Origin of the sequence: Oceanobacillus timonensis (assembly GCF_900166635.1) — a bacterium.
GTDB classification, from domain to species: Bacteria; Bacillota; Bacilli; order Bacillales; family Amphibacillaceae; genus Oceanobacillus; species Oceanobacillus timonensis.
The window spans coordinates 1,049,016-1,106,686 of the sequence record NZ_LT800497.1 but is presented as its reverse complement, the minus strand read 5'-3'; the positions used below and the strand labels follow the sequence as shown (position 1 = coordinate 1,106,686).

The following is a 57,671-nucleotide window of genomic DNA, read 5'->3' as shown; positions in this document are numbered from 1 at the left end:
TTATCGGATGGATCACTTTAGGAAAGGATTTCAGTATTAAAACACTGCTTGGGACATTTTGGGTTCCATTTGTTATTTTTCTATCGGCTGATATTCCGATTACAGTGACTAATCCGTTCCTAAGCGCCCTTTACGGTGGGCTTATTTTAGGAGCAGGTTTAGGAATTGTTTACAAAGGAAGCGGATCTACTGGCGGCACAGCAGCGATTGCCCAAATTGTGAAGAAATTCACCGGTATTTCCAGCGGTTATTCGCAATTTATGGTAGATGGACTCGTGGTGATTACTTCCATTTTTGTATTCAGTTTCGAACTGACGCTATTTGCATTAATGGCCATCTATATCAGCGGTAAAGCGATAGATATTGTTCAATTACGGACATCTGCAACGAAATTGGTGATGATTATCACGGACGAGGAAGAAAAAGTGCAAGAGCTTATCCAGACAGGTATTGACCGAGGGCTTACTAAAATCCGGTCTGTCGGCGGCTATACCAAAATGGATAAAACCATGATATTGGTTGTGGCAGAACAAACAGAAGCTGTGAAGCTGAAGAAATTACTGCAGGAAGAAACCCCGGAAGCTTTCACTATTTTTATCAGTGCTTCCGAGATTCTTGGAAGAGGTTTCTCCCTGGATAAGTATTATGGGCAGAAATTTTAAAATGCAGGTAAAGAGGCGGAATACAGCATACGTATTCCGCCTCTTTTGTTTCATATGGAGTGTCTCAATCCGGAAGCAAATTCATAACATTTTGATAAGCAAAGCCTCTTACCTGCTCCTCAGAATAATGCTTTTGTAATTCATTCAATAAATAATCATAGCCCGACGCATTAGTAACATGATCCATATAATAATTTATTCCATCGAAATCTGATCCAAAGCCAATATGCTTTTCACCGCCCAAAGCACAAATATGATCAATATGCTTACAAAGGTCGGCAACCGTTGCAGTGATTGCATCTTTTTTCAAGAACACAGGATAAAGCGCCAAGTGAATAGGTGCATTTTTAGCAATCAATGCTTGCAGCTGATCATCATATAAGTTCCTTGGATGATCACAGATTGCCCGGACATTTGAATGCGATGCAACAGGGTATTTTGCAAGCTCTATCACATCCCAGAATGCTTTTACGGAAAGATGGGATACATCTGTCAACACGCGATTGGCGTTATTTAGCCGGACAACTTCTTTCCCTAGCCGGGTAAGGCCTGCTCCCCGAGGCTCCTCTGCACCATCCGCACATAGATTGGCAGGATTCCATGTCAGCCCAAACGACTTCACGCCCATCTGATAAAGGGTACGGAGCTTTTCTATATCATTGCCGATGGCTTCAGCTCCTTCTAACGTCAGTACAGCACCAATTTCATCCGGAGCCAACGTGTGGATATCCTTCCAGTCCTGAATAAATATGACTTGTTCATTTTTAGCAATGATTTCTTCGTGAAAGATTGCAGCCTGTTCCTGTGCATGTTTCCATTGATCTGTTGCAGCAATTTCTTCCGGATTGACGAAAATCGCAAAAAACTGTACTTTCACATTTCCCGCTTTCAACCGCTGCAAATTGGTCTCTATCTCCGGCGCATTCCGAAAATCTAAATTTTTATCCTGCAGACGTGCTGTCTGCAGCTTTAATAACGCATCACAATGTGTGTCAATTACCTTCATTCCAGGACCCTCACTTACATGTATTGGTTATTATATTCTTTCTGTCTTAACTCCACACGGCGTATTTTTCCAGAGGTTGTTTTCGGCAATTCGGAAACAAACTCTATTTTCCGCGGGTATTTGTATGGCGCAATCTCGTCCTTCACATAACGCTGCAGCATATCAACCACGTCATCATTACCGATAATATTATCTTGTAAGATAACAAATGCTTTGACAACATTTCCTCTTACCGGATCCGGGCTGGCAACGACCGCACATTCTTTCACATCCGGATGTTTGACAAGCGTGTCTTCCACTTCAAACGGCCCAATCGTATAGCCGGAACTGATAATAATATCATCACTTCGTCCCTCAAACCAGAAATAGCCGTCTTCATCCATACTTGCCTGGTCTCCAGTAATGTAGTAATCACCGCGTTGTTTTCTTTTCGTTTTTTCTTCATCTTTATAGTAACCTTTATATAAAGCAGCTGTATTAAGCGGAATTGCGATATCTCCTACTTCGCCGGTTTTTGTCAGTTCCCCGTCTTCATCAATGATGACAACTTCATTTCCAGGAGTCGGTTTTCCCATTGATCCCGGGCGTACTTCCATTCCTTTTAAGAATCCGAGCAGCAATGTACTTTCTGTCTGACCATAGCCATCTCTGACGGTTACATTAAAATGCTCTTGGAACTTATCAATAACTTCCCGATTCAAAGGTTCTCCGGCAGAAACCGTACTGTGCAATGCACTCAAATTATAATCACTTAAATTCGGAAGCTTTGCCATTAAACGGTACTCTGTCGGCGTACAGCACAACACATTCACCTGATGTTTCTGCAAGAGTTCCAAGTATTTAGCTGCATCAAATCGTCCAGCATAAACAAATGCCGTTGCGCCGGTCCCCATGATCGATAAAAATGGACTCCACACCCATTTTTGCCAGCCTGGTGCAGCTGTTGCCCAAACGGTATCTTTATCTTGAATACTGAGCCAATAGCGTGGAGCTGTGGACATATGCGCAAAGCCCCAGCCATGCGTGTGAATAACTGCCTTGGGATTGCCTGTTGTTCCGGATGTATACGATAAAAACGCAATATCATCTCTGGAGGTTTCTACCGCCTCCAATTGATCAGATGCCTGTGCTTTCTCTTTATCAATGGATATCCAGTCTTTCACCTCTTCTCCCACACTAAATTTGGTAAGTTCTTCATACTCCACCACGTCTTTAAATTCATCAACATACGCTTCCGTTGCTATCACCGCATCCACTTCCGCATGCGAGATACGGAATTGCAAATCTTTCGTCCGCAGCATTTCGGAGCTTGGCGTAACTATCATTCCCGTTTTTAAGGCCGCAATATATATTTCATACGTCTCTATACAGCGCGGCAGCATAACCATGATTTTATCGCCGCGTTTCAAACCGTGTTCTAACAGGATGTTACCGATTTTATTGGCATTCTTCATCAAGTTGGTATACGTGATTTCTTTCGTATTTCCATTTTGATCTTCTAAAATAACTGCTTTTCTTCCTTCATCCGCCGCATATTTTTCAAATTCTGAAGTAATATTATATCGATCTGGTGCAATTAAATCTGATCTTTCCATGCTATTCCTCCTCTAATTAGTACCTCGTACTATATGTTAGTCATTATAGCAAGAAATAAGAACAACTTCAAAAGGATTGAAATTTTCAGATAAGATAAAATGGTTAATTCTTATTCTGACAGTCCTTTTTACAGCTCTCCCCTCAAAATCAATGGTTGAAATATATATTTAGATATGATTTTTACAACTAGCGAGCGGAGGCGGAGCTCAAGCCTGCGGAAAGCGCAGTGTTCTTTCTTAGCAACCGCTGCTTATCACGCTTGGTTTGGCAATTATTGATTTTGATATTTCCCTTTTTAATCATTAAAATTTTATCCTCCATTCCAATAATGGTGTATGATTGTAATCAAAAGGGAATAGTAACAGGAAGGAGTGTCGATGATGTCCAAATTTAATGAAAAAGATTTTAATAAAGCATATGATGAAGAAACCAAAAAAATAAATAAACAATTAGACAAAGACATTATTTTTGCCATGATTGGTGATATCAACACTGGTAAATCGTCCACCATTAATCAGCTGATCGGTGATGAAGTTGCAAAAGTCGGTGCACGCCCGGGAGAAACAGCCGGTATTGATAAATATGTGTATCGCGACAAAATTATTTTTGCGGATACGCCTGGGCTGGATGATATTAACCAGACCAATTCAGAAGAAACATATCGTTTTTACCGCGAGGCAGATGTCATCTTATTTTTCTTAAATGCCGCTGGAACCGTTTTTTCAGAAGGAGAAAGAAAATCATTTGAAACCATCCGCAAAGAGAATAAACAGATTGTTTTTGTATTAAATAAAATTGATGCAGCAGATGATATCCCGGCACTTGTTCAATATGTGAAGGATCATACGTCAAAGCGTTATCCGGTGATCCCGATTTCATCCCGTACCGGGGAAAATATCAATCAATTACGAAATGAGATTTTAGAAATTCTGAAAAAAAAAGAAAAGGAAGTTCAATTCGCCAGGCTGATTAAAGAAAAATCTTCCACAGCAAACAAATGGATTTTAGCAGCTTCCGGATCAGCAACCGCTGTCGGAGCAGCACCTCTGCCCGGATCTGACTTTATCCCGCTGACAGGCATACAGGTTGGCTTGATGGTCAAACTGGCAACCTTGTATGAAAAACCTTTATCCAAAAAGAAAGCAAAAGAATTGACGATTGCCACCATTACCGGCAATATCGGAAAAACCATTTTCCGGCAGGTATCCAAATTCGTTCCCGGCGCAGGTTCTGTTATCGGCGGGAGTGTTGCAGGAGGAATGACACTGGCGATGGGATATGCTGTGAAATATGCGTATGAAAATAATATGGATTTGAATGCGGAAACGTTGCGGTCATTATATAGTTACTTCTATAAACGAGGGAAACAAGAACAGGAAGAAGAGAAGATAGAAAAGCGTTAAAACTGGAAACTTCCTCAGCAGGGATTCTACTGTCAGTCACACTGCGATAAGCCAATTTAGATTGGAGCATGCTTATGACGGCTAGACAAAGAAATTATTTAGAAGTATTCATTGTCAGCGTCCTGTTTATACTAATCCTATTTTGGGTTAACGCTATCTCCACAGGAATCGGCTTTACGATATTAGGGGTCAGTCTTGTTACAAATATTATCATGTTTAAATTAAAGCTACTATATAAAAGAATAAAGAAAAAGAAGCGGACGGGAATGATTGATATCAAAACGATGAAGCAATCCCTTCCGCCCTTTTCTATCATTACATGTTTCATTTCTTTTTTATCATTGTATAAGACAAGCTTCCCTATTTATTGTTGACTACAAAACGTTTTATTCTTCTAGCAGCTTCTTCTAACAATTCTGTGGAGGTAGCATAGGATAACCGAACATAGTCAGGAGCTCCAAAACCGGATCCTGGCACAAGCGCTACTTTTTCTTCTTCTAATAACGCTTTTCCCCACTCATCAACAGATTGGAAACCGCCTGCTGTTGCCGCTTCTTTTACATTAGGAAATAAATAAAAAGCCCCTTTTGGTTTGACGCAAGTAATTCCTGGAATATCAACCAGTAAATCATAAAACACATGTAAACGTTCCGAAAAAATCTCTTTCATTTCCGTCACCCTATTGTCTTGTTCATTCTCATATGCCTCCAATGCTGCATATTGTGAAATAGATGTCGGGTTGGATGTTACATGGGAGGCTAGGTTAGTCATTGCTTTTATAATGGGCTCCGGTCCAACAGCATAACCAATACGCCAACCTGTCATTGCATGGGATTTACTTACCCCATTTATAATAACTGTCTGGTTTTTTAATTCCTCTGATAACGCAGCAATGGATACATGCTCGTCTGTTGTATAAATCAGCTGTTCATAGATTTCATCAGAAACGATAACAATATTGTGCTTTAAACAAACCTTTCCGATTTGTTCCAGCTCATCTTTGTTATACATCATTCCCGTCGGATTCCCAGGCGAATTGATGATTAACATTTTCGTTTTTGGAGTAATTGCCTGCTCCAGCTGTTCACTTGTGATTTTAAAATCATTCTCCTCCAGAGCGGTTATATAAATAGGTGCGCCGCCAGACAGTTTCACTTGTTCGGGGTAACTCACCCAATAAGGAGCAGGGATGATCACTTCATCGCCATCATTTAAAATGGCCTGAAAAAGAGCATAAAGCGCATATTTAGCACCTGCAGTAACGATTACTTGATTACTTGTATACGTTAAATGTTGATCTCTTTTAAACTTATGGATAATCGCATTTTTTAATTCAGGTATTCCACCTGAAGGCGTATACTTTGTAAATCCATCATCCATTGCTTGTTTGGCAGCATCCATGATATATTTTGGTGTATTAAAATCAGGTTCTCCAAAACCCAAAGCAATCACATCCTGCCCGGAAGCTTTTAATTCGTTTGCTCTCGATGAGATTGCGATCGTTGAAGATTGTGTTAACGATTCCACTCGGTTTGATAATTTCATTATAAAATCAACCTTTCAGCAAATGATGTTTAAAGTACGTGTTCAAAAGATGCCAACAGTTTTCAGAAGAGCGAATAATCAAAAATATTTGGTGGCTTCTTGATGATTCTTTTAAAGTTTGCCTCCTGCACTATCATTAGCCGGTTGTATGGAATCATTTTTTTCTAATACGGGCACTTCTACATTCACAGTATCTGGATATTTTATTCCCGCTCCTGTATTAAGCACAACGACTTTTTCTCCCTCTTTTATCCAATTGTTCTGACGTAATTGACGTGCTGCATAAAACGCCGCTGCTCCTTCTGGGCAAACGAATGTACCTTCTTTTTGTGATAGCAATTTTTGCTCTTCTATCACGTCTTCATCACGAATAGATACGGCACAACCTTCTGTTTCATAAACGGCATCCAGTACTAAGAAATCACCCAATGCTTTGGGTACGTTAATTCCAAAAGCAATGGTTTCTGAAGCATCCCAGAATTCTGATTCTTTTTTCCCTTCTTCCCATGCTTTCACAATCGGTGCACAACCCGCAGATTGCACAGCAACAAGACGCGGCATTTTATCCGCTTTTATCCAGCCAAGTGCTTGTAATTCCTTTAATGCTTTATAAATTCCAATCAATCCAACTCCACCACCTGTCGGATAAAGAATCACATCTGGTATCTCCCAATGAAATTGCTCAGCAATCTCAAGTCCCATCGTTTTTTTACCTTCAATACGATACGGTTCCTTTAAGGTAGAAACGTCATATAAATCATGTTCCTTTACTGCTTCTCCAACGATTTTTCCAGCATCGCTAATTAATCCATTGACTAAATATAAATTCGCGCCGGAGACAGCACACTCATTTCTCGTAATTTCAGGTGCATCTATCGGCATGACAATCGTAGAAGAAATCCCTGCTCTTGCAGCAAATAAAGACCAAGAGGCGCCGGCATTTCCATTTGTCGGCATAGCTAGTTCTTTAACCCCTAATTCTTTTGCCTTGGAAATCCCCACAGCTGCGCCACGCGCTTTAAAAGTCCCCGTAGGAATAATTCCTTCATCTTTCATATATAAATTTTCAATCCCCATATCTTTTCCGATAGCCGGCATTTCAATGATTGGAGTCATTCCTTCTCCCATGGAAACGACATTTTGTTCATCTTTTACTGGCAGCAATTCATGATAACGCCATAAATTATTTTCTCTTCCAATTAAATCTGACTTTTTCCATTCTTTTCTTAATGATTCCAAATCATATTCAACGAGTAATGGTGAACCCTCATCACTTAAATTTTGAACCGTATTTACATCATACTTTTTGGAAGTCTTTGAACAAGATAAATGAGAAACATAACTATATTTCATTTGTATACCACCTTTTGATAATTTTATATAATAGATACATACTTTTCATCGACTAATCAAACGCTGCAAAGTGATCGTTTTCCCTTTAATATATTGGATACTTCTTCTGCCACAAGTACAGAAGTTCTTAGCTGTGATTCTTCTGTTAACCCTGCAATATGCGGGGTTAAATGAATGGATTCCAAATGTAATAATTGCGAGTCTGGTTGAACCGGTTCTGTCTCGAGCACATCCAGGTATGCACCTGTAATTTCTCCTGATTCTACAGCAATGCATAAATCATGTTCATTAATTATCCCGCCCCGTGCTGTATTAATAATATATGCATCCCCTTTCATTTTCAAAAATGCTTCCTTATTAAATATATTCTTCGTATCTTTGGTCAACGGAACATGGATGGAAATAAAATCTGACGTCGTAATAAATTCCTCAAAGGTATTTACTTGTTTAACACCCGTTTCTGAAACAATATGATCATATGGTGTAATGAATGGATCATAGCCGACAACATTCATACCAAATACTTTAGCTCTTTTGGCAACGCGATGCGCTATCTCTCCCATCCCATACAAACCTAATGTTTTCCCGCTTAATTCCACCCCAGTAAACTTTTTACGCGCCCAGTTCCCTTTACGAACATCCATAGTTGCTTGTGAAATATCTCTATAAGCGTCCAGCATGGCACTGAGAACATATTCTGCAACAGAGGTTGCGTTGGCATGTTTTGCCGCAACTACTGTCATATTTTTATCACGAGCTGTTTTTAAATCAATATTATCTAGCCCAACTCCTAACCGTCCTATCACTTTCAAATTAGTGCCTTTATCCAAGAGTTCCGAATCAACTTTTGTTTCATTCCGAACAATTAACCCATCATAATTTGAAATAATAGATAATAATTTTTCTCTGTTTCTCCCCAGCTCTTTATCGTAATCAATAGCGTATCCTTCTTGCTCTAATTTCTCAATTCCCTGATTCCAAATCAGTTCTGTTACAAGAATCTTCAAACAAATTCCTCCTTATCATCATAATCTAAGATAGAAATATTACATACTATTTCTGTTTAATAATAACTCAACTCTCGCACTTTAAAAAATAACTTCCTTCCCAAGGGAACAGGGGCTGATCGTTTCTTCCATACATCTGTTGACAAAGATGAGAAGGTAAAGTGTAAAGCGGCCGCTGCGGCGGACCGTTTTGCTTTCCGACGTACAAATGTTTTCGATGGGACGAGTAAGCGCAGTCCCATCAAAACCGTTGTACGTCGGAAAGCGGAGTGGTTGGCCGGAGCGAAAGCCATACATTATACCCTGTTCAAAAAATACAAGGATGATTTAACGAAAAACAAGCATGATAATAGCGATTATGTTCATCCTGGAAAAGCAAGGTTATATGCTTCTTCTTAGGTACGAAAGTTAAGATATTAAAATTACTATCAAGAAAAAATTGTATATTAATAAACCTTGAATACAGCCGCACAATCTCGATCCCCATATCCCTGTTTACTGGCCTCTTCTAAATATTTTGTTGTGATCTGGCTTAATTCCGTTTTATTGTTGTAGCTTTTTGCCATTTCTAACCCTAAACCTACATCTTTTAATGCTAGATTTACTGAAAACATCGGTTCATAATCATCACCAAGAACTAATGGACCTCTTAAATTTAGTTGAGCTGAGTCTGCTCCTGTATCATGTAAAAGTTCTTTTAATTGGCCAGGGTCTATACCAGCTTCAAATCCCAGTTTTAATCCTTCTGACATTGCAAGTAAATTGGTCATTCCAATCATATTACTAATTAATTTGAATGCAGTTGATTGTTCTACATCTCCAAGGTAAAAAGGTTCCCCAATTTGATTTAAAATATTTTCTATGCGTTGATAGACTAACTTATCTCCTCCGGAAAAAATAGGAAGTGTTCCATCATAAGCTTGTTTTGGACCTTTTCCTAATGGACACGCAAGAAAATGAACTCCAAAACGATTTGCTTCATTTTTAATTTCCGTTGCTGTTTGTGGGTTGATTGTACTTACATCAATAACAATGGAATCTTTTTTCATTTTTTCTAACAAACCTTCTTCTACCAGCATCTTAGTCAAATGAATTGGCAGTGGTAAGCTAGTGAATAAAACATCCACACTATAAGCCAAATCATCCAGAGAATCAGCCTTGGTACCACCATTTTTTAAAATAGCAGTTACTGCTTCTTCATTAATGTCATATAATTGAACGTGGTTTCCAGCTAAAATTAAATTTCGTGCTAAGCCTCCGCCCATTTTTCCTAATCCTATAAAACCAATTTCCATATTTTACTCCTCCATGAATTTATTTTTCTCATTTTATAACTCGATTACATATCGTGCGTTATTCAATATCAATGGATAAAAATTTATCTTCTAAAAATTCTTCTATCCCTTGATGGCCCCCTTCACGACCGGTTCCACTTTCTTTCATACCTCCGAATGGGGCTTGAACTGTTGTAGGAACAGCATCATTAACACCAATTATTCCGTAATCTAATCTTTCTCCCACCCGCAGTGCTTTGCCAAGATCTTTCGTATAGTAATAAGCAGCAAGTCCATAGATAGAGTCATTTGCTTTTTGAATTGCTTCATCTTCTGTTTCAAATTCATAAATAGGACAAACAGGGCCAAAAGTTTCTTCGTTTGTGATTAACATTTCATTCGTTACATGAGATAGGACAGTTGGTTTATAAAATAATGTCCCTTCTTTTTCAAGTTCTCCACCTGTTACAAGCACTGCCCCTTTATCCAGTGCATCTTTCACATGACTTTCTACTTTTTTATACGCTTCTTTATCAATTAATGGACCCACTTCAGTCGTTTCCTCTATTCCATCTCCTACGACTAATTGTTCTACTTTTTCTTTTAATATTTTTTCAAATTTTTCTTTAATAGAATGGTGAACATATAAACGGTTTAAACAAATACAAGTTTGACCAGAATTTCTGTATTTACTTATGATTACCCCATCTGCTGCCTTTTCAAGATCTGCATCTTCAAATACAATAAATGGTGCATGACCGCCAAGCTCCATGGAAACACGTTTTACTTGTTTGCTTGCTGCCTCCATCAGTTGTTTGCCAACATCTGTAGAACCAGTAAAAGTAATTTTTTTAATCAATTTATTGCTTGTAAAGGCATCGCCGATACTACTCGATTTTCCTATAACCAGATTAGCAACCCCTTTGGGAAATGCCGCTTTTTCTATACATTCAAATAGTTTTACCGCACTATTAGGCGTATAGCTTGCTGGTTTTAGAACTATGGTGCATCCTGCAGCTAACGCAGGAGCCAACTTTCTAGTAAGCATTGAAACAGGAAAATTCCATGGTGTGATTGCAGCAACTGGACCAACAGGTTGCTTTAACACATGCAGACGTTTATTCGATGTTGATGCTGGGATTATTTCACCATATAATCTTCGAGCTTCTTCCGCATACCATAAAACATATTCCGCAGCTATATTCACCTCACCGCGTGATTCATTGATTGGCTTACCCATTTCAAGTGTAATAGCCTCTGCCAAGCTCTCTTTTTCTTCAAGCATCACTTGATAGAGTTTGTACAAATATTTGGAACGTTCATTCACACTTTTAGCAGACCATGCTGCGAAAGCTTCATTTGCGGCCTCAATTGCTTTATTTGCATCTCTTTCATCTCCATACGTTACTTCAGAAACATCCTTCCCTGTTGCTGGGTTTTTTACTTGGTAGTGTTTTCCAGACATTGCTTCATTCCATGTACCGTTTATAAACATTTTCTTCCTATTCACTATAATCATCCTTCCATTTTATTATAGAAAATTCCCTATATACAAAATAATAAGTTATTTCTAAATTTTAAGTTTATATTTTAACTATACGTCTCCGTTTTCTTTTATATTGATATTTTCCAATGCTGCTTTTTCTTGTTCAGCAACATCAAACTTATATGTTTCTTTCGTAAATAATACAGAAACTACAGTGATTGTCCCCATCCCCATGATGTATAAAATAACATATAATGGATTGCCATCATTAAGCACCAATAATGACGTTGCTACAAGCGGTGTAATTCCAGCAACAATCCCGGCCAATTGATAAACAAATGAAAGGCCACTATACCTGACTCTCGTTCCAAACATTTCAGTGAAAAATACCGATTGAATACTAAACATTGGCGTTGTTCCTAATGCGTATCCTAAAGCTATGGCTATATAAATAACTATTCCAATTTCTGTGTCTAATAAAGCAAAGAAAGGGAATGCGAATATCGTAAACCAAATAGCTCCTATCATATAAACTTTCTTTCTTCCGACACGATCTGAAAATTTACCAAAAATAGGTGAAAGCAGCATCGCAATTGCTGAAGATATGGAAACACCAATAAGCGCTAAACTGTTGGGTAATCCTAAATGAGATGTAACATATGTTATTACAAATACATTGAATACATTGAAACTGATACCTTCAGCCATCCTGGCTCCTATTGCTATCCAGACATTTTTAGAATATGTTCTAAAAAGTTCTACTAAAGGAAACTTTTCTTCCGTACCACTTTCTTTCACCTCTTTAAATGCTGGTGTTTCTTCAATACTGAATCGAACGAATAATCCAACCACCGTAAGTACAATACTAATTAAAAATGGAATCCTCCAACCAATGGAGAGAAAGAAACTTTCCGGCATACTTGCCATGATTGCAAAGATACCAGTTGCAGCCAAAGAACCTAAAGGTGTAGCTGACTGGAGTACCCCTCCCCAAAATCCACGTTGCTTTCTTGGTGCGTATTCAATTAATAAAAGAGAAGCACCGCCATATTCTCCACCCAAAGCAAACCCCTGGATCGAACGAAGCAGTATTAATAATACAGGTGCCCAAACACCAATTGTTGCATATGTCGGGAGAAGACCTATTAAAAACGTTGCTCCACCCATTAACATCATTGTAATTGCGAGGATTTTTTTTCGTCCTATCTTATCACCAAAGTGTCCGAAAACTATTCCACCAATCGGTCTGACAAGGTAACCACTTGCTAATGTACCAAAAGCTGCAATGGTCCCAACCATCGGATCAAAATCTGGAAAAAATAGTTGATTAAAAATGATTGCAGAGGCTGTACCATAAAGAAAGAAATCATACCACTCAAGAAAAGCACCCAAGAAACTTGCACTTGCAACTTTTTTCATAGAATTATTTTCCATCGTTTTACCCCTTATATTTTTGAAATTATTTCAAACAACGTAATTGCAATCAACTATATTAAGTTACTAATTATTCACTGAATAACTTTTAAACGGATTCACTTCTCCCTATTTTTCATTTTAACAAGTTTAAAAGTTTATACTTGTGCTTCGTCATCTTTCCATTTTAATTTCACCCAAATATTGATCCTTTTTGAGATTGACTTTTGCTTAAGGAAATATCATTTTTATACAGAAAATGTTACATTGGATTTTATATAACAGATTTTTATTTTATTTTGGTTTTTCTTCGTATGACGCAATGTATCAAAGTGTTTTGTCATTTTCTTAATAATTACTTTCCCTTTCCTGTCGTACTTCTCTTAAAAAGCTTTGGTTCAAGAACAATTTGAATATTATTTCCATTTTCTTTTGTTGGATTTTCAATCATTTCAAACAGATTTTCAGCAGCAATTCTCCCGATATTATATTTTTCGTTGTGTGATACCGTAGTTAATTGAATTGCCTGGTGGGCTGTGATTTTATTATTATCAAAACCAGTAAGACTTATATCCTCAGGAATTTGTATTCCTTTCGAAATCAGGTAATCCATACTAATCATAGCCATATGGTCTGTTGTACAGATTATAGACGTCGGCGGAATTTTCAAATGGATCAGTTCATCTATCGTTCGTTTCAAATTCTCTTCTGTTCCATCAATAACTCTTGTATATTTTTCGTTATCCAAATGATATTTTCTCATCGCTTTATCAAAACCTAATTTTCTTTCATACAAAGTTGAAATATTACTAAATTCGTTTGATATATAAGCTATTCTTGTATGACCTAATTCAATCAGGTGTTTTGCATTAAGGTATGATGCTTTTTTATTGTCGAGAACGACATAATTCCCACCTTTCGTAGGTCTGCGATTAAAAAATATATACGGTATGCCTGACTTTTCTAACTCTCCTAAAAGAGAATCTTCTAAAAAAATAGATGATAAAAGTATCCCAGATACATTGCTTCCTTTAATCGAATCAAAAATATTTATAGGTTGATTTTCTTCTGCAAAATATACAATTACACTGTATCCTAATTCATTTGCTTTTTTAACAATAGATTCCGTAGTCTCAACATAAAAATCATTATTTATTGCACCTGAAATTAAAGCAATGGTTCGATTTTCATTTGTAACGAGACTTCTTGCAATTAAATTCGGATAATACCCTAATTCATCAATCGCTGCATAAATTTTCTTTTTCGTTTTTTCAGTTACCTTAGGCGAATTATTTAATACTCTAGATACAGTTGCCTGTGAAACACCAGCAAGCTTTGCAACATCTAATGAAGATACCATTTCTATCCGCGCCTTCCCACTAATCTAACAATGTATACGTATACATTACTTATCCTATGTTATCTCTTAAAAATGTATACGTATACATTTTAAGAGATAACGATAAGTCAAATTAAAATGTAAATACATATTATTCGAAAGCGCTTACAATGTCAAGTGTGATTTCCACATTTTATATTATATTTCCTAAAGTACCTTTACATAGATTCACAAACTTTATTTGCTGCATACTATTTTATTTTGCCATACTTCTAATTATTTCTTAAAAGCAATTACTTCTTACTTTTAGCAACTGTTTCGCGGCAACATAGGAGCGTGCTGGTTTGGAAATTTCGCCTATACCTCATTAAATACTGCAAACATCCATATTCACTAAAAAAACGTTGTCTTAACCACATCATTACAGCGGATCCAGTAGTTTCAAGTACACCATAAATATTTTTCTTGCTAATTCCTATAACCTGAACGACGAGGAAGTTAATGCATTTGATTGGACATATAAACCACTCCATTCAGTTTTTTGCTTAAGAATAAGGTCCAATTCCTTCTGATACTTGATTTGTACGAATTGTTTCCATAAGCTTAACACCTTCGATTTAATTATTCGATGAATAATTAATATTCCGTCTTTTCATTTGATAATAAAAAATATAGTTGATGCATATTATCTTATCAATGAAATATATTTTAGTCAACACATTTTTTTAATGTTCCGTTCATACAAAATTTAAACCTACTGCGGTTAGCGGTAGGTTTAAATAAAAATATGAAATAAAGGGTCATCCTGTATTTCGTTGCACTCTTCTATTGAAAAAATTATTATTCAGATGAATTCATTGCCCTCAAATGCATATACACTGTATTTTTCGAGATACCTAATATTTCAGCAATTTTTACTACAGCATCTTTAAATTGAAAAACACCTTGATGATACAGTTTTGACACGATAATTTTATTTTTCAGTAAATGAGATACACTTTCGTCCATTTCAACTTCTTTCTGAACTTGACTTACTGCTTGAAAAATAAGCTCATCGACATTATCAACAAAACTCTCTTTAGCATATGTATTTCCTGCATTATGCTCCCAAGAATTATTTAAATTTAGAATGATATCGGATAATGGTGTGTTTAAGTAAAAATTAATGCATAATAGACCGATATTTTTATCATCTTCTCCCTTTATTACGATGGTTACTGCTTTTAAAGGCTCACCTTTTATATTTGTTGTATTGTAGGAAATATGTCCACTGTTTTCCTTTTTTTCTAATTCTGTAAGCATCGATAATGCTAGATCTGTTACTGGAGCGCCTACTTTTCTACCTGTATGATGTCCATTTATTATTTGGATGACAGACTCATTTAAATCTTCTAAGCTGTGAAGAACAAATTCATATCCACTTCCTAAATAATCAGCCAAACCTTCCATCAGTGTTTTATAAGATTTTAAAATAAGTCTATCATTCTCTGTAAAAGGAATACTATTTTTCGCCATCATTACCACCCAATATCAAATTTTAAATACTTTTTACTATTCATCTTAAGTTTAGCAATCAATAAAACCGATGACAAGCCAGTTTCATGTTCTCTTAACGGTTTTCTCAATATGGATAATTATTCTAAAAGTACTATATATTAAATTTTCAAATTAATTTGAATTGTAATTGACTTTATTTACGCTATTATGATTTAATGTTATTTACATTGGTTGGACCATTTAACTGATTAATTGTAATCGCTTACAAGGAGGGGTTAGGTGAATAAACAGTGGTTGATTATTTTATTGATATTATTGCCCTTGATCAGTATGAGCGCCTGTGAAAGTCAGGATGAAGATACGGAAGGCGACGAAGATTCTTTCCCAAACCGTATGCTTACTTACAGTATTCCGTTTATGCCTGGAGGACAGTCTGATGTAGACGCAAGACGACAACTGCCTTATTTGGAAGAAAGCCTAAATGAAAGTGTTGCAATTATGTACAAAGACGGAGCTGGAGGCGCTATTGGCTGGACGGAACTTGTGAACCAACCCCCGGACGGACATTTTTTCGCAGGTATTAATATTCCGCATATCATTTTACAGCCCTTAACAAATGATGATACCGGATATGAAACCGATGATATCGAACCTGTGGTACTATTTCAGCGGACCCCTATTGGAATTGCTGTCAGCAAAGATAGCGGTATTGAGACAATGGAACAATTTATCGAGCAGTCGCAAAAGGAATCTATAACCGTTTCTGTGACTGGATCATACTCCGGTTCACACTTATTAGCGTTAGAACTGGAATCAAAAGCAAATATGAATCTTATTTCAGTCCCATCACTTGGCTCATCAGAAACCATTCAGAGCGTTTTAAGCGGAACAACTACTGCTGTTCTTGCTAATTCCCCCGATTTACTTAGTTATAAAGATGATTTCAATATTTTGGCTATTGGCTCAGAAGAGCGATTTGAAACATTACCTGATGTTCCCACATTCAAGGAACTAGGCCTTGATATTACGGCCAGTATTGAACGTGGTGTAGCAGTTCCGCCCGGTACCAGCAGCGAAGAAATCGAAAAATTGGAAACAGCCTTTCTAGATATACTTGCCAATCCCGAAGTTCAAGAGGAAATGATCCGCGAAGGATTTGAACCGCTTGAAATGGGTGCAGATGAAAGTCAGGATTTTATTAACCAAAAACGTGAAGAACTAGAAGAAACTTTAAAAATAATGGGTGAAATTCCTTAAAGAGGAGGAAACCTTGATGGATATGATATCAGAAGTTCTTGCTGCACTATTTGCGCCAATGACTTTTTTGTACCTGATGCTTGGCGTTCTTGGAGGAATCATCATCGGATCACTTCCAGGATTAACCGCTACGATGGCTTTAGCTGTTATGCTGCCCTTTACATTCTCCATGGCGCCGGATGTTGCTCTCGTGACATTAGGTGGTATTTATGTCGGGGCTATATTCGGGGGATGTATTGCTGCTATTTTAATCAATACACCAGGTACTCCATCCTCTATTGCAACAGCTTTTGACGGCTACCCGATGACGCAAAAAGGAAAAGCTGAACAGGCGCTGCTTACCGCTTCCATCGGATCTGGGATTGGTGGAGTCTTTGGCGGTATAGCTCTCTTATTTTTAAGTCCTTTACTAGCACGTGTAGCTTTACAATTTGGACCGTCTGAGTTTTTCTGGATTGCAGTACTTGGCCTCACACTTGTTGCTACGTTATCTCAAGGGTCATTATTGAAAGGGGCTCTCGGTGCATGCTTTGGTTTATTACTAAGCACAGTTGGTATTTCTATCCTTGGAGGGTCATCGCGGTTCACATTCGGCTCCTCTTCCTTGCAGGGCGGTTTAGAAATTATCGTATTGCTTATTGCTTTTTTCTGTATTCCACAAGTCATGCGTATGATTAAAGGGGTTGATTTAGAAAAAGAAAAAATAAGTAACATTAAAAGCGAAAAAGCCCATGTCATTTCCGTTTTAAAATCAATCGTAACACGTCCTATACTATTACTCCGATCTTCTCTTATTGGTATTACCGTCGGATTAATACCAGGCGCCGGCGGAAATGTTGCCAGTTTATTATCTTATGATGCTGCAGTACGTTTTTCCAAACAAAATAAACTGTTTGGAAAAGGAGATGCTCGAGGAGTAGTCGCTTCGGAAACGGCAAATAATTCTGAAGTAGGCGGTTCGCTCGTCCCACTCCTATCTCTTGGTATTCCCGGCGGCCCTCCTTCAGCAGTTCTTATCGGTGCACTGCTCATTCAAGGAATACAGCCGGGACCAAATTTATTTACATCCAATGCTGCGCTTATCTACACTTTTATAGGCGGCTTCATTATCGCAAATATTCTTATGCTTCTCTTTGCTATTTACGGATCAAAATATATTGGAAAAATCATTAATATCCCGATTTATTATTTAGTGCCTGCAATCGTATTTTTAACCATGATTGGCGCCTTTGCTATTCGCAATAACTTCATGGATATTATCGTTTTGGCGCTGTTCGGGCTGGTAGCTTATATGATGTCAGAACGCGGGTTTTCTCCGGCCCCCATTGTACTTGGTATTATACTCGGACCGATTGCTGAAAAAGGAATTATACAAGCGTATCTGATTAGTGAGAATCTGCCCGGGCTATTAAACTTATTTTTCTCCAGACCATTAACAATCGGTATTATGATTCTCTGTTTTCTATCATTATTCAGTCCTTTGATAACGAAATTTATTGCGAAACGTAGCTCTAATAGGCAGGAAAATACTAGTATTTAGCAAAGTGGGTGTTATTTCTATGAAAATAAACAAAGATTTAGCTTCTCCAATAGCATTTCTGTTGTTGAGTATTATTTGTTTAACTACGGTATCATCTATGAACGCATTAAGTATCGGCTTCCCACTCTTTATTTTAATTCTTATGTTTCTATTATCTATTATTTTACTTATTCAAACAATCATTGGTACATCCACATCACAAGATGCTAAGGGGGTTATATTCACAACGCAGACGGTCGTTACTGCTGTTGCTCTTATTCTATATGCCGGCCTCATTTGGCTCATTGGCTTTTTTATCAGCAGCCTTCTCTACCTTGGGTTTATGACCTGGTATTTACAAAAAAGGGATACAAAAGCGACAACTCGTGTACTCAAATCCGTCAGCGGAGCAGTTATAACAACAACTGTATTTTATGTTATTTTCCGCTATGGATTACTCGTCTATCTTCCTACCGGAGTATTATTCTAACAGAAAAGAAGATTAGAAGTGTGCAGAAATAATCCTCTATAGCTGGATGTACTGTCATCCACAACAAAAGGCTGATCACATAGCTGATCAGCCTTTTCAACAATATTATATTCTTTGTTTATGCATTTCTTTCCCATCATAGGTATATAGTGCTTCTTTCCCTTCAATCACCGTTTCTAAATGGACAGCTCTCCCCCATAATTGATAAATGTAAGGTAAAACATGCTCCAAATATTTAATATCGAGCTCAATTCCTTCAAAACCATGACGTAAATAAAGCTCGCCATTACGAAGATAGTCCCCATTTTCTACGGTGATATACGGAAAACCACCATTCACACGCTGAGAGACAAGCTGATCGCGTACTTCCACATAATCCTTTTCTGTAATCCGATAATCTCTCCCTTTTTTCTCAAAAAGATACATATCCTCTTTGGCGACTAATTCCTTCGTTAAATAGTTACGGATAAAAGAAATATCTGATTCCATTTCTCTTACTTCAAAGATTTTATCCCTGCCTTTATTCGGTTCACAACCATTTCTCACCATTTGCTCGGTCGGGTTATTATAACGTTCTTCAATATCTTCAAAGATTTTTATCCCCAAATAATACGGATTAATCGATGTCCGGGATGGCTGTACAACCCCAGCATTCAATTTTGCATATTCCAGCGTTTCCGAGGAGGTCAAATCCAGCTGACGCATAATCTGCTGGTGCCAATAGGATGCCCATCCTTCATTCATAACTTTCGTCTCTAACTGTGGCCAGAAATATAGCATTTCCTCCCGCATCATCGTTAACACATCCCGCTGCCAATCCTCCAGTTCCCTGCTGTATTCTTCAATAAATAATAATAAGTCCTTTTCTGGGGAAGGAGGAATTTTCTTTTGCTTCTTTGGCGTTTTCGTCTGTGAATTTTTCCCACGCTCATCTAAATTCCACAGATCATCATACTCTCCGCTTTTTTTATGACTATCCTGGTCTTCCATATCGTTTGCTGTTTTTGGAGGCAATTTAAACCGGACAATAGACGGATCAATATGTTCCTGAATCGATAAAATCGCATCTAAAAAGCTCTCCACCTCTTCTTTGCCATGTACCATCTCATAATGAGCAATACGCTCAGCCGTTGCTGTCATGCTCTCCACCATGTCTTTGCGTGTATTTGCAAAACGGATATTATTTTTAAAGAAATCACAATGTGCCAGCACGTGGGCAATAATCAATTTATTTTGAATCAGGCTGTTTGTATTTAATAAAAAGGCATAGCAAGGGTCCGAATTAATCACCAGTTCATAAATCTGGCTCAATCCTAAATCATATTGCAGCTTCATTTTATGAAATTGCTTCCCAAAACTCCAATGGGTAAAACGCGTCGGCATCCCGTAAGCACCAAATGTATAAATAATATCTGCTGGACAAACCTCATAGCGCATCGGATAAAAATCCAGCCCAAACCCTTTGGCTACCTCCGTAATTTCCTCGATAGCTCTTGTTAACTCCTTTGTTTCACTCAAGTAGATTCCCCCTTTAGTCAGCTACTACTAGTCTATGTTTCCTGTATGAAATCTTGCCTTTCCTAACAAAAACAGCTCAAAGAAAAGCATCGTTCATTCTTTGAGCTGTTATTTTTATTCTTTATCGCAGTGTAACCAGCTGGGACTGGGACTGCACTTACCAATGTTGTCAGGTTAGTATGACCGCTACGGAAAAACACTACGCTTTCCGCGGGCTTGAGCTCAGCCTCCTCGAAAAAAAGAAGTTCGCTTTTTTCCTGCGGGGTCTTCCCACTGCGCTTTCCCGCAGGAGTCTACGTGTTTTTCCTTCGCTGGTTAGCGTTATTGCTCTATGCTTATAGCAACTATTATTTTTTGAAAATTTATTTACCTGACAACATTGCTGCACTTACTCGCCCCATCGAACCCCCTACTGAAGGAAATGTCACTTTATACATGTTCTGCTGTCTTTTGAAAAAAGCTTTTCATGGCGTGATAGACATCCGCTTTTTCTTTTAATATATAGTGCTTAAACTTCGGGTGTTCAATCGTTTTATAGGCATTCATTAACGTCGAATAGCGATTATAGCCATTTACTTCTCCGTAACCAAACATATTTGATTTTTCCATCAGCTGGTGGACTAACTCTATGCATGTCTTGTTATCCGAGCTAATATTCTCTCCGTCTGAAAAATGAAAAGGATAAATATTATAGCGGGACGGAGGATATTTTTCATCAATGACCTCCAGCGCCTTATAATAAGCGGATGAACAAATCGTTCCACCACTCTCCCCTTTGGAGAAAAAGGCCTCTTCTGTCACTACTTTTGCCTCTGTATGATGGGCAATAAATTCAAATTCCACACTTTCATATTTTGTTTTCAAAAACCGGTTCATCCAAAAGAAGAAACTGCGGGCAATATACTTCTCAAACGCACCCATCGACGCACTTGTATCCATCATCGCCAGGACAACAGCTTTGGAATCATGACGGATGACTTCATTCCAAGTTTTGAAACGCAAATCATCATTATAAATCGGCGTAATTTGCGCTTTCCCATCCCGGGCATTCCGCTTTAATGCGGTTAATATCGTTCGTTTCTTATCTACATTCCCCATTAATCCTTTTTTGCGCACATCATTAAATTCGACTTTTTCCGTAATAATCTCTGATTTTTCTTTTTCCTGCAGATTCGGAAGTTCTAATTCCCGGAATAATGCATCTTCTATTTCGGCAATGGATACTTCCGATTCATAATAATCCTGGCCTGGTTTATCTCCAGCTTTTTTCCCGTTTCCTGCCTGCTGTCCATCGCCGCTTCCTGGTGCACGTGCAACCACATCTCCGACTTCCGATTCTCCGTTTCCCTGCCCGACATGCTTTGATTTTTCATAGTTATACCTGATTTTATATTCATCCAGGGAACGAATCGGGATTTTCACTACATCCTTGCCATTGGACATAATGATGTTTTCTTCACTGACAAGGTCAGGAAGGTTTTTCTTAATGGCATCTTTAATTTTCTCATTATGGCGTTGTTGATCCTGATAACCTTTTCGATGGAGAGACCAGTTTTCTTGGGAGACGACGAAATTATGCTCTTGCTCATTGGACACTTGAATCCTCTCCTTATATTTGAATTGTTTCCAATCATCAGTTTATGGTACAAACAGTTTTAGAAACATGCTTTATCTATTGTATGCAAGAGGGGATAAGTTATTGCAGACGGATTAAAAGAATTTGAGTTTTTTAGAGATGCCTATTTTTCTTGATTCGGTAAGTAAAAAAGTGGCATCCATATTCTTGTGGATACCACTTTTCTTTTTTCTAATGATGAAACAAATATGCTTACCGCTTTATCGGTTCAATAAACTACCCACATAACGCAGCAATTCATTCGCTGACACGGAATTATACCCATGTTCATCAATGAGGCGGGCAATCACTTCATTAATCTTCTTCAATTGCGATTCATTCGGCGTTTTCGATGAGGTTGTAATTTTTACAACGTCTTTCAAATCGGCAAATAATTTCTTTTGAATCGCTTCCCGCAGACGTTCATGTGATTGATAATCAAATCGTTTTCCTTTGCGTGCATAGGCGGATAGGCGAATTAAAATTTCTTCCCGGAAACCTTTTTTCGCATTTTCCGAGATGCCAATCTGCTCCTCAATTGAACGCATCAGCTTCTCGTCCGGATTCATTTCCTCACCGGTAAGCGGGTCGCGTAATTTATTCTGATTACAATATGCCTCGACATTATCGAGATAGTTATCCATCAAGGTCTTCGCAGATTCTTCATATGAGTAAACGAATGCTTTCTGTACTTCTTTTTTCGCAATTTCATCATATTCTTTCCGGGCAATGGAAATATAATTTAAATATGTTTCCAAATCGTCCTTTGAAATCGATGGATGTTGATTTAACCCCTCTTTTAGTGAGCGTAGAACATCCAATGCATTAATAGAAGGTATTTCTTTACGGATGATTGTGGAAGAAATGCGGTTAATCACATAACGCGGATCAATCCCTGCCATTCCCTCATCGGTATACTCATTTAAAAGATCGGCCATATCAATTTGATTATATCCTTCCACACTTTCCCCATCATAGAGCCGCATCTTTTTAACAACATCGATCCCCTGTTTTTTCGAATCTTTTAACCTAGTTAAAATGGAGAATATCGCCGCTGCCCGTAAAGCATGAGGAGCCACATGTACATCTGCAATATCACTTTCCTGAATCATTTTTTTATAGATTCGTTCCTCTTCACTGACCTTCAAGTTATAAGGAATTGGCATTACAATCATTCGGGAATGAAGTGCTTCATTCTTTTTATTGGCAATAAATGATTTATATTCTGATTCGTTCGTGTGGGCAATAATCATTTCATCAGCGGAAATCAAAGCAAATCTTCCTGCTTTAAAATTCCCTTCCTGCGTAAGTGAAAGCAGGTGCCACAGGAATTTTTCATCACTTTTTAAAATCTCCTGAAACTCCATCATACCGCGATTCGCTTTATTTAATTCTCCGTCAAAACGGTAAGCACGCGGATCAGATTCCGATCCAAATTCGGCGATTGTTGAAAAATCAATGCTTCCCGTTAAATCGGCAATATCTTGTGATTTCGGATCAGATGGGCTGAATGTGCCAATCCCCACCCTTTTATCTTCAGAGAAAAAGATTCGCTGCACTTTGACATCTTCAATCCTACCGCCGTAATCCTTTTCTAAACGCATGGTATTCAGCGGCGATAAACTGCCTTCAATCCGAATGCCGTACTCTTCATAGAAGTCTTCCCGCAAATGCTGCGGTATTAAATGCAAAGGATCTTCATGCATCGGGCAGCCCTTTATCGCATATACAGCCCCTTCGTCTGTGCGGGAATATTGCTCCAAACCGCGCTTCAGCAAACTGACAATGGTCGATTTCCCGCCGCTGACCGGCCCCATCAACAGTAAAATCCGTTTTCTGACGTCCAGCCTTCTTGCTGCCGGATGAAAATATTCTTCTACTAAGCTTTGAATAGCCGATTCCAGACCAAAAATAGCTGAACCAAAAAACTGATACATTTTATGATTATCTTTCTCTATAACCCCAGCACTCTTAATCATATTATATACGCGGGAATGTGCAGTCTGTGCAATTGTCGGGTTTTCTTTTACCAGCTCTAAGTATTCCGCAAAGGTACCTTCCCATCCTAGTTGCTTTTCCGTTTCTCTATCGTTTTTTACTTTATTTAAAATATCCATCGCAGGCTCCCTCCATCTTACAACGATTTCTATATCCTATGCAGGGAAAAGTTAAAACATGCTCTGCAGAAATATTTTAGAAAATCATTCTGTCTAATTTGAGAAGCCCATCCATATCTGTGAATGATTAAATGAAATACTTTCAATCAAGAACGATATCATGGTATGTATCGAAATCATATTTCTCTCCATTAGTAATTGTATATTGCGTGTCACCACGCTCCACAATCCAAACCATCACTTCACGTTCATCTGTTTGTGCTGCAATGATATGTATATCCGGATCTCCTGATAAACCAGTGGATTCTATGTAATCATCCTGCAGCTCTCTTTCACGAAGGAGCGTAATATTCATCATATGGACGCCACGCATCCTCCGGACATCTTCTGTTAATTCATTCGTCAGTTCTCCTATCGGATGCGCTTCCAAATATGCTTCCGAAAAATAAGAAGCTATTTTTTCCTCTTCCTCCATAAGGGCCGCTTCATACATATCGTTCACGACCCGGACACTGTTTGGACTTAAACAACCTGCCAAAAACAAAGGAATACTTATGGCAATCAGCAGTATCAAGCGTTTCATAGCATTGACTCCTCATCTATAATCTACCTCGATTGTAAGTGATTTGCATATGTTTGTGAAGAATAACTAAAGAGCGAAACAAAATCACGGTCAGACAAGGCCAACAGTTGAATCCCATCCCATATTCCAGCATAATAGAAGCAGATGATAAAGGAGAAATGAGGGATTAGATGGTATCGGATAAAAGTATTCTATTTTTCGATATTGATGGCACACTGCTGACAGAAGAAGAAAGAACCTTGCCTGCGTCTACAAAAGAGGCTATTTTTCAATTAAAGGAACTCGGGCATGAGGTAGCTATTGCGACTGGCCGGGCAAAATTTTTATTTGACGATTTACGAAAAGAATTAGATATTGACACGTACATATGCTACAACGGGCAATATGTTGTGTTTCGAGGTGAAGTCATCTATGCAAATACTTTGCAGACAGAGGCTCTGGAGGAATTAACAGCATTTGCTTTACATAACAATCATCCGGTTGTTTATATGAATGATGAAAAAATGACAACCAATGTCCCTAATGACCACCCTTATATTGTAGAAAGTATTGCAACATTAAAGGTAGATGCTTATCCATCACAGGAGCAGGATTTTGTAAAGCATAATAATATCTATCAAGGACTTCTCTTCAACACCGAAGGAGAAGAAAAAATATACCAGCAAAGATTTCCTGATTTCGATTTTATCCGCTGGCATCCTAAATCGTTAGATATCCTGCCAAAAGGCGTATCGAAAGCACTCGGTATCAAGAAACTCCTTGAATATCTTGACTTTCCGGCAGAAAGACAATATGCATTCGGAGACGCTTTAAATGATATGGAAATGATTCAAATGATTCCAAACAGTGTCGCTATGGGAAATGCCCTGCCTGAAATAAAGGAAGCAGCGTCATATGTTACGAAAAACGCCAGTGATAACGGTATTTTATACAGCCTCCAACAATTTGGTTTGTTACCGAAAAACTGAAAATGCATGAAAATCTCTTATAATTTCCTGCAAAGATAAAATAAAGAGCCTTTGGAAGGCTCTTTATTTTATCAGTAATAATATTTTGTTTAACGAAAAGCATAAATGATTTCTGTTATACCAATCATCATGAAATAAAAACCAATGAAGAAACTGATGGTTAACGCAGAAAAGATTGGATTGAACAGTAGGAATAAACCTACAATCACACCTAAAATATTTGCAATGATAAAAAACCAATAGTAACCCTTGCTGATTACTTTTGCTCTGTCGGCTGTAAATATTTTCAGAACAGAATCGATGATAAACCAAAAAGCAAATACAAATGGTAACGCAATAATACTTGCATCCATATTGAAAAGCAGAAAAATACCAATCACAATATCAATGATTCCTATTAATATCGGTAATTTTGAAGTATATGCCGCATATTTTTTTACTTTGTTCCTTAATATGATTTCAAAAATCCCTTTTAAAATTGCAAAAACTGCAATCATCACAGCAATTGCAATAAGGTCTCCTACCGGGTCTTGAAGTACAATTAATGAGGCAACAATAAAAAGAATACCCAGGATTAACGATACCCAATCAAACCCCTCTCTTTGCTTCGCAACCATTTTATCATCTCCTTAAAAATATATTCGTTTCCATGAAACCTGCTGTAATCATGTCATGAAATGGATATTTTTTCATTATAGCATTACTATCTAATTACACCCAAACTTAACTGCTCCACACTTATCACAAATAATTATTCCTCTTACAGTAAATTTTATTCTGAATAAAAGCGTTGCACTTCCAAACGCATATTTTTCTTCTGTCTTTTGTAGTTATATTTACCACTTCCAGCGAATATCCTTTTATTACTGTGAAAAAATTTGTCTACAGGGAGGATATAAAATGACAGATAACAATAACCGGCATCCGGAAGAAAATAAAAAAACAAAACAAATGCAACAATTTTATAGAGAAAACGAAGGTAAACCGATGACAACAGACGAATCGGTTAAAATTTCAGATGATGAGAATACACTTAGCGCTGGTGATCGCGGGCCACAGTTATTAGAGGATTTTGTTTACCGTGAAAAGTTATCCCACTTTGACCGCGAGCGCATTCCGGAAAGAAACGTCCATGCACGCGGTTATGGTGCGCATGGAATTTTTGAATGCTATGCATCTCAATCGGATTTAACAGAAGCACATTTTTTACAAGAAGCAGGCCGAAAAACTCCGGTATTTGTCCGTTTCTCACAAGTTGCCGGATCAAGAGGTGCAAACGAAACATTACGAGATGTGCGCGGATTTGCCACAAAATTTTATACAGAGGAAGGAATCTTTGATTTAGTCGGCAATAATATCCCAATCTTTTTTATACAAGATGGTATTAAATTTCCTGATTTAATTCATGCATTAAAACCTGAACCAAATAATGAAATTCCTCAAGGACAGACTGCACATGATATATTCTGGGATTTTATCGGCAGTAATGAAGAATCTGCTGCCATGATGATGTGGATTATGTCGGACCGTACGATTCCGCGCAGCTTCCGAATGATGCAGGGCTTTGGTGTGCATACATTCCGCCTCGTCAATAAAGACGGTGTCTCGCATTTTTGTAAATTTCACTGGCGGCCGACTCTAGGAATGCACTCCCTTATTTGGGATGAAGCACAGAAAATAGGCGGCGCTGATCCAGATTTTCACCGTCGGGACCTGTGGGAGAATATTGAAAAAGGATATTCCGCAGAATTTGAACTTGGTATTCAAGTAATCCGTGAAGATCAAGAGTTTGATTTTGACTTCGATATTTTAGATTCTACCAAACTATGGCCGGAAGAACTGGTTCCCCTTAAAAAAATTGGAAAAATGAGCTTAAATAAAAACGTGGAAAATGTATTTGCCGAGACAGAACAAGTGGCGCTACATCCGGGCAACATTGTCCGCGGAATTGATTTTACGAATGATCCGCTTTTGCAAGGCAGGTTGTTTTCCTATACAGATACACAGTTTTATCGGGTAGGTACGAATTTCAAACAGCTTCCGATTAATTGTCCTATCCACACAGCGCATAATAACCAACGTGATGGCGCAGCACGCTATGTCATTGATAAAGGCCAGGTTGCCTATCATCAAAACTACTTAGCAAATAACACGCCTTATCCGGTACCAGGCCATAAAGGCGGATTTGTTACCTACCCTTCCCTGGTAGAAGGAAGAAAAGTGCGGCAGACTGCACCTAGTTTTGAAGACCATTTTTCTCAAGCAAGGCTTTTCTGGAACAGCATGAGTGATGTAGAAAAAAGTCATATTCTGCAGGCATTCAGTTTTGAACTTGGAAAAGTGAAAACGCCAGCAGTTCGTGAACGTGTAGTCCGATTGATTGCCCATATCAGCAGACCATTGGCTGTTTCTGTCGCGGAACAAGTTGGCGTACCTGCTCCGCCGGAAGATATTAAAGAGTCCGAGGTAACCGCATCTTCTCCAGCTTTAAGCATGCAAAATACCACTTTTACCACCAAGACGTTAAAACTAGGTGTCATTGTTGATGAGGGGTATGACAGCAATGCGTTGAATAGTGCCAGAGAAGCGTGGAAAAAGGCAGAACTGGAACCTGTATTTATCAGCAGGCACTTAGGCGATTTGACCGGGACAGCCGGGGACACCATATCGGTGGACCAAAGTTTTCTGACAGGATCGCCGGTACTTTACGATGGATTATTTGTTATAGGCGGTCCTTATGCAACAAGAGATTTTCAATTTATGAGTAACCAATTTATTATTGAACAATTTAATCATTACCGACCAATCGGAGGGTTTGGTAAAGGAGCAGAATGGATAAAAGACATGTATCTCGATCACCGGCCCGGCGTCTTTGTGACAGAGTCACCCGGTCCGGCGTTTAATCAGGCATTTGTAGAAGGAATGGCAAAACAGCGTTTTTGGGATCGGTAAAAATTAAAACATGCGCCGTGCTGAAAAAATAACAGCACGGCGCATGTTTCATTAGGAGTTGTTCGATAAGTTAAAACTTTATCATTAATGTGTTTTTTTAATATAGATTACATGTCATCCGGATTCGAACCAGAACGGCTATTTTCATTCATTCCGTCGATCTGTTTCATTTCTTCATCCGTTAATTCAAAATCAAAAATATTCGCATTGGAAATGATACGTTCCGGTGTAACGGACTTTGGAATCGTCACTACATCATGCTGTATATCCCACCGGAGAATAACCTGGGCAACATTTTTTCCGTATTTTTCCCCAATCGAAACAAGGGTTGGATGCTCTAATAATTGTCCTCGTTTTAAGGGCGACCAGGCTTCCAGATAAATGCCTTGTTTTTCACAAAATGCCCGCAAACCTTCCTGCGTTAAATGCGGATGGAATTCCACCTGATTAATTGCCGGAACAATTTCAACTTCTGGTAAAAGCCGTTCCAGATGCTGCACATGGAAGTTACTAACCCCAATAGCACGGACGCGGCCGTCATGATACAGTTTTTCTAAAGCCTTCCACGTATCAATAAACGTATCTTTTACCGGCCAGTGAATCAGGTACAGATCCAAGTAATCCGTATCTAATTTTTCCAGACTTCTTTCAAAAGCCGCTAACGTAGATTCATAGCCTTGTTCGTCATTCCAAACTTTTGACGTCAGAAAAATATCCTTTCTCGGAACACCAGACTCCTTGATTCCCTGTCCGACACTGACCTCATTTTGGTAAAAAGAAGCTGTATCAATACTGCGATAGCCATGTTCTAACGCAATTCTTACCGCATCTACTGCCGTTTGCCCTTCTTCTACTTTATAGACACCAAGCCCAAATTTCGGCATATCGACACCGTTATTTAATGTGACTGTATCTTGTAAATGTGTACGCATATCAGACAACCTTTCTTTTCAATCTTTTCTCTCATCATATAACAATTGATCGCAGAAAAGAAAGTGAAAGGAATCTATTAGTAGGTAAATAATGCCTTTCCTGCTAATTGGTCACATGGTAAACATAAATACCGTCCATTAACTCGCGCTCACATTCACCAGCCAAACGTAAATATTCTAAATGGGCTACGGTTTCACCTACCGCAAACCGGGTATCATGAACAGCCAGCTTTTTCGGAAAGAGCTTCTCCATTGTTTCATAGACAGTTAATCCCGTTTGCAACATTTCTTTCAAACTACTTAATCGCTCTGCATGATGTGCCTCTATTTCTGAGATTCGCTTCGATGCATCCTGAAATGGTTCGCCATGGGAAGGGATTACCCATTCCACATCCAATTTCTTTATCTTCTTCAAGGAGTTCAGGTAATTTTCTAAAGGGTTCGGATTGCCATGAAACCAATACGAAATATTTGGCGTAATCTTCGGAAGGATATGATCTGTTGAGAGCAATACATTATTTTCCCGATTATAAAAAGTGACCAAACCGTCTGAATGGCCTGGTGTATGTATAATCTCATAGGCATACTTCCCAAATTGCAGCGTTTCGCCTTCCTTTAAGGTGCTTTCTACTTTTGGATAAGGAGTTACCAGCGGTGCAAATGCTGCCGTATTCTCCGCCAAAGCCTCGCTTATATCTTCTGGAATACCCGCCCGATAATAGTTTGCTTTTAATTTTTCTAAAAAAGGCTTCTCCCAAGCCTGTAGAGCCGCCTGTAAATCAATTTCAGGCATCCAGACGCGCGCATTCGTTTTTTCCTGCATTTTTCCTGCATAGCCGAAATGATCCGGATGATAGTGAGACACAATAATATCTGTAACCCGCTTTCCCGCCAATTCTTTTTCCCATACTTTCGCTGTGTTTTCATTATGGAGTCCGGTATCTAAAATCTTATAGCCGTTTGTCTCCTCTGCGATAAAGCAATTCACATGATTTAAACGAAAAGGCAATGCTAAAGTAACCCGTTTTATTCCTAATTCATCTAACATGCCCACACCTCTTTCTTAGAAAGCTGCACTTATTTCCCTCTAAAATTTGGTTTTCTTTTCTCAAAAAATGCCTGAATTCCTTCTTTATTGTCCTCCGTTTGCAGCAATAAGGTCTGAATTGCTGTTTCTTGTAAATCATTTGTCCCGCTGCTCCATTCATCTGCATGATTAACCATATGCTTGACAAATGTATTGGCAAGCGGCGGTCCATCTACAATGAAGGCAGCATAATGCATCGCCGCTTCCACCACATCTTCCGCTGTAACGTGGTTAACTATACCGCGATGATACGCTTCTTCTGCTGCTATCGGCCTTCCAGAAGAAATCCATTCTTTCACGACCGCGTTAGGCAGATTATCTGTTAACTCCTTCAATAAACCCAAATCCGGAATAATTCCCACATTGGTAAAACTGCAGACAAAGGCAGCATCTTTTTTGGCTACAACAAAGTCTGCTGCAACTGCAATACTGAATCCCGCTCCTGCAGCAAACCCATGTACGGCGCTGATCACATATTTATCAAGCTCTCGTATCGTTTGAATAATCGCTAATGCCTGCTTCATATATTCCATTATTTTCGCACTGTTATCCAAGGTATGAAGTACTTCCAAATCGCCACCTGCAGAAAATATCTTCCCCTCCCCGCTGATAATAACAACCTTCACTTCCGGGTCTTTTTCTGCATCCTTTAACGCATCCACCAAGCCAGCTGCCATTTCAATCGACAGAGCATTGCGTTTTTCCGGACGATTCATCGTGATGAAAGCAATGGAATCCTTCTTTTCGTATTTTACTGCTTCTGTTACCATTTTCTCTCCCCCATATTAGGTCAGCTGATGTACCTTTTTCGCTTGATTATATGCTGTTTTTAATTCAGTAACTGCCTCCTGCACCGTCTGTATTTTGGTTGTTCCACCGACGCCTTGACCGGCACCCCAAATATCTTTCCACGCCTTAGCTGAGGAGTCAGACAGTTTTTCAAAATCAAGACCGGCCTTCTCCGGCAGATTTTTTGGATCAAGACCCGCTTTGATAATACTCGGAATCAGGTAATTAGCAGGTATGCCGCTAAAAGCAGGTGTATAAATAATATCAGCAGCTGCAGATTGCATTATTGATTCCTGATAGGCAGTACTTGCTCCACTTTCCTTTGTGGCAATAAAGTGCGTGCCGATATAAGCAAAATCAGCCCCTAACAGTTCTGCAGCCAATATCTGCTCTCCTTTTGTAATCGTCCCTGCCAATGCAATCGGGCCATCAAAAAAGCTGCGAACTTCATCCATGAAAGCAAATGGATTTAACGTTCCCGCATGTCCGCCAGCACCGCTTGCTACTAAAATTAAACCATCACTACCCTTTTCCAGTGCTTTTTTAGCAAATGTCACATCCACCACATCGGACAAAACAAGTCCGCCATAGTTATGAACCGCCTTTACAACAGGGGATGGGTCCCCTAACGATGTGATGACGAGCGGCGGCTGATGTTTCTCGATTAGCTCCAAATCTTCATAGAATCGTTTATTGGACGAATGGCTGATAAAATTCACTCCCCACGGAGCGATTTTGGCATGAGGGTCTGCTTCTTTCTTTTCTAGTAAACGTTCATTAATTTCCGTCATCCAGCTGTCTAAAATATCTGTAGTACGTGCATTCAAAGCAGGGAATGTCCCAACAATTCCTGCTTCACACGCTCCAACAACCATGTTGGGATTGGAAATTAAAAACATTGGAGCCATCATAACAGGCAGCTCCATGTTTTTCTTTATTTCTGTCAGTTGCATTTGACCAGCTCCTTTTTAATGAGAAAACACTATAACTTCCACATTTTTCTTTTTTTGACGTGTGGATAAAATAAATGCTTTCTGTCTGCAAACACGGTTACATTGTCACGATGAATCAGAAATGGAAAGCATTTCTTTCACTTTATCCCGCAACGCCCGCTTTAAAAATTTTCCAACCGATGTTTTTGGAATTTTATCCATAAACAAGATGCGGTCAGGTATCCAGTACTTGGCAAATTGCGGTGCTAAAAATTGTTTTACCTCTTCTTCCGTTACCATTTCCTTCTCTTTTAATACAACACATGCTACAGGCCGCTCCTGCCACTTTGGATCAGGAACTGCGATAACAGATGCTTCAAAAATAGCCTCATGTGCCATTAATGCATTTTCTATATCAACAGAGGAAATCCACTCCCCGCCGCTTTTAATCATATCCTTGGTACGGTCTACAATTTTAACAGACCCTTCTTCATCAATATTGACCACGTCCCCTGTATGAAGCCAGCCGTCCCGGAAAGCTTCATCACTGCGATCATTTTTATAATAGGCATCTGCAATCCATGGGCCTTTCACGAGCAATTCCCCTATTGTTTCCCCATCATGGGCAATATTCCCGTTCTCATTGATGCCTTTGATTTCAATCCCTGGTACAACCATGCCTTGGCGGGAACGTAATTCTAATCGTTCTTCTTCATCCAGCTCCTGCTGATAGCTTTTTAGACGGGCTAACGTCACAATCGGAGATGTTTCTGTCATACCATATGCATGAACAAAAGGAATATGATACGTTGATTCAAAGGTGCGAATCATCTCTTTTGGAGCTGCTGAACCGCCACAAAGAATATAACGCAGGCTGCTTGTATTATAATTCCCCTGCTCCAAAGCCTGCAGAAAACCCAGCCAGATTGTCGGTACTCCTGCTGCCATCGTAACCTGATACGTTTCTATTAATTCAGCTAAAATATGCGGTGTCGGCATTGGACCCGGCAACACTTGAGTTGTTCCAAACCATAAAGCAGCAAATGGCATGCCCCAGGCATTCACATGAAACATTGGAACGATAGGCATCGCAATATCTTCCTCTGATAAACCAACTGTGTCCTTTAATCCAAGGGCTAAACTATGTAAATAAATCCCGCGATGTGAATAAGCGACTCCCTTTGGTCTTCCAGTTGTTCCAGAAGTATAGCATAAACCGGCGATTGTATTTTCATCGATTGCTTCATCAAGCTTTGTATTTGGATCTGCTTCTTCAAGCAGCGATTCATAGGAAGTAACATTCGTTAAGCTGGTCTCAGGCAGCTCTTCTTTATCGGTCAGCACAATGATATTTTCGACATCAGCAATTTGATCTTTCACACGCTCGATTAATGGAAATAAATCTTCATCTACCAGCAATACTTTATCTTCTGCATGGTTGATAATATAAGCTAAATCATCTGGTGAAACACGGATATTAATCGTATGCAATACAGCCCCTATTGTCGGAATAGCAAAATAAGCCTCCAAGTGACGATGATGATTCCAAGCTATTGTGCCAACTTTATCTCCTTTTTCTACACCTAAACTTTTCAAAACACCTGCCAGCCTATGAATTCGTTCGGTTATTTCCTTGTACGAAATCGTTTGAACGCCGCCCAATGTACGTGAAATGACGGTTTTATCCGCAAAATAATTCGCTGCATGTTTCACCATTGTCGTTAAATTTAACTGCGTTTGCATCATGTTAAAGCTCCTCCCTATCCTTATGTCAATCGTTCCATAACCGCACCATTAGCTGTTCCTGCCCTTTCACGTATTGACTAGTGACGAAAAAACTTTTGCTTTCATCCTATGCAAATGGTTCATGAATGAATAATCATTCATTTTATGACGATAAAAAATCTCCCTTGCTACACTAGTTGTAAGGTCACTTATTGGGTGCATCCCTTCTTCTTTTACATTGTTAGTTAAACAAGCATTTCGTTCAGAAAGATTACCATGATTTATTTTAAGTAAACGCTTTCAATATTGATTCTATGTTTTTCGAAAATGAATGTCAAGTAGGAAAAGTTTTCAAACAGGAGTTCAATCAGAAAAATACATGCTTCCCCATACAAAAAGACGACGCTACAACTTACCAGAAACTATAGCGTCGTTATCATTGTTTTTTGACGAGGCGGCTTACCGAAATCGGTCTCTACCCCGCTTGCAGTTTCTTTCCCATTGGAAAAATCCCATTTATTGTAACGTTTCCTGTTTGTCATGAAAGACTTTTGAATCTTCTCAGATATAACAATAACATTACATCTGATGAATCACTTCTTTCACCAGCTTCACAAATTTACTGCGTGACTGGGCAGCCACTTCAATTACTTCATCATGACTCAGTGGCTGATCTAAAATCCCGCTTGCCATATTGGTCAGACAGGAGATTCCCAGTACTTTTAAACCGCCGTGCACGGCAACAAGTGCTTCAGGAACGGTAGACATCCCAGCTGCATCCCCGCCAAGCACACGAATCATACGGATTTCTGCCGGTGTTTCATAAGCCGGACCGCTCCACCAGGCATACACACCTTCTTGCAAGTCAATATTATTTTCTTTAGCAATATTTTTAGCCACATCTCGAAGCGCACGACTGTATACCTCGGAAGAATCCGGAAAACGCGTTCCCAAGTCATCATTATTGGGACCAATTAATGGATTTTTCCCAACTAAATTAATATGATCGGAAATCAACATTAAATCACCCGGGTTGAAATCTTTGTTTACGGCTCCGGCAGCATTGGTAATAATTAGTTTATCCGCTCCAAGTGCCTGAATCACACGTACTGGAAAAGTGACTTCATCCAGGGAATACCCTTCATAATAATGGTAACGTCCCTTCATTGCTACAACACGTTTTCCATTTAACGTACCAATTACAAGCTGATTCGCATGTCCAACCGCAGCTGATTTTGTAAAATGCGGAATTTCTTCATAAGGAATGACCACTGCCTCTTCCAATTCATCTGCCAGTCCTCCTAATCCGGACCCGAGAATCAATCCAATTTCCGGTGCAGTTGCCGTCTTCCCTTGTATGTATTCCCTTGCTTCTTTGATTTGCTGTGTTTGATGCATGTAAAATTCCTCCCTCAAATGATAATAACAATAGTAAGCGATTGGTTGAACAGTGTCAATTTGACAAGTCCATCCGCTATATTTTCATGCTATGTCCAACAATATGTTATTGGTATTTTACATGCGATTGTATTCAACATATAATGAAATCAATTGCTAGAAAAAGAGATAATAGGAGGAGATGCACTAATGCTGGATTTAACTTATGATATTGTTGGTTCTTTTTTACGCCCGGAAGAAATCAAACATGCCCGCAAGAAATATTTTAATGGAGATATTGATTTACAAGCACTGCGGTCTGTGGAAGATCAGGCCATTGCCAATTTGGTGGAAAAGGAAGTGGCACACGGCCTCCAGTTTGTTACAGACGGAGAGTTCCGGCGCAGATGGTGGCACCTCGATTGGCTGAAGGAATTTGACGGATTTACCACTAAACATTTCGACAAAGTGATTAATGGTGTAACGAATCAGATTGAATTAGGATGTATAGAAGGAAAAATTTTTTACGATAAAGACAAGAAGCATCCAGAGACAGAAGCCTGGGATTATCTACATAGCCTTGCTCAAAAATATGATGGCATACAAGCAAAGAAATCCATCTCCGGACCGAATATGATTCTCGTTGACCATTTCCTGCAACTCGGCATCAAAGAAACGCCTTACTATGGAAACGATATCGATGCGGTTATTGAAGATATCGGAACTGCCTACCAAGCAGCCATCCAAGATTTATATGATCATGGATGCCGTTACTTACAAATTGACGATACCTCATGGACATATATGATTGATGACACATTCAATGAAAAAGTATCCGCTCTCGGCTACACAAAAGAAGAGATTCTGGAATGGTTCAGCAGCGTTTCCACGAAAGCGCTGGCACACAAACCGGAAGGAATGACGATTGCCACCCATTTTTGTACAGGAAATTTCAAAGGAAACCCGCTCTTTTCTGGATTCTATGATTCTGTGGCAGAAGTCATCAGTAAGATTCCTTATGACGGGTTCTTTGTAGAATATGATGATGCTCGTTCGGGATCCTTTGAACCTTGGAAAGTGTTGAAAGATACGGATGCTACCTTCGTGGTTGGTCTGATTTCCACCAAAAACCCAGTGCTCGAAACACAAGAAGATATTAAAGAAAGATATCTGGAAGCCAAATCGGTAGTAGGAGATAATATCGCCCTCTCTCCACAGTGCGGTTTTGCTTCCGTGGAAGAAGGAAACTCCATTGATGAGGATATACAATGGAAAAAGATTGACCTGCTGGTTTCCTGCCGGGATTTTCTGTAAGCATGAAAAAAACCAGGGCATCCCCTGGTTTTCCTCTTTATTCTTTAAACTCCAACATTTTATTTTTTAAATCCTCTTCCATGCCGATTAATTCTTTTTCTGCATCCTGGCGTTTCTTACGGCCATCCGATTGAATTTGCAAGGTTTCTTCAATCGTTGACATTAATTTTTCTTGCGTCTGCTTCAATGTATCGATATCCACAAGACCCCGTTCATTTTCTTTGGCTGTCTCCACAGTATTTGCTTTCAACATATCTGCATTTTTTAATAATAAATCATTGGTCGTCTGCGATACTTGTTTTTGTGCTTCCATCGCATGGCGCTGTCTTAATAAAGTTAACGCAATGGCTACCTGGTTTTTCCATAGCGGAATAGCTGTTAACACAGAGGATTGAATTTTTTCTACAAGTGCCTGATTCGTATTTTGAATAAGACGAATTTGCGGGGCACTTTGCATCGTAATTTGCCGGCTTAACCGGAGATCATGCGTCCGTTTTTCAAGCCGGTCCACAAATTGAAGCATATCATTTACTTCCTGAACATCCATCTGGCTTCCGCTTGCTTCTGCCTTTTGACGCAGCTGCGGTATCATTTCGTTATTCATTTCTTCCACTTTCAGTTCACCAGCTGCAATGTAAATATTTAAGGCATCATAGTAATCCCGGTTTGTGGCAAATAACTTATCAAGCATATCATTATCCGATAAGAGTAAATCTTTATTCCGGTCCAGACGTACACTGATACGGTCAATCTGGGAGCTTGTCTTTTGATAGCGGGACAGCATCTCATTGACGGATTTCTGTAACTTTCCAAATATACGTGATAAAAATCCTGTCTTTTCTTCCTTCAACTCGGAAGGGTCAACATCCTCCAGTTTTTTCATCAGTTCATTCAAGATAGAGCCAATTTGGCTGACATCCTGTTTCTGAACGTGCTCTAACATTTCATGGGAAAATTGATGCAATTTAGCTTGCGCTTCGACCCCGTATTTTACCAGAGATTGCTGATTGGTTGTATCAATTTGTAACGCTAACTGCTCTGCTTTTTTACGATGATCACTGGATAGTCTGTCAACAAGCCTTGTCGATTCCGCACTTTCTATATTTTGGTCTGACGTATCAGTAGAAACTTCTGTCCTTTCACCAAACGGATCATTTAATAAATCATTTATCGAATCATTGGAATGGTCTTTTGCAGTCATGTAGAATCCTCCTTATTTTTTGGATCGGCGCAGCGTCTGCTTTGCTACATCCAGTTCAAAATCTAACGTTTCTAAATCATCGCGCAGCATTACCTGCAAATCTTTTTTTATCGTTTTGCTGAAAGCATTAAGCATCTGCCTGGTCTCCTTCAGTGACTTTTGCATATCGATAGACGGAGAAGGCTGGCTCGATAGATAAGCATAACGTTCTGATAATTCGACAAGTGAGTCCAAATGGTTGTAGAAGAAACTCTCTGCCTGATAGAATCGCGCCGGTTCTTTTCTGGCGTTGTTATATATTTTTTGTGCTGTTCTCACGATTGCTAAGTTTTCCCGCGCATGCTGGAAAGATCGCACTTTAAATAACGCTTTTTGCATACGTGTTATTTTACCTCTTGCTTCTTTTAAATTGGTATCAATAAATTTATACTCTTTTTTAGTTAAACCCTGCCTTTTAACAAATCGATAATCCATAATCTGTTTTGCTGCCACATAGGTTAATACACCGCCAACCGCAGCAAACAAACTTGTTAATAGTACAGTCTGTCCATATATAAAAAAGCTAACAAGCCATATAATTGTCAGGCTGGCAGCACCAATAAAGCTTTGCATTAAAAATTGCAATATTGCTCTCATACCCTCACCTCTATGTGATTAATATTATCATGTGTCGTTCTTTACGATATATTTCCTTCCTCTTATTATACTATTACGAATGAGTGATTTAAAAGTTTCAATTTCTTTTTATTCAAATGATGACCTATTTATTTCCGAGGACGATTACCTCTTGCATAAAATCACACAAAATAAGAACGAGCGTTCTGAAGCTAATCATGGTACAATAAAGAAAATACTTTTGCAATTATATTCATATGGAGGGATTTTTAATGAAGCGAATTGGGATTGATGCTGGCGGTTCTTTAACAAAAATAGCATATGAAGAAAATAAGAGACTCCATTTAAAAACATACCCTTCTGACCGGATGGACGAGGTCATTCAGTGGTTAAAGACGCTGGCTCCTGAAGCAAGTCTTCACGTGACAGGCGGCAGAGCCGAGGCACTGAAGAATGACCATGCTTCTATTTTCAAGGAATTTGAATGTGTCCTAGAAGGTACAAGGTATTTACTAATGGAAGAAAATAAGCTTCCTGATACGGATTATCTATTAGTAAATATTGGTACGGGAACATCCTTTTTCTATCAACAAAAACGCTTATCCGGCACGGGCGTTGGCGGAGGATTGTTTACTGGACTTGGTGCAATCATTGCCAACACTTCGGATTATCGTACGTTAGTCGATTTAGCTTCAAAAGGAGACCGAACCAAAAGCGATTTAATGGTATCAGACATTTACCAATTCAGCTACACTCCCATTGAAGCTTCCTTGACGGCAGCAAATTTTGGAAAAGACCAGCTCGATGTGTCTGTTTCCTCCGAAGATCAGCTGGCATCATTAACACAGTTAATCGGCGAAACAATTGTTTTACTTGCAAGCAAAACAGCGGCATCTTTAGATACAAAAGAGATTGTGATGATTGGCGGTGCCCTGTCCGGCAATCCGCTTTTAAAAAAGATTATTGCTTCTTTTGACAGCATGTTTGACTATCACCTTACTTTTTTAGAAAAAGGCAGTCATGCCGGTGCAATAGGTGCATTATATTATGATGGATAAAGAATAAACTGGACAAGGAGAATCACGTTTTGAAAAACATATTATATGTTAGTTTGTTTATGCTATTTATATTACTGGCTGGCTGTAACACAGGGTCAGATGCTACAGCTCAATCTGATAAAGTGGACGGTGATTTTAAAGCGCATTTTATCGATGTCGGGCAGGGGGATTCCACATTGTTTACAGTGGAGGATGAAGGGGAAGAGACGGTTATCCTATTTGATACGGGGGACTGGCAAGGGGATGAAGTAGTTCCATATTTAGAAGCTCAAGGAATTTCAGCTATTGACTTGGTTATCATCAGTCACCCGGACGCGGATCATATCGGACAACTTTCCAAAGTGCTCGATCAATTTGCTGTCGATGAAGTTTGGATGTCTGGTAATGAAAGTACATCGAATACGTATCAGACAGCCATGGAGAAAATTTTATCTAAGGATGTTGGTTACCACGAACCGCGTACTGGGGAAGAATATGAATTAGGACCGGTTGAATTGGAAGTACTGTATCCTGACGACATATCCGGTGAAGTAAATGAAGAATCGGTCAGTGTCCGCTTAGCTTATGAACAGATTTCTTTTGTCCTGACCGGAGACGCTGGCGTAGAGGAAGAAAAAGAAATGATGGAATCTTCTTCTCTCCAAAGCACCTTTCTACATTTAGGACATCACGGTTCCAACACCTCAACCGATCCTGCTTTTGTAGATGCAGTGCAGCCGCAAACGGCAATTTATAGTGCTGGCGAGGACAATTCTTATGGTCATCCAAGTCCGGAAGTCATTGATTTATTAAATGATAAAAATATAGAATGGTATGGAACGGATGTTGACGGGACGATTGTCATAACGACAGATGGCAAATCTTATTCGATAGAAACAGAAATGGATTCAGAGATGAGTGAAGCCAATCCAGATGATGAACAAAATGGAGCCGAAGAGGAAGCAATTCAAGATGGACCAGACAACTCTTCAGCTGCAGAAGAAGAAACAAATGAAGATAGTTGCATCGATTTAAATCGTGCTTCCAAAGAAGATTTAACAGCGATTATTCATATCGGTGAAGAACGGGCAGCGCAAATAATAGATGAACGTCCATTTGACAGCTTGGAAGAAATCGAAAAAATAAATGGTCTCGGTCCAAGCAGAATTGCAGATATAGAGTCAGAAGGCTATATTTGCGGCTTTTAAAGGAGTTGGATAGCGATGAAAGGCATCATTGACCGATTCGAAGGAGATTTGGCTGTTATTTTAATAGAAACAGAAAACCGGGAAATCCACATTCCCAGCAAGGAGCTCCCTGCAACATGTACAGTAAAGTCTGTTGTGCATATCGAAGAATCATCGGAAACGTATCCTAAAATCACACTGGATGCAGCGGCTGACCAGGCGAATAAACAAAAATCCAGCGACCTGCGTAAGGCATTATTAAACAGGGAGAAAAACAGTAAGCTAAAGAGAAAGAAGTAACACCTCTTAATCATTGAAGCATATTAAAAAGGCAGCAACTCCGTCTTCTGACGAGATTGCTGCCTTTGTTTTATCGCAGTATAGCTGGAGGAAAAACCCCCCCATTGAGGAAAGTTTCACTTTATGAAACCGTAGATACCGTCTGCTCTTCCACCATCGAAAGAAATAATTCTAAAAATCGATTATCGTCTGTTAATTCCGGATGAAAAGCTGCTGCTAATAAATTATCTTCTTTTGCAGCTACGATTTTATCATCATAGGTTGCTAAAACAGTGACATTTTCCCCGGCCGTTTCAATATAAGGTGCACGGATAAATACTGCTGGATAAGACGTTGTCATGTCTTTCACATCTAAAGCAGCTTCAAAACTATCCTTTTGTCTGCCAAATCCGTTTCTTGTTACTTGAATATCCATTAATCCCAGCTTTACGGGATCCTCCGTACCCGGATCATCGGTTGCAAGCAGAACAAGCCCGGCGCATGTCCCAAAAATCGGCTTTTTTAACTGAGCAAAGGTGCGAACAGCTTCTATCAGATTATTTTTCTTCATCAAACGCCAAATAGCTGTACTTTCTCCGCCAGGGATAATGAGACCATCGACATCCTCCAGCTGCTCTTTATTTTTGATAAGCATTGTATCATGTCCCAAATGATGCAGATGCTTGGCATGTTCTGCGGTTGCTCCTTGCATACCGAGAATGCCGATTGTATATTTACGTTCACTCATCGTACTCTCTCCTTCACCAAGACTTAAAAACTGCGATCCTGCATTCTATCTTCTGCTTGTAATGTTTTCATATCAATACCTTTCATTGCTTCACCCAAGTCTTTCGATAGCTCCCCAATCTTCTGATAATCTTGATAAGCTGTGGTAGCTTCAACAATGGAACGAGCAAATTTTTCCGGATGTTTTGATTTAAAAATACCGGAGCCTACAAATACACCATCGGCACCAAGCTCCATCATCAGAGCAGCATCCGCTGGTGTTGCCACACCACCTGCTGCAAAGTTTACGACCGGTAGTCTTCCCTCTTCTTTAATTTGTAATAAGATTTCAAATGGTGCTCCTAGCTCTTTTGCTTCGGTCATCAGCTCATCCTCGTTCATATGTACAATTCTTTTTACCTGTGATTGTACTTCACGTAAATGACGTACGGCCTCCACAATATTTCCTGTTCCAGGCTCTCCTTTTGTACGTAGCATCGAAGCACCTTCTCCGATACGGCGGGCTGCTTCTCCTAAATCGCGGCAACCACACACAAACGGAACCGTAAACGGCTTTTTATTCAGATGGAATAAATCATCCGCAGGGGTCAGCACTTCACTTTCATCAATATAGTCCACGCCCAGTGATTCCAAAACCCGCGCTTCTACAATATGACCAATACGAGCCTTTGCCATGACCGGAATCGACACAGCTTCCATCACTTCTTCCACAATCCCAACATCTGCCATTCTCGCTACACCACCTGCAGCACGAATATCAGATGGTACTTTTTCCAAAGCCATAACGGCAACGGCACCAGCTTCTTCTGCGATTTTTGCCTGCTCTTTATTGACTACATCCATAATGACGCCGCCTTTTTGCATTTGCGCCATTCCTCTTTTAACACGTTCTGTACCAGTTACTCGATCTGTCATGTTACTTCCTCCTTGAATTTTTCATTATTTTTTTATTATTATAAGAATAAGATGACATGAATGAAAGCGCCAATTTTATAAATTTTAATGAGGTCAGTTTTCAGGAGGAGGAAAAAACATGGATCTACTATCTGTCCATTTAGACAAAACAAATGACATCGCCTTATACGAACAGCTCTATGAATTTATTAAACAGGAGATTGTACAGGAACGACTTCCGCATGGGCAAAAACTGCCTTCCAAACGAAAACTCGCCAACCATTTGGAAGTAAGTCAAAACACGGTAGAAACAGCTTTTGAACAGCTTGTTGCTGAAGGGTATATCACTTCTCGTCCAAGGAGAGGATTCTATGTTCTGGCACATGGAGATTTAGAATTTATAGAACAGACAACCAAAAAAGAGGCTCCTAAACAAGACGAAAAACCGGCTACGCTATTTGATTTTTCTCCCAATAAAATAGATACAGAAGCATTTCCTTTTTCTGCATGGAGAAAATTAAACCGGCAAGTGATTGATGAAGCGCATCATGATTTACTGTTACTTGGTGAAGCACAAGGCGACAAGGTACTCCGTGAAGCCATTGCGCATTACGTTTACCATGCACGTGGTATTGACTGTGATCCTGATACCATCGTGGTTGGAGCAGGAGTGGAAGTTTTGATGCAGCAGCTGCTGTCCTTGCTTCCGGACTCGACGGTATTTGGCATTGAAGACCCCGGCTATCAGTTAATGGTAAAATTGATTACGCATTTTGGCTTTTTAGGACGTCCCTTATCCATGAATGAGGAGGGGGTATCCATGGAAGCTGTACATCTTTTGGAACCTGATTTTATCTATGTGACCCCTTCCAATCATTTTCCATATGGCACTGTTACTTCTATCAACCGGCGCAGCCAATTACTGCAATGGGCCAATGAAACAGAAAGTCGTTACATCATTGAAGATGATTATGATAGTGAATTTCGTTATACAGGGAAGACCATCCCGCCAATGAAAAAAATGGATTTTAATGATCGAGTTATCTATCTGGGTTCTTTTTCGAAATCGCTCATTCCGTCCCTGCGGATCAGTTACATGATTCTGCCGAAAAAATTATTGGAACAATATCGGAACAGACTCACCTTTCAACATTCGACCGTTTCACGAATCGACCAGCATGTACTGGCACACTTTATTCAGGATGGATATTTTGAAAAACATTTAAATCGGATGCGGAAAATATACAGAAGAAAGTTTGAATTGGTTCATGAACTTTTTGAACCTTATAAACCTTCTATTCAGCTTCTTGGAGAGCAATCGGGGCTGCATGTCGTCTGTGAAGTAAAGAATGGCCTAACAGAACAAGAAATACTCCAAAGAGCCAAGCAGCAAAAAATCAAACTGTATTCCATTTCCTATTATGCTACGAAAGATGCGATTGCCTCCTATCCGCAATTTGTGATCGGGTTTGCAGGAATACAGGAGAAAAAATTGGAAGAGGCTGTCAAACAAATGATTGATATATTTCAACTGTAATTTTATGTTATAATAAATTATTCTTTTAAAGTGTATGTTCAAAAAGTATCAATGCGCTTAGGCGGAATGACTGCGCCAGACGCATTCACCTGCTATTTTAGGCGAGTTGCAATTTTAGATTGAACGCTTTACACAAGATGCTTGGGCATATACGAGAAATGATAGGCGACTGTCCATCAATCAAACAGGGAAAGGAATGAAGATAATGGATATTTTCGAGTCCATTCTGGGCCATGTGAATGATTTTCTCTGGTCTTATATTTTAATTATTGTTCTCCTGGGCTTAGGCCTTTACTTTACCATAAGAACCAAGTTTGTTCAGTTCCGTTTACTGCCGGAAATGTTTCGTGCGGTTGCGGATAAACAATCCTACAATTCCTCCGGCAAAAGAGGAACCAGCTCCTTCCAGGCATTCGCAATCAGTGCTGCTTCCCGGGTCGGCACTGGTAACATGGCAGGTGTTGCATCCGCCGTTGCGCTCGGCGGCCCCGGCGCATTATTCTGGATGTGGCTGATTGCTTTGCTTGGCGCTGCAACCGGATTTGTAGAAAGTACTTTAGCTCAGCTGTATAAAGAAAAAGACCAGAATCAATATCGCGGTGGACCTGCGTATTATATGGAAAAAGGAATGAATAAACGATGGCTGGGGATTATTTTTGCTATTATGATTACTTTTACTTATGGTCTGGTATTCAATTCTGTGCAGTCAAATACCATCAGTATTGCATTCCATTCACAGTTTGATATCCATCCTGGCTGGATTGCTGTTGTCTTGACCATCTTTATCGCTATCGTTATTTTTGGCGGCTTAAAAAGCATCGCAAATGTATCCCAGGTTATTGTCCCTTTTATGGCTATTATCTATATTGGATTAGCACTGCTTATCTTAATTATGAATATAACAGCCTTGCCTGATATGTTTGTCCTTATTTTCGAAAATGCTTTCGGTATCCGAGAAGTTGCTGCCGGCGGACTGGGAGCAGCGATTATGCAAGGGATTAAACGCGGACTATTTTCGAACGAAGCCGGAATGGGTGCTGCACCAAATGCAGCAGCGACAGCAGAAGTAAGCCATCCGGTGAAGCAAGGCCTAGTTCAAGCATTAGGTGTATTCTTTGATACGATTTTAGTTTGTTCGGCTACCGGATTAATCATTTTATCAGCCGGTGGATTCGCCGGAAGTGAAGAGGACGGTATCGCCTTGACCCAAACAGCCTTCTCCCAAATGCTGGGCGATTGGGCAGCTATTTTTATAGCTATCGCGATTTTCCTTTTCGCATTCAGTTCGATTCTGGGGAATTATTATTACGGTGAGAACAACCTGGCTTATATAAAAGATTCTAAAACCATTCGGTTTATCTATCGTATTGCCGCACTGGCCATGGTTGTGTTCGGTTCGCTGGCTTCCTTTGGCTTAGTCTGGTCGTTAGCAGACGTAACCATGGCGTTACTGGCATTGATTAACCTTTATGCCATTTCTGTCTTGTTTAAAAAAGCCAACATTTTATTAAAAGATTATGTGAAGCAGCGAAAAGAAGGAAAAGACCCTGTCTTTTACAAAGACACTTTGGATGACCAAACCGGCATCGAATGCTGGGAACGGGAAACGGAGAAACAGTAATTAAAAAATAAAGGAGATGCTGTTCAAATTATGAAGCAGCATCTCCTTTTCTTCTCTTATTCAAATACAATTGTTTTATTTCCGTATACAATAATCCGATCTTCCAAATGCCATTTCACAGCCTGCGAAAGCACCCGGCGTTCAATGGACTGTCCAATTTTTTTCAAATCATCGACATTGTGTTCGTGGCCGACCGGTTCTGTTCCCTGCTCAATAATTGGACCTTCATCCAAATCATTGGTGACATAGTGAGAAGTTGCCCCAATCATTTTTACCCCTCTTTCAAAAGCTCGTTCATACGGCTTTGCCCCAATAAATGCCGGCAAGAAGGAATGATGGATATTAATAATTCTGTTTTTAAACACATCTACAAAGGTTGGGGAAAGAATCTGCATATACCTTGCCAGAACAATTAAATCAATATCATAGTCCTCTAAAATTTCTTTTTGTTTCGCCTCTACCTCTTGTTTGGTTTCTTTCGTAATCGGCAGATGATAGAAATCAATCCCCAATCCTTCCACCAATTGCCGGGAATTTTCATGATTACTGATAACAACTGGAATATTTGCCATTAAATCACCGCTTTGCCATTCCCATAACAACTCCAGTAAACAATGCGGCTCTTTGGAAACAAAGATAGCGATATTTTTCAATTCGTGGACAAGGCTAAAACGCCATTCCATTTGAAAACGGTCTGCAATTTCCTGAAATTCCTGCTTTAATTTTTCTATATCTGTTCCAGGCTGATATTCAAAATCAAGGCGCATGAAAAACTCGCCACCTTTTGGATTTTGCGTATATTGATTAGACGATACAATATTTGCCTGCTGGTTCCATAAGAACGTAGAAATTGCTGACACAATGCCCGGCTGATCTGGACATTTAATAATTAATCTCGCTCTATTCTCATACCGGTCTTTATAAAAATCTGTCCGTTTATCTGTATACATATTCACTGTCTAACTTCCTCGCTTCATTTATATTCGTAATTTATAGATTATCGGAAAAAGGGGCACAGGGTCAAGTATTTTATTAGAAATAAACAGCCAGAAGTTTCCCCCTGGCTGCATCGATTATTCTAAATCTGACAGTTGATAGCCATCATCTGTTGATACTACCGTATACGTCCACTGGTAATCTTCTGTTTCCGTATTGCCGCTTTCATAAATTAATTCAATTGTCTCGCTTGTTGTCACTTCCCATGTCTCTGAATCAACCTCTTCTATACTATCTACAGATACGTCCACAACCTCTTGCTCCAAACCATCATCAGATAGCCGGTCCACTAAATCACGCTGCATCGATTCCAAGTTGCTGTCGGGAAGAATAATGGAGGAAAGAACATTATAATTTGCCGTATTAACAGCATCCGCCAAACTATAGACGTAGCTTTCCACAGTCCATTCAATTATTTCTTCATCCCCCACATCGGAACTATCATCTTCCTCATCCGATACAGTTGAATCAGTATCTTCCATAGTTTCTTCTGCTTGAACGCCTTCGTACTCTTCACCCGATGCTTCCAAAAATGCATATTCCGAATTGCCCGGGAAAATTTCTTCTCTGAAATCTTGAATAACCCATTCTTGGTTGTCTGTTTGATATTGGACAGTAAAAGTTGTCTCTTCACTTGTTTCTTCATACTCCGAATCCGGATCATAACTCCCTGTCATATTCAATTGAACAGGAATTTCAAATGCCGGATTATCCGATGAATCATCCGCTACATATTCCGCATCGGAAAAAGCTACTCCGATTTCATCCAACCTGCCGCTGAATCCATTATTATCAAACATACTGAACAGTTCATCCTCTAAATCATCACCTAATTCATCGGAAACATTTTCAATCACAGAAGCATCCAATTTTGCTTTCGCTTCAACATAGTCTTCACTGAATCCGGTAATATCCCCTGTTATTGCTTCTTCTGCTTCATCTGTGAATAAACTGTTGATAGACACATCATGTTCTTTGTCGGTAATCGCGATTGGTTCTATTTGCACCTCTCCCCAATCCGTATTCAAAACACCAGTTAACTCCATCGATCCATCCAGCAAAAGCGGACCGGCAGTCACATAATCACTATCCGTATTCGTTTCCAGAGGCTCTTCATTAATCATCAGTTCCATCGAATTATAAGGAAAATCACTGTCAAACATTTCATAAAAAGTGACTTCCCCTACTTCTAATTCCGAATCATAGCTATTATCTCCATTTATGTTCATTAAAGAAACATTCCGGTTTTTTTCAGCTGCTCCATAATCTGTTTCAAAACTGCTCGCCGCCTCATAAATACCAGGAGCTAAAGGACCGTATTCAATATGTTCCGAAGATGCGTTGACCTCTGTAAATTCCTCGCCATTGAATGTTGTTGTTACACCTTCGACATTGGAAAGGACCGTAACATTTTGCGGTTCAGCTCCGATATGGTGTTGTGTAAAAACCAAAAATGCCTTATTATCTGATTCTTCTACCCCAAAAACTGGCAATGCATCAAAGATTAATTCTGGATCTTTTTCACTTATCTCAGCAACGCCTTCTGTTTCTTTCGTCGCTGCCACTGCTTCTGCTTCTGTATCAGAAATCTCTTTACCATCGACAGTAACCATCTTTTGAATTGCTGCCGTATCTCCTTCAGCTATTGCACTCGCAAAACGCTCTGCTGTTTTTTCCGCTGAATAATAAGTATTTCCCCAGACTCCTAGACCAATGCCGCATAATACAAGCAGGCCAATAATTGCCGTCATTATTTTCTGTTTTTTTGACATCGGCTTCTTATCTTTCTTTACTTGCCGTGTCTGCTGGCCGCTTTCTGTGCTGTTTTCCCCGCTACCCGTTTGTGCGGCAGAAAAGCTTTCTTTCTTCTGCGATACATCTTTGTTTACCTTTGTTCCACAATGCTTACAAAACTGGGCGCCATCCGCTAATGGCTCCCCACATTCTCTACAAAGTTTACTCAATCATTCTTCTCTCCCTTCCATTATTTCGGACATTCAACGTTTTTCGGTTCAAATTTTCTGTATCTTCGTTGTTCTATTATCGCTTATGTATGTAAAAAATTTAAACATTTCCGTATCATTATCGTCTTCGTTTCTTATTTATCTTCCCCACTGCTTTCCTTCCATCCTTCCAAAACATTGACGCACAGCTTTAGCCCATGCTGCATAGAATAGTATTATCCTGCACGATTATAAGGCAGTCAAACGTTACCGTAAGGAGGTTATTCTAATGGATTCTGGTAAGAAAGACCCCCATTCTGATAAAAAAAAGGTGTTTCCTGAAAATTGGAATATTGATTTTACCCCCCTTCAAGAGTTTGTTGATCGGATGGATAATTTATTTTCCCGTTCTTTTAAGTCTTTCCAAGGGCAAGTGCTTCATGACTTCCCTGCCGAAATCATAGAAAAAGATAAACATATTCTTGTAAAAGCAGAAGTCCCCGGATATAGCCGTAAAGATATTCAAATTGAAGTAATAGGAAATCAAATAAAAATAACATTGCATAAAGACGAATCCATATCATTACAGACAGATAAAGAAACCGTGCATAAAAAATCCACCCAGCGCAAAGAACGCATTGTCACACTCTCTTTTAATATACCAAAAAACAGCATAACAGCAACCCTTGAAAATGGAATTTTAATGATAAATATCCCAAAACAGTCCATATCATCCCATATTGTAGATATTAATGACTAGACTATATTTAAAACACCATCTTAAAGAATCTGTTCTTGAAAAAAAGAGCTGTTGCCAAACAATTGCATGGTTTGCAATTAGCAACAGCTCTTTTTTTATTACATCCCTGCCTGGCTCCGTGCCTCCTCTAACACTTCAGCAACGGCAATTGTATGATTGATTAATTCCTCAAATGTTTTTTCGTCCTTCTTGTTGATCATCCGGTTAAAGTGAATAAACTCATAAGAAAGCCGCGCACGATCCTGTTTCACGGAAATATCTTTCGTTTTGCCGTCAATGGTGATTTTCACACTTTTGGCACCATTGGCACCGGGCTTAATATACATATATCCTTTTTCTCCTTGGATGGAGACAAAGTTTTCACCGGTTGTATCTTTCGCTCCGACACAACTTGCTTGAAAACCGGGGTAAGAGAGCAAAGCAATACCGGAAGTATCCACACCATTATCAAATAAGTTCGCTTTATAAATAACCTCTGAAGGCTTTCCAAACAGACGCATAACAAAATGCAGATTATAGACATTAATATCAGCTAATGCGCCGCCTGCAAATGCAGGATCAAACATATTGGTTACTTCACCAGCTTTTAATTGATCATAGCGGCTGGAATATTGACTGTAATTAGATTGAATTAACCGGATGTCTCCTAGCTGTTCAATATGTTCAGACAATTCTAAAAAGTTAGGTAAAAATAATGTCGGTATGGCTTCAAAAACAAATACATGATTCTGTTTCGCTGCTTCCTTCAGCTCCCTCGCCTCTTTTGCAGTCGGGGTAAAAGGCTTTTCACAAATAACATGCTTTTTATTTTCTATCGCTTGCAAAGCCTGCTTCGTATGCAGTTTATTGGGCGAAGCAATATATACCGTGTCCATCTCCTCATCGGCAAAAAAGGATTCCAACGATGTATAGGTTTTCGGAATTTGAAATTCTCCAGCCAATTCATCCGCTGTCTCTTGCTTTCTGGAATATGCAGCAACCGGTGTTACATCCTCAATCGGCTCAATCGCCCGTAACATCTCCTGAACAATTTTACCAGATCCAATGGTGCCTAATTTCATACGAATCAACCTTTCTTATGGTTTAATAATGCATTAATGCTATTATACTAAAGATGCTTGAATTTTTAAAAGATACTTTTCTTATCCAAATCATCACCTTTTTACTAGTTAATACTAGAATAACACAGGTTGTCAAAACCTGTGTTATTCTATAAAGTACAACTGCCGTTTTTAGAGGGCAAGGAAAGACCTGCTGTTTACTATGGCTATATTTTTTTGTGAATACCTGAAAAGCTCGCTATTACTTTAATGCATCATATAAGATTTTAATGTCGCTGCTATTTTTTGTGGATTTTCCTGACCGGTTATTGTACTCCCTACAATAATAATGGCAGGATGGTTTTCTACAATGCCGGCAATGGAATCCTCATTAATTCCTCCTGCAACAGCGACTGCCAAGCCGGTCCCCTCTGTTAACTGGAATAAATCTTTATGAAAAGCCCCTTCCTTTTGCTGGTCTTTCCCCACATGAAGGCTTACCAGATTTACGCCTAAAGAAGCCAATTGTTCTACACGATGTTTAGATTGGATTCCCAGTAAATCAATCATAATTTGTCCACCCAATTTCTCCGCTTCCTGTAAGGCATCTTTAATGGAAGCATCTGCTGAAAATCCCATCACCGTTGTTATATCAGCGCCCGCTTCCAGAGCCTGCCTGACTTCATGCTTGGCGGCATCACAGGTTTTCATATCTGCCAGAATTGTTTTATCCGGAAAAAGCCTGCGCATCTCCCTGACAATAGACATACCGTACGCTTTGATGACTCCTGTACCGATTTCAATGATATCGACATATTCCCTCGTATCCTCTGCCAATTGGATACATGTATCCTTTGGTAACCGATCCAACGCTAATTGCAATCTCAATACGGCTCCTCCTTACCGATCAATCCGTTCTACTTCTCCTAATCTTTCTTGCACATCTTCATAATAGGGCAGCCCTTCGTTATCGCCTGCCACACCAACAACCATCGAACCGATCGTATTTGCAAAATGCAGACTGCGTTCTAAATCCCAATTGTTCAGATAACCGTAAAGAAAACCGGCATCAAATCCGTCGCCAGCTCCAACCGTATCCACCACTTTGGAAGCTTGAACAGGGTCTGCTTGGACCGTTTTTCCTTGATCATATCCCACAGAACCTTGTTCACCACGCTTAATAATGACAGTTGGAATATCAAATTCTCTGGTTTTCTCAATAATTGCTTCCGGATCATGCTCGCCGATAATGATATCCATTTCATCTTCTCCTGTGAGCAAAATATCCACATGTGGAAGAATATCTAATAATACCTTTCGTGCTTCTTCTTTTGTCCACATCTTCAGACGAATATTGGGATCAAAAGCAATTTTTACATCATGTTTTTTTGCGAGACGGATTGCTTCCATCATCACTTCCAGGTTATCTCCGCCAATAGCCGGGAAGATACCGGTTAAATGCAGTACCCGTGCATTTTTAATATAGGCTTCATTTAATCTTTCCGATTTCATCGTTAAGGTAGGTGACTTATCACGGTAAAAAAAGACTCTGACACTGCCATCTTCCATTATTTCTTTAAAATTTAATGACGTCGGATAACCGTCAACCAGATTCACTTCCTGTACATCAACGCCTTCTCCCCTTGCAAAGGTAAGAATCGTTTTCCCAAATTCATCATTCCCCAAGCTGCTGATGTACCCCGTTTGAAGTCCAAGCCGTGAACAGCCAACAGCTACATTCAGCTCAGCACCTCCAATATGCTTTTTAAATCCATTTACAAATTTCATCGGCCCTGTTGCTTCTGGATTAAAAACAATCATGGCCTCTCCTAGTGTAATAACATCTTTCATTTTAATCCCTCCAAGTTCATGTCTGCGGTTTCATAACCTTTTTATTTTTCCATTTTCCGAAATAATTACTTCATTCACCATATTGATAAATATACCTGTTTCTACTACACCAAGCAGTGCTTTCATTTCCTTATGCAAGCTTTCTGGCTCTTCTATGCTTTCAAATTGGCAATCAATAATGTAATTGCCATTATCCGATACAAACGGCTTTCCTTCCTGATATCGCAAGGCAGTATGACATCCTAATTTCTGAAGCTTCTTTTCCGTTACTTCCCAACCAAAAGGAATCACTTCTACAGGCAAAGGAAAAGCTCCTAATCTTTTTACCAGTTTGTCTGCCCCTGCAATCACAATAAAATAGTCTGCATGACTATCAACCATCTTTTCCCGAACCAACGAACCTCCGCCTCCTTTAGAGAGATGAAGATGTTCATCGATTTCATCGGCACCATCAATGGCAAGATCTATATGACTATTCTCAGCAAAGGTGGTCAGCGGAATGCCAAGTTCATTGGCTAGTTTCTCAGTTTTTTTAGAAGAAGGAATTCCTTTGATCTGGATCCCTTCTGCTTCTATTCGCTCAGCAAGTTTTTGTAACATATAATTAACCGTTGAACCGGAGCCGATTCCAAGTATCATACCATCTTTCACCCGTTCAGCGGCTTTTTCTGCCGCAATCTGTTTATCAGATAGTTCCATCTTTTGTATGCCTCCTTTTTAGTGATTTTTATTAAAATAAGGATGGACTGATTAGTTTAGGAATATAAAGCGCCATATCCGGGAAGAAAGCTACAAATAACAGAACAACCAACACAATTGCAATATATGGAACGACTGCCACAAAGGACCGTTCTATCGACATATTTCCTATTTTTGCTGCAAGCAGCAAACAGAGTCCATATGGCGGCGTAATCAATCCAATCGCAAGTGTCATAATGATAATTAATCCTAGATGCACCGGATCCATTCCGAATTCTAAAGCAGTCGGCAATATAATAGGTACGAACAGAATCATTGCTGGAATCGCATCCATAAATGTACCAATGAATAAGAAAAACGCAATAATAATAAGGATAAATAACCATTGTGAACCAATATTATTTTCGAAAAATGCTTGTGCAGTTGCTCCCAATTGATAATAGCTCATCAATTCTCCAAGAGCGCTGGCTGCTGCCAGAGCGAATAATGACAAAGAGCTAAGTGCCAGTGTATCAAATAAAATCTTTGGAAAATCTTTTATTTTTAATGTTTTATAATAAAACATACAAACAATTGCTGTATAAATAGATGCTACTGCCGCAGCTTCTGTAGCGGTAAAAAAACCAGATATAATACCTCCAATAATAATAACAGGTGTTAATAAAGCTGGAAATGCATCTAAAAATAATGTAAACAATTTCTTCATTTCAACGCGCTTATCTCTAGGATAGTTTCTTTTAACAGCTATCACATAAATTAAAATCATCATACCCAAACCGATTAAAATGCCGGGAATAATTCCTCCCAAGAATAAAGCTCCAACTGATGCATTCGTCAGCCCTGCAAAAATAATCATTGGAATACTCGGAGGAATGATTACCCCGACAGTTGAAGATGCAGCTGTAACCCCTACAGACGTTTCTTTATCATATCCTTTACGCTCCATACTGGGAATAAGAATTTTCCCTACGCCTGCTGTATCTGCCTGCGATGCTCCGGATACACCAGCAAACATCATCGACACCAACACGTTTGCATGTGCTAACCCGCCGCGAACAGGCCCAACAATGGCCAAAGCAAAATCAATTAGCTTTTCAGAAATCTTTCCTGAATTCATCAGATTAGCTGCCAGAATAAACAATGGAACAGCTATCAATACGAATGAATCCAGACCATTTACCATGGTCATAGCGACAGTTGCTTCCGGAGTATAAGGAATAATCAAGATACCAATTAAAGCAACTATTCCTATGACAAATGCAATCGGTACGCCGATAAACATCAAGACTAAGAATACACCTAACAGCAAAAATCCCATTATTCATGAACCTCCTTTGCATTTAACTTCTGTACATGCTGAACCATATGAGAAAGTGTATAAACCAGCATTGTACCTGCCATAATTGGTATTGCAATCCAGACATATCCCATTTTCATTTCCGGAAGCGTTGACCATGTATAATTCCAAAATTCATTGACAACCTGCAAACCTAATAAAAAGATACATACATTAAAGATAATTAAAACACTGTCATTAACTAGACTTAGAAAAATTCTTTTCTTCCCTTGTAGTTTTTGCTGCAAGAAATCAAAGTTAAAATGTTCCCGGCGATTGACCATAACTGCAGCCCCCATAAACACAGCCCATATAAAGGAGTAATTGGCTGCTTCTTCCGTCCAAATAATCGATATTCCCAATTGTCGCGTGACAATTTGTAAAACGATAACGAAAAAGAATATACATAGAAAAATAATTCCGATCGTAATTTGTGCCTTCTCCAGCGCCTGTATCGCTTTTTTCATTTGGTCTCCCCCCCTTACTCTTCTGCTAGAGCGCGGATTTTCTCAAGCATTTCTTCGACTTCAATTTCCTCAGCAAAGTCATCTAAAATTGGCTGTGCTTTTTCAATAAAAGGCTCACGATTTACTTCATTAACTTCTGCTCCTTCATCGATAGCTTGCTGTTTATAGTCTTCGTCTTGTTCTAAGGTTACTTCACGTTCTGTCTCAACAGATGCCTCTGCCGCATCCAGCACTATTTGTTGCTGGTTTTCATCTAAATTATCAAATCGCTCCCCGTTTATTAGAAGAAAACGCGTTGTATAATCATGAGCAGTCTCGCTGATATACTTTCCATTTGGGGTTGTATGATGAGATTGCTGTACAAAAAATGGGTATGCGTTTTCAGATGAGTCGACAACGTCCTGCTGTAAACCTTGATATAACTCTCCCCACGAAATACCTGAAGGAATAGCGCCAATTTCTGTCCAAAAATCTGATACAACACCTGATGTCTGTGTTCGGAATGACAATCCTCTCATGTCCTCCGTTGTTTCAACTGGTTTTTTGCCATAATAATGTCTGGTTCCTGCTGACCAGTAACCTAACAATTTAAAAGAGTTATCTGATTTTTCATTGATAATTTGTGCCATTTCCTCTCCTACTTCTCCGTCTACAGTACGGAGCCAATGCTCATAATCATTGAATAAATACGGTGCGGAGAATAAGTCAACTTCACGTATTCCGGTCTGTGTCATAAATCCAGGTGAAACAACGACAACATCTGCTGCTCCCAATTGGAGTTTTTCAACCAGTTCATCTTCTTCTGTACCAATTGTTCCGGCATGAACTTCAACTTCGATAGCACCATCCGATTCTTTTTCCACAACTTCTTTAAATTTTAAAAGTCCAGCTTGGTAAGGATTATCAGGTGATGTCTGGTTATGTGCTGCAATAATTTTTAGCGTCCCGTCTTCTTCCTCCTCAAGTTCATCGTTCCCACAAGCGGCCAAGAAAAGGAACAATGCTGCAACCATACTGAAAATGAAAACGCATTTATTCATTTTCATCATTCGTAACCTCCCTTTTTTGCTACAAAATGAGTGCATCTTTTCTCCCTACATGATAATTTGCAGAAATGAGAGGACATCCAGATGGTAACCAAACTCATTTCTGCTGCTTATTCTTCTTAACTATACTTCCTACTTGGCTAATGCAATAAATTCCTTCGCACGTTCTGTCAGTGCTTGATAATCTTCTTCTGTTTTCAGTTTGGATGCGTCCACCAGATTACTGCCTAGTCCGACAGCTGCACTGCCGTTATCCAGATATTCTCTTAAATTATCTTTGGTGATTCCGCCTGTTACCATAGCAGTTACATGAGGAAGCGGGCCACGGATATTTTTAATATATTTAGGTCCAACTGCATCAGCTGGAAATACTTTTACCATGCGGGCGCCATGTTCATATGCAGTCGTTATTTCTGTAGGTGTGAGCACGCCTGGAATATGTTCTATTCCATAACGTTGACAAAGCTGTAATGTTTGTAAATTCCATGTCGGCGCTACAACAAAGGATGCTCCTGCCAAAATAACAGAACGTGCTGTTTCCGGATCCAATACAGTTCCTGCGCCAACTTTAATTGATTCATCTACATTTGCTGCCGCTTTTGCAATAATGGCATTGACATTTGGCGTTTCTGCCGTAATTTCAACATGATGAATGCCGCCTTCCGCCAAAGCTTCCAGAATTTCTACAATATTTTCTTCACTGGATTTGCGGATAACCGCTACTACTTTCTCTTTTTTGATTCCTTCAATAATAGTCATATCAATGTCTCCTATTCTAAATTTGTATGTTTTTGATTTAAGCTCTCTTCATTACGGTTACCTGGATAGGTTTGCAGTAAATAGACAATGATGCTGTCTAATATCAAGTGCGCAGATTGGTCGAATTGACTGCCCAGCGGCTGAATCGTTTCCGGTTCTGTTTCCAACCGCTTTTTGGTAGCAGCCGGGATGCGGACAATATGATTGCTGTATTTACCAATAGCGGATTGCGCATTGGTTGTAACCAATACAACCGATGCCGTAATATCTTTTGCTTTTTGAGCATAGTTTAACAGAGAAGCCGTCCCGCCAGAACCGGAGATTAATAGTAATAAATCATCCGATTCCAGGCTTGGCGTAATTGTCTCTCCAACGACATATACGGAATAACCGCTGTGCATTAACCGCATCGCAAACATTTTACCTGCCAAACCTGATCTTCCTGTTCCCGCAATAAATATCCGGTTTGCTTTTTGTATTTCCTCTGCCAATTCGGCTGTTTGAGTTGCATCAACCTGTGACAAGACTTCCTGCATTTCTCCAGCGACTGTATGCAATATTTCTCTCATTCGATGATTCTCCTTTTTCAGCAAGATTTTCTTCGGATCAAAATTGGATTAAACCGCACCATTTCCGAATGCCTGTCCGTTTTCTCTTTTAAAATAATCGTAAACAAGATTTCTGCTGCTTTTTCTCCCATATCAAAAGCAGGCTGCGAAATCGTTGTAAGCGGCGGATTATAAAAATCCGCGAATGATACGTCATCTACATTAATAATGGCCGTATCATCTGGTATCTGCATATCTTTCTTGCTTAAAAACGACAGTACTTCATGCAATACACGATCATTTATCGCAAAAATAGCGTCCGGACGTTCCTCTTTTTGAAATAATGCATCCA

The 57,671-nt window shown here is 39.3% G+C and carries 52 protein-coding genes (2 of these 52 cut by a window edge); 15 read left to right on the top strand and 37 right to left on the bottom strand.

The window, feature by feature from the left end:
- A protein-coding gene (locus B7E05_RS05395) for a YitT family protein (protein ID WP_080873115.1) crosses the window boundary here: on the top strand, positions 1-662 show its 3' portion. Its footprint begins 205 nt before the window's first position; 662 of the gene's 867 nt are visible here — the last part of the coding sequence; its start codon lies beyond the left edge, outside the window; the stop codon is at positions 660-662.
- 64 nt (positions 663-726) lie between these two features.
- Here the strand turns inward: B7E05_RS05395 and B7E05_RS05390 are convergent, their stop codons facing one another.
- Entirely contained in the window at positions 727-1,668 is a 942-nt protein-coding gene (locus B7E05_RS05390; protein WP_080873113.1) for a dipeptidase, read from the bottom strand.
- A gap of 14 nt (positions 1,669-1,682) precedes the next feature.
- Positions 1,683-3,263, bottom strand: a complete 1,581-nt coding sequence (gene mbcS, locus B7E05_RS05385; protein ID WP_080873111.1) for an acyl-CoA synthetase MbcS — start codon at positions 3,261-3,263, stop codon at positions 1,683-1,685.
- Positions 3,264-3,644: 381 nt separating this feature from the next.
- On the opposite strand from mbcS, the gene B7E05_RS05380 reads away from it, so the two are divergent.
- Both B7E05_RS05380 and B7E05_RS05375 read left to right on the top strand, forming a co-directional pair.
- Positions 3,645-4,667: a YcjF family protein gene (locus B7E05_RS05380; protein ID WP_080873108.1), complete on the top strand. Its 1,023-nt coding sequence runs from the start codon at positions 3,645-3,647 to the stop codon at positions 4,665-4,667.
- Between the two features lie 74 nt (positions 4,668-4,741).
- Positions 4,742-5,041, top strand: a complete 300-nt coding sequence (locus B7E05_RS05375) for a hypothetical protein (RefSeq protein WP_080873106.1) — start codon at positions 4,742-4,744, stop codon at positions 5,039-5,041.
- Here the strand turns inward: B7E05_RS05375 and B7E05_RS05370 are convergent.
- From B7E05_RS05370 to B7E05_RS05335, 8 genes are all read right to left on the bottom strand, one after another.
- Positions 5,028-6,212 (bottom strand): pyridoxal phosphate-dependent aminotransferase, encoded by a 1,185-nt coding sequence (locus B7E05_RS05370; protein ID WP_080873104.1) that lies wholly within the window; start codon positions 6,210-6,212, stop codon positions 5,028-5,030. The genes B7E05_RS05375 and B7E05_RS05370 overlap by 14 nt on opposite strands.
- 111 nt (positions 6,213-6,323) lie before the next feature.
- On the bottom strand, positions 6,324-7,565 hold the full coding sequence (locus B7E05_RS05365) for a threonine synthase (protein WP_080873099.1): 1,242 nt from the start codon (positions 7,563-7,565) through the stop codon (positions 6,324-6,326).
- Positions 7,566-7,621: 56 nt separating this feature from the next.
- Positions 7,622-8,572 (bottom strand): hydroxyacid dehydrogenase, encoded by a 951-nt coding sequence (locus B7E05_RS05360; RefSeq protein ID WP_080873097.1) that lies wholly within the window; start codon positions 8,570-8,572, stop codon positions 7,622-7,624.
- A gap of 446 nt (positions 8,573-9,018) precedes the next feature.
- Positions 9,019-9,867 (bottom strand): NAD(P)-dependent oxidoreductase, encoded by an 849-nt coding sequence (locus B7E05_RS05355; protein WP_080873095.1) that lies wholly within the window; start codon positions 9,865-9,867, stop codon positions 9,019-9,021.
- 58 nt (positions 9,868-9,925) lie between these two features.
- Complete coding sequence (locus tag B7E05_RS05350) at positions 9,926-11,359, bottom strand: NAD-dependent succinate-semialdehyde dehydrogenase (RefSeq protein WP_281252497.1); 1,434 nt, start codon at positions 11,357-11,359, stop codon at positions 9,926-9,928.
- Positions 11,360-11,440: 81 nt separating this feature from the next.
- The gene (locus B7E05_RS05345; RefSeq protein WP_080873091.1) at positions 11,441-12,766 is read right to left on the bottom strand and encodes an MFS transporter; all 1,326 of its coding nucleotides are present in this window, start codon (positions 12,764-12,766) and stop codon (positions 11,441-11,443) included.
- A 334-nt stretch (positions 12,767-13,100) separates the two neighbouring features.
- A complete protein-coding gene (locus tag B7E05_RS05340; protein ID WP_080873089.1) occupies positions 13,101-14,105 on the bottom strand; it encodes a LacI family DNA-binding transcriptional regulator in 1,005 nt (334 codons plus the stop codon).
- An 819-nt stretch (positions 14,106-14,924) separates the two neighbouring features.
- Positions 14,925-15,599, bottom strand: coding sequence for a helix-turn-helix transcriptional regulator (locus tag B7E05_RS05335; protein ID WP_080873087.1), 675 nt, complete (start codon positions 15,597-15,599; stop codon positions 14,925-14,927).
- Positions 15,600-15,860: 261 nt separating this feature from the next.
- Here B7E05_RS05335 and B7E05_RS05330 point away from each other — a divergent pair, with 261 nt between their 5' ends.
- The 3 genes from B7E05_RS05330 to B7E05_RS05320 are packed head-to-tail and all read left to right on the top strand — an operon-like array spanning position 15,861 to position 18,847.
- Complete coding sequence (locus tag B7E05_RS05330; RefSeq protein WP_080873085.1) at positions 15,861-16,838, top strand: tripartite tricarboxylate transporter substrate binding protein; 978 nt, start codon at positions 15,861-15,863, stop codon at positions 16,836-16,838.
- 16 nt (positions 16,839-16,854) lie between these two features.
- The gene (locus B7E05_RS05325; protein ID WP_245832980.1) at positions 16,855-18,378 is read left to right on the top strand and encodes a tripartite tricarboxylate transporter permease; all 1,524 of its coding nucleotides are present in this window, start codon (positions 16,855-16,857) and stop codon (positions 18,376-18,378) included.
- Positions 18,379-18,397: 19 nt separating this feature from the next.
- Positions 18,398-18,847, top strand: coding sequence for a tripartite tricarboxylate transporter TctB family protein (locus B7E05_RS05320; RefSeq protein WP_080873081.1), 450 nt, complete (start codon positions 18,398-18,400; stop codon positions 18,845-18,847).
- A 105-nt stretch (positions 18,848-18,952) separates the two neighbouring features.
- On the opposite strand, the gene B7E05_RS05315 is transcribed toward B7E05_RS05320, so the two are convergent.
- The 4 genes from B7E05_RS05315 to B7E05_RS05300 form a co-directional block, all read right to left on the bottom strand.
- Positions 18,953-20,365 (bottom strand): SpoVR family protein, encoded by a 1,413-nt coding sequence (locus B7E05_RS05315; protein WP_425435086.1) that lies wholly within the window; start codon positions 20,363-20,365, stop codon positions 18,953-18,955.
- Between the two features lie 429 nt (positions 20,366-20,794).
- Positions 20,795-21,961 (bottom strand): sporulation protein YhbH, encoded by a 1,167-nt coding sequence (yhbH, locus tag B7E05_RS05310; RefSeq protein WP_143833182.1) that lies wholly within the window; start codon positions 21,959-21,961, stop codon positions 20,795-20,797.
- Between the two features lie 240 nt (positions 21,962-22,201).
- Positions 22,202-24,097 carry a PrkA family serine protein kinase gene (locus tag B7E05_RS05305; protein ID WP_080873076.1) on the bottom strand — a complete coding sequence of 632 codons (1,896 nt, stop codon included), beginning with the start codon at positions 24,095-24,097 and terminating at the stop codon, positions 22,202-22,204.
- A gap of 142 nt (positions 24,098-24,239) precedes the next feature.
- Complete coding sequence (locus tag B7E05_RS05300) at positions 24,240-24,680, bottom strand: hypothetical protein (protein WP_080873075.1); 441 nt, start codon at positions 24,678-24,680, stop codon at positions 24,240-24,242.
- A gap of 170 nt (positions 24,681-24,850) precedes the next feature.
- On the opposite strand from B7E05_RS05300, the gene B7E05_RS05295 reads away from it, so the two are divergent.
- Positions 24,851-25,648 (top strand): Cof-type HAD-IIB family hydrolase, encoded by a 798-nt coding sequence (locus B7E05_RS05295; RefSeq protein ID WP_080873074.1) that lies wholly within the window; start codon positions 24,851-24,853, stop codon positions 25,646-25,648.
- Positions 25,649-25,737: 89 nt separating this feature from the next.
- On the opposite strand, the gene B7E05_RS05290 is transcribed toward B7E05_RS05295, so the two are convergent.
- Positions 25,738-26,265 (bottom strand): HdeD family acid-resistance protein, encoded by a 528-nt coding sequence (locus B7E05_RS05290; protein WP_080873072.1) that lies wholly within the window; start codon positions 26,263-26,265, stop codon positions 25,738-25,740.
- A 283-nt stretch (positions 26,266-26,548) separates the two neighbouring features.
- Here B7E05_RS05290 and B7E05_RS05285 point away from each other — a divergent pair, with 283 nt between their 5' ends.
- Positions 26,549-28,600: a catalase gene (locus B7E05_RS05285; RefSeq protein ID WP_080873071.1), complete on the top strand. Its 2,052-nt coding sequence runs from the start codon at positions 26,549-26,551 to the stop codon at positions 28,598-28,600.
- A gap of 107 nt (positions 28,601-28,707) precedes the next feature.
- Here the strand turns inward: B7E05_RS05285 and B7E05_RS05280 are convergent, their stop codons facing one another.
- The 6 genes from B7E05_RS05280 to B7E05_RS05255 all read right to left on the bottom strand — a co-directional run bounded on the left by B7E05_RS05280 (position 28,708) and on the right by B7E05_RS05255 (position 35,463).
- Positions 28,708-29,532: an aldo/keto reductase gene (locus B7E05_RS05280; RefSeq protein ID WP_080873070.1), complete on the bottom strand. Its 825-nt coding sequence runs from the start codon at positions 29,530-29,532 to the stop codon at positions 28,708-28,710.
- A gap of 103 nt (positions 29,533-29,635) precedes the next feature.
- Complete coding sequence (locus B7E05_RS05275; RefSeq protein ID WP_080873068.1) at positions 29,636-30,580, bottom strand: MBL fold metallo-hydrolase; 945 nt, start codon at positions 30,578-30,580, stop codon at positions 29,636-29,638.
- 29 nt (positions 30,581-30,609) lie between these two features.
- On the bottom strand, positions 30,610-31,389 hold the full coding sequence (locus B7E05_RS05270) for an enoyl-CoA hydratase/isomerase family protein (protein WP_080873067.1): 780 nt from the start codon (positions 31,387-31,389) through the stop codon (positions 30,610-30,612).
- 15 nt (positions 31,390-31,404) lie between these two features.
- Positions 31,405-32,361, bottom strand: coding sequence for an NAD(P)H-dependent flavin oxidoreductase (locus tag B7E05_RS05265; protein WP_080873065.1), 957 nt, complete (start codon positions 32,359-32,361; stop codon positions 31,405-31,407).
- Positions 32,362-32,466: 105 nt separating this feature from the next.
- Positions 32,467-34,086, bottom strand: coding sequence for a long-chain fatty acid--CoA ligase (locus tag B7E05_RS05260; RefSeq protein ID WP_080873064.1), 1,620 nt, complete (start codon positions 34,084-34,086; stop codon positions 32,467-32,469).
- 558 nt (positions 34,087-34,644) lie between these two features.
- Entirely contained in the window at positions 34,645-35,463 is an 819-nt protein-coding gene (locus B7E05_RS05255) for a purine-nucleoside phosphorylase (protein WP_080873063.1), read from the bottom strand.
- A 189-nt stretch (positions 35,464-35,652) separates the two neighbouring features.
- Between B7E05_RS05255 and B7E05_RS05250 the strand changes: the two genes are divergently transcribed.
- Entirely contained in the window at positions 35,653-36,756 is a 1,104-nt protein-coding gene (locus tag B7E05_RS05250; protein ID WP_080873062.1) for a 5-methyltetrahydropteroyltriglutamate--homocysteine S-methyltransferase, read from the top strand.
- A 37-nt stretch (positions 36,757-36,793) separates the two neighbouring features.
- On the opposite strand, the gene B7E05_RS05245 is transcribed toward B7E05_RS05250, so the two are convergent.
- Both B7E05_RS05245 and B7E05_RS05240 read right to left on the bottom strand, forming a co-directional pair.
- Positions 36,794-37,957 carry a toxic anion resistance protein gene (locus B7E05_RS05245; RefSeq protein WP_080873060.1) on the bottom strand — a complete coding sequence of 388 codons (1,164 nt, stop codon included), beginning with the start codon at positions 37,955-37,957 and terminating at the stop codon, positions 36,794-36,796.
- Positions 37,958-37,969: 12 nt separating this feature from the next.
- Positions 37,970-38,593, bottom strand: a complete 624-nt coding sequence (locus B7E05_RS05240; protein ID WP_080873059.1) for a 5-bromo-4-chloroindolyl phosphate hydrolysis family protein — start codon at positions 38,591-38,593, stop codon at positions 37,970-37,972.
- 251 nt (positions 38,594-38,844) lie between these two features.
- Here B7E05_RS05240 and coaW point away from each other — a divergent pair, with 251 nt between their 5' ends.
- Genes coaW through B7E05_RS05225 form a run of 3 tightly spaced genes read left to right on the top strand, consistent with a single transcriptional unit; the run spans position 38,845 to position 41,096 of the window.
- Positions 38,845-39,630 carry a type II pantothenate kinase gene (gene coaW / locus B7E05_RS05235; RefSeq protein WP_080873058.1) on the top strand — a complete coding sequence of 262 codons (786 nt, stop codon included), beginning with the start codon at positions 38,845-38,847 and terminating at the stop codon, positions 39,628-39,630.
- A 29-nt stretch (positions 39,631-39,659) separates the two neighbouring features.
- Entirely contained in the window at positions 39,660-40,817 is a 1,158-nt protein-coding gene (locus tag B7E05_RS05230; RefSeq protein ID WP_245832978.1) for an MBL fold metallo-hydrolase, read from the top strand.
- Positions 40,818-40,832: 15 nt separating this feature from the next.
- The gene (locus B7E05_RS05225; RefSeq protein WP_080873057.1) at positions 40,833-41,096 is read left to right on the top strand and encodes a DUF3006 domain-containing protein; all 264 of its coding nucleotides are present in this window, start codon (positions 40,833-40,835) and stop codon (positions 41,094-41,096) included.
- 121 nt (positions 41,097-41,217) lie between these two features.
- Here the strand turns inward: B7E05_RS05225 and pdxT are convergent, their stop codons facing one another.
- Both pdxT and pdxS read right to left on the bottom strand, forming a co-directional pair.
- Positions 41,218-41,823, bottom strand: coding sequence for a pyridoxal 5'-phosphate synthase glutaminase subunit PdxT (gene pdxT / locus B7E05_RS05220; RefSeq protein ID WP_080873055.1), 606 nt, complete (start codon positions 41,821-41,823; stop codon positions 41,218-41,220).
- A 23-nt stretch (positions 41,824-41,846) separates the two neighbouring features.
- The gene (gene pdxS / locus B7E05_RS05215; RefSeq protein WP_080873054.1) at positions 41,847-42,737 is read right to left on the bottom strand and encodes a pyridoxal 5'-phosphate synthase lyase subunit PdxS; all 891 of its coding nucleotides are present in this window, start codon (positions 42,735-42,737) and stop codon (positions 41,847-41,849) included.
- A gap of 118 nt (positions 42,738-42,855) precedes the next feature.
- Between pdxS and pdxR the strand changes: the two genes are divergently transcribed.
- Both pdxR and B7E05_RS05205 read left to right on the top strand, forming a co-directional pair.
- Positions 42,856-44,253, top strand: coding sequence for a MocR-like pyridoxine biosynthesis transcription factor PdxR (gene pdxR, locus B7E05_RS05210; RefSeq protein ID WP_080873053.1), 1,398 nt, complete (start codon positions 42,856-42,858; stop codon positions 44,251-44,253).
- Between the two features lie 205 nt (positions 44,254-44,458).
- Positions 44,459-45,874 (top strand): alanine/glycine:cation symporter family protein, encoded by a 1,416-nt coding sequence (locus tag B7E05_RS05205; RefSeq protein ID WP_080873051.1) that lies wholly within the window; start codon positions 44,459-44,461, stop codon positions 45,872-45,874.
- A 56-nt stretch (positions 45,875-45,930) separates the two neighbouring features.
- Here the strand turns inward: B7E05_RS05205 and purU are convergent, their stop codons facing one another.
- Positions 45,931-46,824 (bottom strand): formyltetrahydrofolate deformylase, encoded by an 894-nt coding sequence (gene purU / locus B7E05_RS05200; RefSeq protein WP_080876226.1) that lies wholly within the window; start codon positions 46,822-46,824, stop codon positions 45,931-45,933.
- A gap of 123 nt (positions 46,825-46,947) precedes the next feature.
- Positions 46,948-48,834, bottom strand: coding sequence for a TcaA NTF2-like domain-containing protein (locus tag B7E05_RS05195; protein ID WP_080873050.1), 1,887 nt, complete (start codon positions 48,832-48,834; stop codon positions 46,948-46,950).
- Between the two features lie 268 nt (positions 48,835-49,102).
- Here B7E05_RS05195 and B7E05_RS05190 point away from each other — a divergent pair, with 268 nt between their 5' ends.
- Positions 49,103-49,573: an Hsp20/alpha crystallin family protein gene (locus B7E05_RS05190; protein WP_080873049.1), complete on the top strand. Its 471-nt coding sequence runs from the start codon at positions 49,103-49,105 to the stop codon at positions 49,571-49,573.
- A 98-nt stretch (positions 49,574-49,671) separates the two neighbouring features.
- Here B7E05_RS05190 and B7E05_RS05185 read toward each other — a convergent pair whose 3' ends face one another.
- The 10 genes from B7E05_RS05185 to B7E05_RS05140 all read right to left on the bottom strand — a co-directional run.
- On the bottom strand, positions 49,672-50,634 hold the full coding sequence (locus B7E05_RS05185; RefSeq protein WP_080873048.1) for a Gfo/Idh/MocA family protein: 963 nt from the start codon (positions 50,632-50,634) through the stop codon (positions 49,672-49,674).
- 246 nt (positions 50,635-50,880) lie between these two features.
- Positions 50,881-51,501, bottom strand: coding sequence for a 3-hexulose-6-phosphate synthase (gene hxlA / locus B7E05_RS05180; RefSeq protein WP_080873046.1), 621 nt, complete (start codon positions 51,499-51,501; stop codon positions 50,881-50,883).
- Between the two features lie 12 nt (positions 51,502-51,513).
- Positions 51,514-52,464 carry a sugar kinase gene (locus tag B7E05_RS05175; RefSeq protein ID WP_080873045.1) on the bottom strand — a complete coding sequence of 317 codons (951 nt, stop codon included), beginning with the start codon at positions 52,462-52,464 and terminating at the stop codon, positions 51,514-51,516.
- Positions 52,465-52,494: 30 nt separating this feature from the next.
- Complete coding sequence (gene rpiA, locus B7E05_RS05170) at positions 52,495-53,163, bottom strand: ribose 5-phosphate isomerase A (RefSeq protein ID WP_080873044.1); 669 nt, start codon at positions 53,161-53,163, stop codon at positions 52,495-52,497.
- Positions 53,164-53,194: 31 nt separating this feature from the next.
- Entirely contained in the window at positions 53,195-54,481 is a 1,287-nt protein-coding gene (locus B7E05_RS05165) for a TRAP transporter large permease (RefSeq protein ID WP_080873042.1), read from the bottom strand.
- A complete protein-coding gene (locus tag B7E05_RS05160) occupies positions 54,481-54,966 on the bottom strand; it encodes a TRAP transporter small permease (RefSeq protein WP_080873041.1) in 486 nt (161 codons plus the stop codon). The genes B7E05_RS05165 and B7E05_RS05160 overlap by 1 nt, the downstream gene beginning before the upstream one ends.
- 14 nt (positions 54,967-54,980) lie before the next feature.
- Positions 54,981-56,012 (bottom strand): TRAP transporter substrate-binding protein, encoded by a 1,032-nt coding sequence (locus B7E05_RS05155; RefSeq protein WP_143833179.1) that lies wholly within the window; start codon positions 56,010-56,012, stop codon positions 54,981-54,983.
- A 132-nt stretch (positions 56,013-56,144) separates the two neighbouring features.
- Positions 56,145-56,771, bottom strand: coding sequence for a bifunctional 4-hydroxy-2-oxoglutarate aldolase/2-dehydro-3-deoxy-phosphogluconate aldolase (locus tag B7E05_RS05150; protein WP_080873040.1), 627 nt, complete (start codon positions 56,769-56,771; stop codon positions 56,145-56,147).
- An 11-nt stretch (positions 56,772-56,782) separates the two neighbouring features.
- A complete protein-coding gene (hxlB, locus tag B7E05_RS05145) occupies positions 56,783-57,340 on the bottom strand; it encodes a 6-phospho-3-hexuloisomerase (protein WP_080873039.1) in 558 nt (185 codons plus the stop codon).
- Between the two features lie 17 nt (positions 57,341-57,357).
- On the bottom strand, positions 57,358-57,671 hold the final stretch of the coding sequence (locus B7E05_RS05140) for a LacI family DNA-binding transcriptional regulator (protein ID WP_080873037.1). The gene runs 691 nt beyond the window's last position; only the last 314 of its 1,005 coding nucleotides appear in the window; its start codon lies off the right edge, out of view; its stop codon occupies positions 57,358-57,360.

Coding starts and splice junctions, on each gene's coding strand:
- B7E05_RS05390 (WP_080873113.1), bottom strand. CDS start 1,668: ATGAAGGTAATTGACACACATTGTGATGCGTTATTAAAGCTGCAGACA.
- mbcS (WP_080873111.1), bottom strand. CDS start 3,263: ATGGAAAGATCAGATTTAATTGCACCAGATCGATATAATATTACTTCA.
- B7E05_RS05380 (WP_080873108.1), top strand. CDS start 3,645: ATGTCCAAATTTAATGAAAAAGATTTTAATAAAGCATATGATGAAGAA.
- B7E05_RS05375 (WP_080873106.1), top strand. CDS start 4,742: ATGACGGCTAGACAAAGAAATTATTTAGAAGTATTCATTGTCAGCGTC.
- B7E05_RS05370 (WP_080873104.1), bottom strand. CDS start 6,212: ATGAAATTATCAAACCGAGTGGAATCGTTAACACAATCTTCAACGATC.
- B7E05_RS05365 (WP_080873099.1), bottom strand. CDS start 7,565: ATGAAATATAGTTATGTTTCTCATTTATCTTGTTCAAAGACTTCCAAA.
- B7E05_RS05355 (WP_080873095.1), bottom strand. CDS start 9,867: ATGGAAATTGGTTTTATAGGATTAGGAAAAATGGGCGGAGGCTTAGCA.
- B7E05_RS05345 (WP_080873091.1), bottom strand. CDS start 12,766: ATGGAAAATAATTCTATGAAAAAAGTTGCAAGTGCAAGTTTCTTGGGT.
- B7E05_RS05340 (WP_080873089.1), bottom strand. CDS start 14,105: ATGGTATCTTCATTAGATGTTGCAAAGCTTGCTGGTGTTTCACAGGCA.
- B7E05_RS05335 (WP_080873087.1), bottom strand. CDS start 15,599: ATGGCGAAAAATAGTATTCCTTTTACAGAGAATGATAGACTTATTTTA.
- B7E05_RS05325 (WP_245832980.1), top strand. CDS start 16,855: ATGGATATGATATCAGAAGTTCTTGCTGCACTATTTGCGCCAATGACT.
- B7E05_RS05320 (WP_080873081.1), top strand. CDS start 18,398: ATGAAAATAAACAAAGATTTAGCTTCTCCAATAGCATTTCTGTTGTTG.
- B7E05_RS05305 (WP_080873076.1), bottom strand. CDS start 24,097: ATGGATATTTTAAATAAAGTAAAAAACGATAGAGAAACGGAAAAGCAA.
- B7E05_RS05300 (WP_080873075.1), bottom strand. CDS start 24,680: ATGAAACGCTTGATACTGCTGATTGCCATAAGTATTCCTTTGTTTTTG.
- B7E05_RS05295 (WP_080873074.1), top strand. CDS start 24,851: ATGGTATCGGATAAAAGTATTCTATTTTTCGATATTGATGGCACACTG.
- B7E05_RS05290 (WP_080873072.1), bottom strand. CDS start 26,265: ATGGTTGCGAAGCAAAGAGAGGGGTTTGATTGGGTATCGTTAATCCTG.
- B7E05_RS05285 (WP_080873071.1), top strand. CDS start 26,549: ATGACAGATAACAATAACCGGCATCCGGAAGAAAATAAAAAAACAAAA.
- B7E05_RS05280 (WP_080873070.1), bottom strand. CDS start 29,532: ATGCGTACACATTTACAAGATACAGTCACATTAAATAACGGTGTCGAT.
- B7E05_RS05275 (WP_080873068.1), bottom strand. CDS start 30,580: ATGTTAGATGAATTAGGAATAAAACGGGTTACTTTAGCATTGCCTTTT.
- B7E05_RS05270 (WP_080873067.1), bottom strand. CDS start 31,389: ATGGTAACAGAAGCAGTAAAATACGAAAAGAAGGATTCCATTGCTTTC.
- B7E05_RS05265 (WP_080873065.1), bottom strand. CDS start 32,361: ATGCAACTGACAGAAATAAAGAAAAACATGGAGCTGCCTGTTATGATG.
- B7E05_RS05260 (WP_080873064.1), bottom strand. CDS start 34,086: ATGATGCAAACGCAGTTAAATTTAACGACAATGGTGAAACATGCAGCG.
- B7E05_RS05255 (WP_080873063.1), bottom strand. CDS start 35,463: ATGCATCAAACACAGCAAATCAAAGAAGCAAGGGAATACATACAAGGG.
- B7E05_RS05250 (WP_080873062.1), top strand. CDS start 35,653: ATGCTGGATTTAACTTATGATATTGTTGGTTCTTTTTTACGCCCGGAA.
- B7E05_RS05245 (WP_080873060.1), bottom strand. CDS start 37,957: ATGACTGCAAAAGACCATTCCAATGATTCGATAAATGATTTATTAAAT.
- B7E05_RS05240 (WP_080873059.1), bottom strand. CDS start 38,593: ATGAGAGCAATATTGCAATTTTTAATGCAAAGCTTTATTGGTGCTGCC.
- coaW (WP_080873058.1), top strand. CDS start 38,845: ATGAAGCGAATTGGGATTGATGCTGGCGGTTCTTTAACAAAAATAGCA.
- B7E05_RS05225 (WP_080873057.1), top strand. CDS start 40,833: ATGAAAGGCATCATTGACCGATTCGAAGGAGATTTGGCTGTTATTTTA.
- pdxT (WP_080873055.1), bottom strand. CDS start 41,823: ATGAGTGAACGTAAATATACAATCGGCATTCTCGGTATGCAAGGAGCA.
- pdxS (WP_080873054.1), bottom strand. CDS start 42,737: ATGACAGATCGAGTAACTGGTACAGAACGTGTTAAAAGAGGAATGGCG.
- pdxR (WP_080873053.1), top strand. CDS start 42,856: ATGGATCTACTATCTGTCCATTTAGACAAAACAAATGACATCGCCTTA.
- B7E05_RS05205 (WP_080873051.1), top strand. CDS start 44,459: ATGGATATTTTCGAGTCCATTCTGGGCCATGTGAATGATTTTCTCTGG.
- purU (WP_080876226.1), bottom strand. CDS start 46,824: ATGTATACAGATAAACGGACAGATTTTTATAAAGACCGGTATGAGAAT.
- B7E05_RS05190 (WP_080873049.1), top strand. CDS start 49,103: ATGGATTCTGGTAAGAAAGACCCCCATTCTGATAAAAAAAAGGTGTTT.
- B7E05_RS05185 (WP_080873048.1), bottom strand. CDS start 50,634: ATGAAATTAGGCACCATTGGATCTGGTAAAATTGTTCAGGAGATGTTA.
- B7E05_RS05175 (WP_080873045.1), bottom strand. CDS start 52,464: ATGAAAGATGTTATTACACTAGGAGAGGCCATGATTGTTTTTAATCCA.
- rpiA (WP_080873044.1), bottom strand. CDS start 53,163: ATGGAACTATCTGATAAACAGATTGCGGCAGAAAAAGCCGCTGAACGG.
- B7E05_RS05165 (WP_080873042.1), bottom strand. CDS start 54,481: ATGGGATTTTTGCTGTTAGGTGTATTCTTAGTCTTGATGTTTATCGGC.
- B7E05_RS05160 (WP_080873041.1), bottom strand. CDS start 54,966: ATGAAAAAAGCGATACAGGCGCTGGAGAAGGCACAAATTACGATCGGA.
- B7E05_RS05155 (WP_143833179.1), bottom strand. CDS start 56,012: ATGAAAATGAATAAATGCGTTTTCATTTTCAGTATGGTTGCAGCATTG.
- B7E05_RS05150 (WP_080873040.1), bottom strand. CDS start 56,771: ATGACTATTATTGAAGGAATCAAAAAAGAGAAAGTAGTAGCGGTTATC.
- hxlB (WP_080873039.1), bottom strand. CDS start 57,340: ATGAGAGAAATATTGCATACAGTCGCTGGAGAAATGCAGGAAGTCTTG.